Below are 45,680 nucleotides of genomic sequence, written 5' to 3'. Positions count from 1 at the left end.
TACAGTTTCGGCTAATTGGCTTTCGACATTTTGCTTTTGAGTAGCCAATTGCTGCTGCAAAGAAGCGATCGAACTTTCGCGTTCACTCAACTGCTGTTGTAAACTTTCGTAACTTTCTTGCAGCGGATTTGGTTTTACACTCACCGAGTCCGATAGAGTTTCTGCCGTTACAGCGTCATTAATGGCGCTTTCTTCGGCTGTTTCCCCTTGCAAGTCCGGGGCCTCTATCTCCGTTTCTTCACCTTTTTTCCAAGTGACGGTAACTTCCGTCTTGTCTTTAGAAATATCCAGAGCGCCTTGTGCCAAGCGTTCTAGGAGTTCCGACCTTGATATTCCGAGCTTGCGAGCGATCACGTTTAATCGATCGGCACTAGAAGAAGTCAGCGAAAGTCCGACTTTGACTTTACTTTCTGAATTGGAACTAACTACATTGCGATTTTTTTTGACCATTGGCATTTTCCTCATGCCAACCTACACTTATTAGTGTAGTGGCTGAAGCTTCTATTAAAATTAATTCTTGTTACTTACCAATTGTGCCAGCTTCCGTTCCCAATTGAACAAAAATCCGTGAATATAATCTTCGATCCCTTCCTCGCCGTAGAACCGCTTAAAGATTCCCTCGCCCGCGGTTTTTTCGGCACGATATCGCAGATAGCACTGTTGAGCTTGTTAGATATTATCTAACTTTGCGCCCCATGTCATCTGTTCGGCGCGATCAACCAAATCCAAATAAGCGGCCAGATAGTCTTTGAACGCTGCAAAAAGGCGAGTTTCCACAACTTCCATGTGATCGCCCGAACCACGCTGCTAGAAGCTTTTTTACAGGATGAGGATCAAGTCGGGTGAGCAAGAGTGGGATTAAAGACAAAGCCTGCGGTTTCCAACCGCGCCTACACAGACAAAACCCAGTTGGAGTGCGTTAAAGAATTTTTACTCGATCGGGCCTTGACGTTTTCCTCTCAAAGTGAGAGTATAAGCATAGTAGCCAAGCAAAACCACCACAACACTAGAAACCACCTATGCAAAAGTCCCAAATAAAAAAACCAACAACTCATGAATCTAATATCGATCCGCAACCTCCGTAAAGATGCTGCCCAGTATCCCAATGTCAAAAATCAAATTGATAGCTGGAACGAAACTGTAAAGCAAGCAGAATGGCAGAAGTTGGAGGATGTTCGCAAGATTTACCGAGATGCCGAAGCAGTAGGAAACTTCACAGTTTTTAATATCAAAGGCAACGAATATCGCCTGATAGTTGGCATCAACTACGAGGAGCAAACTATTTTTTACAAATATTTCCTAACCCACGCTGAATACGACAAAGACAAATGGAAAAATGATCCTTACTTTTGATGGAGCCACTTATAGCAAATTGCTTGCAGAAATTGCTCCTAGGGCGATCGAAACCGAAGAGGAATACGATCGCCTCCTGGCTGTGGCCGAACGGCTAACGTTCACTAAAAACCTCACTCCAGAGGAGAGAGCTTTATACAAGTTGTTAGTAACGCTGATTGAAGTTTATGAGACAGAAAATTATCCGATGGACAAATCGGAGCCTCATGAGATTTTGCAACACATCATGGAATCCAGCGGCACCCGTCAAGCGGACTTGGTAGGTATCATTGGATCGAGCGGTGTGGTGTCTGAGGTTGTCAATGGGAAAAGAGCGATTAGCAAGGCACAAGCTAAGGCACTAGGCGATTATTTTAAAATCTCACCTAGCTTGTTTATTTAATTGGGAATAGGGCATTGGGAATAGGGCATTGGTTATTTCTGATTAGAAAAACTACTAACCAGTAACCGCTAACTATTAGCGATGCCCGATGCCCGATGCCCATGCCAGAGGCATCTGACCCTAGAAAAGCGAGATCCCTTGAGTTTTCTAAAAGAATTCAAGGGATCTCGCTAATAATCAAAGTATTTATCTCAGATCAGAGATTTTTTTTGCAAGCTGTTTTTTTTGCCTAAACAGCTTGTTTAACGGAGAGGGAGGGATTCGAACCCTCGTTAAGTTGCCCTAAACACACTTTCCAGGCGTGCGCCTTCAACCGCTCGGCCACCTCTCCAGGGCTAAATGAATTAATTTAGCCACAGCTAAACTATATTAGCAGAACAAATCTGATTTGGGAAGGGGTAACGGCATAAATTTACTGTTTAATGTGGGTAGGGTGTCAAACGAGCGGGCTTGGGTTCTCCTCCCTGTGTCGCAAACCCATTCATTTAAAGGATTTTGCCCGCCCAACCCCTATCTAAAATCTAAAATCTAAAATCTAAAATTCCATGACTCGCTCTTACACAATTAAAATTCATAACAGACAAACAGGCGATCGCCACACCGTGCGAGTACCCGAAGACCGCTACATCCTCCAAAGCGCGGAAAACCAAGGAGTAGAATTGCCCTTTTCCTGTCGCAACGGCGCTTGTACAGCCTGTGCGGTGCGCGTCAAGTCGGGAGAACTGCACCAGCCAGAAGCAATGGGGCTTTCGGTGGAACTCCAAAAAGAAGGTTATGCCCTGCTGTGCGTCAGCTATCCGCGTTCCAACATCGAGGTAGAGACGCAAGACGAAGACGAAGTGTACGAACTGCAATTCGGCCGTTACTTCGGCAAAGGTAAAGTTAGAGCGGGTTTGCCGTTAGATGAAGAGTAAGGCAATTTGATAAATTATCAACTACCAATTATCCATGCTTTATCGATTATGTGCGATCGCCCTTTGTCTGTTGCTAGCTAGCTGCCAAAAACCAGAAATGCCCCAAGGTACGATCGCCAAAGTAGAAAGGGCCATCAGCGGCCAAACAATCGAAGTTATCAGTACAGCCGACAAAATAGCCTTATTAGAACAAATCAGGCTGATTGGTATTGATGCCCCGGATTTAAAACAGCAGCCTTGGGGAGAAGCAGCCAAACAAAGACTAGAACAGCTAATTGGGGGAAAACAGGTATTGTTAGAATCAGACATCGAACAGAAAGACCAGTTCGATCGCAAACTAGCCTACTTGTGGCAAGATAAAAATTTGCTCAACGAACAGCTAATCAAAGAAGGTTATGCCCTCGCCTCAGTGCGATCGCCCAACACCAAATACCAACAGCGACTCGTCAACGCTCAAGAATGGGCGAGACTCATGGGAAAAGGCCTGTGGAATCCAGAACGAGCTTTGCGCCAAACTCCCGCAGAATTTCGCCAGCAAAATCGGCAATAGTTCAGTTGACAGTTGACAGTTCCACTCGTTCCTAGGCTCTGGGGAACGCAGATCCGGAGGCTCTGCCTCCATTTTTTCCAGCCGAGGCAGAGCCTCTAGATATAGGTTCCCAGGCAAAGCCTAGGAACCAGTTATTTAGTCAACCGGTACGCATTGCTTTCATCTTCCCTCTGACTTCCTAATGACAGATAATCAACTGCAAAACTTCTTAGAAATAGCCACCGAAGCAGCCCTAGCCGCGGGTTCCGTCCTGCAATCTTTCTGCGGAAAATTAGAAAAAATTCAAGAAAAAGGCCGATCGGGTGATTTAGTCACAGAAGCCGACAAAGCCTCCGAAGCCGTCATCTTAGAAATTTTGGGCCGCCACGTACCCGACCACGCCATCCTCGCCGAAGAATCCGGCAAATTAGGGGATGCCAGCAGCAAATACCTGTGGGCGATCGACCCTTTGGACGGCACAACCAATTATGCTCACCAATATCCTTTTTGGGCCGTGTCGATCGGACTTTTAATCGACGGCATACCACAAATTGGAGTAATTTACGACCCTTTTCATAACGAATTGTTTCGGGCAGGCAAAGGATTGGGAGCAACTTGCAACCGATCGCCGATCGAAGTTTCCCAAATCCCAGAATTGAGAACCAGCTTGCTAGTCACAGGCTTTGCATACGATCGGCGCGAAACAGCAGACAATAACTATGCCGAATTCTGTCACCTCACCCACCTCACCCAAGGCGTGCGGCGCAGCGGTTCGGCATCCCTAGACCTCGCACACCTCGCGATGGGGCGATCGGACGGATACTGGGAACGGGGACTCTCCCCTTGGGACGTAGCAGCCGGTGTACTCATCGTCTCCGAAGCCGGAGGTCAAATTACAGCTTATGACGGCAGTGCCTTTGAGATGAACTCGGGTCGGATTTTGGCGACAAACGGCAAAATACACGCCGAACTCCGCGGCGCACTGCTAGCCGTTCCTCCCTTATCTTCCTGGGGGTAATCTGCCTGCAGCAAGAGATCGGGGGTAGTACGGGGGTCAGAACCCCTTGACTCAAGCTACATTAAAGAATAGTGAAAAGCCAGGAAAGGAAGAGTAAAAGTTATGTCTTTTGAAATGACAAAAGGGCTGTTCAAGTATGACTTTACAGATCAGCACGCAATTTTGGGAATTCCCTTAGACGCCGAGTTTAACGACATCCGCAAGCGCTACATGAAAATCGCCCGCCGCTTGCATTCGGATACTTGCTCTTTTGAAAGCCAAGCTGATAAAGATTGGGCTAACCAATTTTTGTCAAAAGTAGTCAATCCGGCTTACAATAAATTCTCTAAGGAAAGCGATCGCAAAGAATACAGCCTGCTATTAGCAGCCATCGGCAAGCGCGTTGTTAAAGAACAGGCGAAAATGCAAATTGAAAGCGAAGCAGCCAAACAGTTAGCTACCGCTCAAAATTGGGAAGAAGCTTACAAAACAGCAGTTAGCAAACTCGCTCTCAAGCAGTACGAATCAGTTAAGGAAACCGAAGATGCGATCGCTCAAATTAGCGAACTCAACATGGTTTACCTGCTGCGAAAAGAGCGCCTTGGCGGTGGCGGTGGTGCGGTTGCACCCGGTTCTTCATCTGCAAAAGCCACAAGCACAACTAGCACAGAAAAAACAGCAGCAGAAAAAACAGCAGCAGAAAAAACAGCCACCGTAAATCCCACGCCTCCTCCTCCGCCTAAACTCGAACCCCCAGACTCGCAGACCGAAGCCTATTGCCGCCGAGCTCAAGGATTTATGGACAGCAAAAATTACGCTAAAGCAAGTTTGGAGTTGAGGGAAGCCCTGAAGCGCGCTCCAAAACACAGCAAGGCTCACGCTATGTTAGCAATGTGTTACCTTGAACAAAATCAAGCCACAATGGCGAAACTTGAGATGAACAAAGCTTTGGCATCCAATCCTGAAGAACCGACGGCTTTGGAGGTGAAGAAAAAGCTGGAACAAGCGGCAGCAAAGAGCAAAAAAGGTGACGAGAAACCAGGATTTTTTGCAAGTTTGTTTGGCGGGAAGAAGAAGTGAGAAGTTGTGAATTGTGAGTCTTGAATATTTAGAAACGGGTGAACTGCTCAGCAGCGGAGTGAGCTAGATCAAAAAAATCAAGACTTGGTGAGATCAAATCCGGTGACATCGGAATTACACTAGAGTGCGATCGTCCTGGGATCGCGGATGCTCCAGAAAGAAGGGGACGATCGCACTGACGGGGAAAATGATTATTCCGATGCAAAGGAAAACGATATGATGCCTAAATTTGTTAAAGTCGAATGTTAAGCTTGCCTTCTTCGACTTTAACAGCTTCCCCTAAAGCTAAGCTTCTAAGCCCAATCTCAAATCTCAAATCTCAAATTGATATGACACCTTAATTTGTTAAAGTCAAATGTTAGGCTGGCGTGGTTAGACTTTAACACCGTCCATAAAGCTAAGCTTCTAAGCCCCATCTAAAATCTAAAGTCTAAAATCTAAAATTGATATGGTTCACCAACCCCCATCCGGTGCAAGAGATTTATTGCCCCTTGACGTTGCTCAAAAAATTTCGATCGAACGGCGCTTACAGCAGGTTTTTCACCGCTGGGGCTATCACCGGATTATTACCTCTACTCTAGAACGGCTGGAGACATTGATGGCTGGAGGGGCGATCGACCGATCGACCTTAATTCAACTGCAAGACGCCGAGGATGGAGAACTCGGTTTGCGGCCGGAATTGACAGCATCTATCGCCCGCGCGGCTGCAATGCGGATGGCCGGGACTCGCTGGCAGCCTCAGCGCCTCTACTACAACGCCAACGTGTTCCGCAAAGGCCCAGATACTGGCTCAGGGGGGCAACAAGAGTTCTATCAAGCTGGGGTAGAGCTCCTCGGCGCGGGGGGGGCGGTTGCGGATGCGGAAGTGCTGCTGCTGCTGTCTGAGTGCTTGCAGAGCTTGGAAATTGATGAGTGGCATTTGGTTTTGGGAGAAGCGGGCTTGACTGCAACATTGCTAGAACCGTTTCCGCCCAACGTGCGCCAGAAAGTTCGGGGGGCGATCGCCAATCTCGATCGAATTGCCTTGGAAACTTTGCCGCTGTCAACCGAATTGCGAGAAAGAGCACTGCTATTATTTGACTTGCGCGGCCGCCCAGAAGAGGTGTTGCCGATTGTTGCCAAACTAGATTTAGATTTGCCGCAGCAAGCCGCGTTAAATAATCTCAAATCGGCGATCGAATTATTGCACAAATGCCAGTCAAAAATTCCCAATCTAAAATCCCACATTCACCTCGATTTGAGTTTAATTCAAACATTTGACTACTACACTGGAATTGTGTTTGAAGTTGTCAGCAGCAGCAAGACAGGACAGCGAGTTTTAGGACAAGGAGGACGGTACGACCAACTGTTGGGACTGTTCGACCCCCAAGGGCAAAATTCCCCCGGCATCGGGTTTTGTCTGAATATTGAAGATTTGCACCAAGTTTTGCTGACAGAAGGGCAATTGCCCACGGAGACACCCGCTAGCGAATGGTTGGTTGTACCTCAAACTCCTGAAGCTGGGGCGGCGGCTTTTGATTATGCTCGCAAACTCCGAGACTCTACTCACCTAGTTCGGGTAGAAATAGATTTAGAGAGTCGGGAAACGGAGGACGAGGCGCGGGAATACGCGCGCGATCGACGAATTACTCAAATTGCTTGGGTAAATGCCGAAGGATTGCCAACAATTGAAACGGTAAATTAGGCTAATTGGTAATTGGTAATTAGTAGTTGGTAATTGGTTAAAAATCACCCGATATGATATTATGTATCCTGCTGATTGAGAGAAGGTCTTGCCAATTGCTAATTGCTAATTCCCGATCTAACTAAAATGTTTTGAGAGAACACTATGGCACACACTATTGTTACGAATATTTGCGAGGGAATTGCTGATTGTGTCGGCGCTTGTCCGGTTGCTTGCATTCATCCCGGCCCCGGCAAAAATGTCAAGGGTACTGATTGGTTTTGGATTGATTTTGATACCTGTATTGACTGCGGTATTTGTTTGCAGGTGTGTCCTGTCGAAGGGGCGATCGTTCCAGATGAGCGGCCTGAGTTGCAGCAAACTCCCTCTTAATTGCAACTTGATTGCAATTGAGGGCTAGATAGATACATAAACTAAGGGGTAAGGTGCGCCCGGTCGCGCACCTTACATTCACTTTTTTTGCGAACCGCAGAGGACACACAGAATAGGAGTGAGAAATAGTGGAAAAATCTAACGTTTAGATATCTAAGTGCAGGTAATTAATTAGGTTACTTTTGTGAGTTCTTTCTCTTCCCTTCTCTTGTCTTCCTACCCTTCGGGAACGGCTTCGCCGAACGTGTCCTTCGCGTCTTCGCGGTTCGTGTAAAAAAAGCCCGATCGCACTTTACAAAAAAAACTACAATAAAATCCTATGCAGCCGATCGCACTTTCCGAATCTCACATTTTCTCCATCCGCACCCATGCCGAAAGCGCTTATCCCGAAGAATGCTGCGGTTTGTTGCTGGGTCGAGTTACTGGCGGTGTTAAAACTTTGGTAGAAGTTTGGCCGACTCAGAATGCTTGGAGTGCGGAAGCTGAGGAGAATTGGCCTGAAGAAAAGGGATTGACAGAAAGACGCAGATATGCTATTAAGCCCGAAGATATGTTGCGGGCGATGAAACACGGGCGCGATCGCAGTCTGGATATTATCGGTATATATCATTCTCACACGGATTGTCCTGCAGTGCCCTCAGAGTGCGATCGGACATTGGCCTGGGCCGAATACTCTTACATCATTGTGTCAGTCCGACAAGGCTGTTCGGAAGATATCCGCAGTTGGAGTCTTGACGGAGAGGGAAACTTTCAAGCAGAGGAAATTCGCCTAGTGGAACCGACTCAGATTAAGAAATAATTAGTAAAAATAACAAACACGTAAAAATGCGAAAGATTCAGATAGGATATAATTCAAAATCTGCGCTACACACAATATCATGCTAAATCCTAATCTGGACGAGATCCAGCTCAACAAACAAGAATACGAACGCTACTCTCGCCACCTGATCCTGCCAGAAGTTGGATTGGAAGGGCAGAAGCGTCTCAAAGCTGCCAGCGTGCTCTGCATCGGTACGGGAGGCCTCGGTTCGCCGCTGCTGCTGTATTTAGCAGCCGCCGGTGTTGGGCGCATTGGCATTGTAGACTTTGATATTGTTGACCATTCCAACTTGCAGCGGCAAGTAATTCATGGCACTTCTTGGGTTGGGAAACCGAAGATTGAGTCGGCTAAAAATCGGATTTTAGAAATTAATCCTTTTTGTCAAGTTGATTTGTACGAGACTCGCGTTAGTTCGGAAAATGCGATCGACATTGCCACTCCTTACGATATCATTATCGACGGCACGGACAACTTCCCGACTCGCTATTTGATGAACGACGTTTGCGTCCTTCTAAACAAGCCCAACGTCTACGGTTCCATCTTCCGATTTGAAGGGCAAGCAACAGTTTTCAACTACGAAGGCGGCCCGAATTACCGCGATTTGTACCCGGAACCCCCGCCTCCTGGGATGGTTCCTTCTTGTGCCGAAGGCGGCGTTTTAGGCGTTTTGTGCGGAGTTGTCGGTTCTATCCAAGCAACGGAAGCTATCAAAATTATCTTGGGTCAAGGCACTACTTTGAGCGGCAGATTGTTGCTTTACAATGCCTTAGATATGACGTTCCGGCAATTGAAACTGCGCCCGAATCCAGTGCGCCCGGTAATTGAAAAGTTAATCGATTACGAAGAATTCTGCGGTTTTAATAAAGCAAAAGCCGAGGAAGCGGAACAACAGAAAATCCCTGAGATGACTGTCAAAGAACTTAAGGAATTAATCGACAGCGGTGCGAAGGATTTTGTATTGTTAGATGTTCGGAATCCCAACGAGTATCAAATTGGTCAAATTCCTGGGTCGGTTTTGGTTCCTTTGCCGGATATCGAACACGGCGCAGGTGTTGCCAAAGTCAAGGAATTGTTGAACGGCCACCGCTTGATTGCACACTGCAAAATGGGCGGGCGTTCTGCGAAGGCCTTGAGCATTTTGAAAGAAGCGGGAATTGAGGGGATTAATGTTAAGGGCGGGATTACTGCTTGGAGTGAAGAAGTAGACCCATCTGTACCTCAATATTAAGATCAATCTTTTTCTGGGCGGGCGATTTGCCCGCCCGGAACCGGGATGATTAGACTTCTTGCACTCATTCGCAAACAAGCTCAAAATTATCTGCGTTAATCTGTGTTTATCTGCCTTGAATCTGCGGTTTCCGTATTAATCAAGGATTTATGTAATTCAAGTCTATTGCGGCGGCAACTGCTTATTTTTACCGAGTAGATTCTTGAACTTACCGAGTAGATTCTTGGAATTTGCACCCAACATCACCAAACCCCAAACCACAACCCCCGCGCCGATACTAATCAACAATACCAACGCAAAAGAATTAATTCCCACCTTCAGGAAAGGCAAAGCAATAAATTGATTCGGCGGGTCTTGTTTAATTAAATAAGGAGAACTGCCAGCCACTACCCCGGCTACTCCCAAACCCAAGCCGACAGCTTGAATCGTGACTTCTAATTTCGCATCCCGATAAGCTTCTTCAATGGCGACAACTCCTCGAATGGCTTCCATTGCTTTGTCTAGCAAGCCTGTGCCGTGTTTGAAGTAGCCTAAGTCGGCTTTGATTTGTTCTTCAAACTGCGGGCAAGTTTCTTGGCTGAATAATTCGAGAAAGCTTAAATCGCGATCGCTATCACTGTACTTCTTGCTTGATTTTAAGTCAAGACTTATTTGATTTAATTTATCTTGGTAATTTTTGGCGTTAATGGCGATCGTATTTTGCCGAAATTCTAAGTCCATCAGCAACCGGGCATAGTTGACAGCGCGGGGCGGCATCTCGATTGTCTTGCGTTCCAAATGTTGTAATTCCTCTTCCTTTAAACCCGCACCTTTCAAGTGTCGCTGGTGGGGTTCGTCATGCTGCAAATACTTAAAAGTCGCGTCGATATCCAGTTCAATTTGTTTGTATTCCTCGCGAGTCACCAAGTAAGTTTTGCGAGTGTCTTGATAAGCGCGAATAATCTTATTGCGGAACAAAAACAACTCGACCAAATCGCTGTACCGCGTCTCATCCCAGATTTCATCAGTTGCAGAACTGTTGAAAAACCAGACTATAATGTGGCATTCAGTATCTTGCCGGCTGGGATTGCCGTATTCTAAAATCGGGCTACCGAATAACTTGCCTTGACGGTAAAAAGTCGGCAGATTTTGACCGTAAATAAATTTTTCTAGACACTGTTGGGCTAATTTTTTCAGAAACTGCGAATCTTCCCGCGCCGCTTGATTTTGTTCGACACTCAGCCAAGCTGTAAGTAGCAGAGTTTGACCGAAATAGCTTTGCACAAAATCCGGCAGCAAGCAGTTATCGGGATTAAATTCCTTGAAGATGCTAACATCGACAGCGGGCGTTTTAATGTTGTTAACTTTTTCGGGAACGCGAATTTGTAAACCCAAGGCATAGCTGTCATCAATCCGCAGCGGTTGGGCAAAACCTTTGACGCTAATTTGCTGGTTGTCATGGGAAATATCCTTAGCAAAAGCGAGAGAATTTCTGCCGCCGACAACTTGTTTGTTAATCAGGTTGACTCGCCATCCGGCAGGTTCCTCTTTTTTGGGCAAGTAGCTGCCGTTGAATGCCGTACCGACTGCTAATTTAGTTTGCAATATCTCGTTGCACTTCTGCCACAGTTTGGCGAATTCTTCAGGGGAAATCGACTCTGATTCTAGGGGTTTGCAGAGGTGATAGGCAAATAAATAGACGTTGGGGGCATAGATTTTACTATTTTGAGTCATTGTCTGTATTTGATTGATTCTCTGCATCGAGTTCTTGTTGAAGTTTTTTGTACCTATCTTCAATGCTTTGACGCAGAACTTGAGTGATATTGGTTAGCGGCTGCATTGTAGTTGGGGTGGGTTCGCCTCCATCGTCGATATCTTTCCGCACTTTATCTCTTAAAGTTTCTCCCAATCCCTGTTTGCTGCACCACTTGCTGATAGTCATGGCAATTGGAAATATTTCATCATCGGCTGATTCTGCGATTTCTGTCTCTAGTTTGGGTAAATCTTGCCATGCTGTCGGCATGAAAATGCTCGGATTTTCTGTCAGCCATTTCAGAAAGGTAATGATAACTTTTTCCGGTTCCATAGAACTATTCTCCGTTAATAAAATGCAGGTTCGTAGTGAGGACTTTAGTCCTTCTTCAACTTAATATCCAGTAGCACAGAATGCCGCCCAATACTTGGGATGGCTAAACGGCTGTTCCTCTGGCGACGATGCTAACCACAGTTCCACCATTTGCCCCGATTTTTTATCTAAATTTAAGGATTTAACCCAAACTCCAAAATCCTCCCGGCTGACTGCGCGCATCCAGTTTTGGGCGGCGTTCAAAGCGAGTGCTACTGAAACTTCAGGTTGCAATTCCTGATAAAATTTTATCATTAAAATCGCTGTGGCAAAATCATCGACCGACCACAATGTACTCACAACATTCATACTACCAGCATACAAGAAGCCGCTTGGTAAACCGATGTATTCATCTGTCATTGTTGTTGACTGGGTTAAGCCGGTTTCGCAGGCGGATAGTGTCACGAGATTGCACCTACTTAACTCTAAATCGGCAAAGATTTCTCGCAAGGTTAGGCATTTTTCCGGGATAGCTTTTCGCCCGCTACGCATTGTCACATAGCGCGGAGTTTCGGGCGATTCGGGCGGGCACGGGGGCACCGCCCCTACGGGAGATTCGATGGAATCGGCTAGGGCTAGAAGGGACAGCAGCGGATAGTCAAAGTTAAAGACTCCGTGGCAGGAAAAGTGGATGTAGCTGGCATTGGAAAGGTTTTTGAGGTTTTCGGTGAAGGCGATTTTTGTGGCTTGTTGTTTGATTAAGATGTCGTGGGGATTGAATCTTTTTTTGATGGTTTCTACTTCCATGTCGGCATTTGATAAATCTTCGGTGGGATTCTGAATTGCAAATAATGGCTGCAATTCAGGGGCGGCAGATGTGCGGGTTTTGCTGCGGTTTTGTACGAGTTGCAGCAGTTGCAAACTGGGGGCGTATTTCACGCCGTCGGGGAAGCTGTCTAGGAGGTATTTCGTAGGGGCGGTGCCCCCGTGCCCGCCCTCTGATGTGAATGGTAGGGCGTGGAGGGGGAATAAGTGCAGGTAGCGGTGAGGTACTAATATTAGTTGGCGGCAATCGTTGGGGATTTTGGCGACTATCTCGTTTAGCCGCAGGATTTCGGAGAGTTTTTGGAGTTTGTCGGATAAGGTTTGTTGCCAGATTTTTTGTTTGGCTTCGTCGCCGCGGTATTCGTTGAGATAGTCGTTTGTCCAGGTTTCTAATTCGGCTAATTCGGTGGCGGTAATTGCTATTAAGTCTATTTTGTCGCGGGTGATGATGAAGGCTGAACCTCCCCAGTCTTCGTTGTTAAATTTGGGGTTGCCGATGTACCATTCTACAATTGCTGTTTTTGTGTCTAATGTTTTCTGGAATTCGGCAATGTTTATGGGTTTGACTGCTTGGGTTAAAACAAATTCGGGTTCGCGCTGTTTTATCTGTTCCAGCAATTGTTCTAATTGCTGCAATGCTGTTGCTAAGTTGTCTGTTTGTTGTTGCAGTGATTCGGGGCTGAGACTGCGGGTTTGGGTTGTGCGTTTTGTGTCGGAGTCTTCTGGAACCCCCCCTGGCCCCCCCTTGCTAAGGGGGGGAGAAAGAGTAGGAGAGGATGATTCTGTTTCTAGGGATTGTTGGGCGGCGGCGATTTGGCGGCGCAAGTCTCTGAGTTGCTGTTTCTCGGTTTCGGTGGCTTTTTTGGGGTAGATTTCGCTGTTGGTGAAGAGTTCGACTAGGTAGCGGGATTTGCTGCGTTCTACGGTTTGGACTGCTTTGTCATATTGTTTGTGATTGATGCAGGATTGCATCATTTTTTCGTAGATGTCGAGATTTTCTTCGATGATTTGTCGTTTGCGGTTTTGGGATGTTACCCACTCGCGGGTTTGTTCGACTGCTTCGATGGCTTTTTCGTAACCGAAGATGGCTGTTTCCCAGAAACTTTCGGCAAATCCTAAATTGCCTAAGTTTTGCCCACTTCGCAGACACTCACGGGGTAAGGTGGTAGGAGTGTAAACTTCTAAAGCACGTTTTTGACATTTAATCGCCCTTTCTATATTCTCTCCCCTGTCTCCCTGGATTCTGTCACTGTAAGCAAGTGCCAAATTATTTTGAGTCCCAGCCCAATTTTGGGGAAAAGCTTCGCGGGTGCGAACTTGTAAAGCAGCTTCATAAAATGCGATCGCCTTTTCTATATTCTCTCCCCTGTCTCCCTGGATTCTGTCACTGTAAGCAGTTGCCAAATTATTTTGAGTCCTTGCCCAATCTTGGGGAAAAGCATCGCGGGTGCGAACTTGTAAAACTGCTTCATAAAATGCGATCGCCCTTTCTATATTCTCTCCCCTGTCTCCCTTGATTCTGTCACTGTAAGCAATTGCCAAATTATTTTGAGTCCCAGCCCAATCTTGGGGAAAAGCATCGCGGGTGCGAACTTGTAAAGCAGCTTCATAAAATGCGATCGCCCTTTCTATATTCTCTCCCCTGTCTCCCTGGATTCTGGAATAGTAAGCAATTGCCAAATTATTTTGAGTCTCAGCCCAATCTTGCGGGAAAGCATCGCGGGTATCAACTTCTAAAGCTGCTTCATAAAATGCGATAGCCTTTTCGATATTCTCACCCCGTTCTCCTTTGATTCTATCTGTGTAAGCAAGTGCCAAATTATTTTGAGTACCTGCCCATTGTTGCGGGAAAGCAGGGCGGCTGTAAACTTGTAAAGCTGCTTCATAAAATGCGATCTCTTTTTCTATATTATCCTGCCTTTCTCCTTTGATTCTCTTGCTGTAAGCAGTTGCTAAATTATTTTGAGTCGCCGCCCAATTTTCGGGATCATCATATCGGTTAAAAAATTTCATTCCCACGTCGTAGCCTGCAATGGCAATTTCCATATTGCTGCTTTTGCTACCCAGTGGAAACTCTTGAATCAAGTTACTGAAGTTTAAAATATTAATAATAATGTCTCTAGCTTGGCGGAATTTTTTTTCTGCTATGATTTTAGTTGCCCATTTACGCAAAAAATCCGCAAAATCATCATCGAGCCGTTTTCCCTTGGCTTTCAGGATGGCGATTTGTGCTTCCTCGTTGGGGGAGTTAATCAGGGATTCGATTAGGTCGAAATAGGTTTGTTTTTTGCTTTTCATTGCATTACCCATGTTTGGGATATTGTACATTTTTTGTGGGCTGGGCGCGGGGATGAAGAAACCGGGTTTTTGGGAGTTTTCGGGTGTTGGGCGATGATTGTCGAAAAAACCCGGTTTCTGGGCTGGGCGCGGGGATGAAGAAACCGGGTTTTTGGGAGTTTTCGGGTGTTGGGCGATGATTGTCAAAAAAACCCGGTTTCTGGGCTCGGCGCGGGGATGAATTACCCCAATCCTTCAACTAACAGATTGCGAGCACTTTCCAACGCTGACTGCAACTTACTTGCATCGCGTCCCCCAGCTTGCGCCAAATTAGGCCGCCCGCCGCCTTTGCCGCCGCAAATTTGAGCAATTCCTCCGATAAACTTGCCAGCTTGCAATCCTTTTTTATTGACTTCTGGACTAAAAGCTGCAACCAAACTTACCTTATCCGGTTCAGGAATTGATGCCAAAACAACCGCAGCATTTCCTAACTTTTGCTGCAACCTTTCCGCCGCAGTTTTCAGCGCTTCCGTATCCACATCGCCCAATTGAGCTACAATGATTTTGAATTCGCCGACATCCTCAGCCACACTCAACAACTGGTCGGATTTCGCGATCGCCAATTCCGACTTCACAGCAGCCAAATGTTTCTGAGTATCCTTCAACTCATTCTGCAAATTAGTAATCCGGTTCGGCAATTCTTCAGGCTTCGCCTTAAATCGATCGCCCAAATCGCGCACTACCTTATCGCGCACATTCAAATAGTCTAAAACAGCTTGACCGGAAACCGCTTCAATCCTGCGAGTTCCCGCCGCTACCCCGGCTTCGGAAACAATCTTAAACAGCCCGATTTCTGCGGTATTGCTGACGTGAGTTCCGCCGCACAATTCCATCGAAACGCCGGGAAAATCGATAACCCGCACCACGTCGCCGTACTTCTCGCCAAACATCGCAGTCGCGCCTTTTTCCCTCGCAAGGGCGATCGGCATTTCTGCAACTTCCGCAGCGTGCGCCTCAGCAATCCAACTATTAACTAAGTCCTCAATTTTCTCCAACTCTTCTGCTGTCACAGCGCGCGGAGAATTGAAATCAAACCGCAATCTTTCCGTTGATACCAGCGAACCCGCTTGCGAAATCGAATCGTCCACAATTTTTCGCAAAGCTGACTGTAATAAGTGAGTTGCTGTGTGGTTGGCCTGAATTCGGCGGCGACCGCTATTGTCAATTTTCGCAGTAATACTATCGCCAACTTTCAGGGTTCCCCGTTCCACAAAGCCGAAATGCACGAAGAAATCCGATTCCTTCTTCACATCATCAACTCTCACTAACAAACTATCACCATTATCTCCGCTTTTCAAATAACCTTTATCCCCAATTTGTCCGCCGGATTCTGCATAAAACGGCGTTTGGTTCAACACAACTTGTACCTCAGTGCCGGCGGCTGCTTCCTCGACAGATTTGCCGTCAACTAAGATCACTTCCACCTCAGCTAAACTCGACACTTCAGCATAACCGACAAACTCTGTTCCTTGGATTGTTTCAGCTAACTTATCCAAAGAACCCTGCACGGTTAAATCGATTGTTTGGCGAGCATCTTTAGCGCGAGTTTGCTGTTCCTTCATCGCCGCTTCAAAGCCGTCCAAATCCACAGAAATTCCCTGTTCCTCAGCAATTTCTTGAGTCAGTTCTAAGGGGAAACCGTAGGTATCGTAAAGAGTGAAAGCATCTTGACCGCTGATTTGTTGGTTTGCTTGCTGTTTTGTACGATCGATAATTTCCTCCAACAGCTTCTCTCCGCGTTCCAAAGTCTTGAGAAACTGCGCTTCTTCCCTTGCCAATTCCGCCTTAATTTGAGCTTCCCGCGATCGCACGTTCGGATAAGCAGCTTCCGAAAGGGCGATCGCGCTTTCAGCCACTCGTACCGTAAATTCGCCCTGAATTCCAATCAGTCGCCCGTGGCGCACCACCCGGCGAATCAAGCGGCGCAAAATGTAACCCCGACCCACATTCGACGCGCGAATTTCGTCCGCAATCATGTGCACCACAGCCCGAATGTGATCGCCAATTACTTTCAGCGAAACCTTGACTTTTTCATCGCTATTGTGGTAATCAATCCCGGCAAGTTCCGCCGCCGATTGAACGATCGGAAAAATCAAATCTGTTTCGTAATTATTGGGGACTTTCTGGAGGATTTGCGCCATCCGTTCCAGTCCCATGCCAGTATCAATATTTTGATTTTGCAGCGGTGTTAAATTGCCCTCTGCATCTTTATTGTACTGCATGAAAACCAGGTTGTAGAATTCAATAAACCTGCTATCATCTTCGAGGTCAATATTGTCGCCTCTTTCTGGGTGGAAATCATAGTAAATTTCGGAACACGGGCCGCAGGGGCCTGTCGGGCCGGATTGCCAGAAATTGTCATCTTCTCCCATGCGTTGAATGCGATCGCCCGGAATGCCAATTTCATCGCGCCAAATCGCAAAAGCTTCGTCATCTTCGCGGAAAACGCTAACAACTAAATTGGACGCTGGTAAACCGAAAACTTCCGTGGAAAGTTCCCACGCCCAGGCGATCGCCTGTTTCTTGAAATAATCCCCAAAACTGAAGTTACCCAACATCTCAAAAAACGTGTGGTGGCGGGCGGTGCGGCCGACGTTTTCGATGTCGTTGGTGCGGATGCACTTTTGAGAAGTCGTGGCGCGCGGTGATTCGGCGGTGCGCTGTCCGAGAAATATCGGCTTGAATTGTAGCATTCCGGCGATCGTCAGCAACACTGTCGGATCTTCGGGAACCAAAGAAGCACTCGGCAAGATTTTATGTCCGCGCTGGGCGTAAAAGTCGAGGAATGTTTGGCGGATTTGGCTGCCACTGAGAAACTTAGGAGAAATAGACATGACAAAAACACTTAAGTATGTAAAGATGTAGCAACAATAGAATTTATAGGACTTACGCACGGGTGTCCAGAAACCCGGTTTTTCTACCAAAATACTTGCTTAAAATCCTCAATTTCGGTAGAAAAACCCGGTTTGTTGGTTAGGAGTGCGTGAGTGCTAACTTACATCTATTTGGAGATTCATATCATTATACTTAGTAATGTAAAGACCTATCAAGTTTTGCAAATAGTGCTTTACTCCTAGGAAAGCTCGTGCTAACTTAATAATAGACACCGGGAAAGAAAGAAACAGGAGGTCGCTATATTTAGAAAGAAAGTTCGAGGATATAGGCATGGTGTCTCCGGTCTAGATTCCGAGGCGCAGCAGAAATTAACCGAACACAACTTGGAATAGTGGCGAACTGCCGATCGAGCAGTCAAGCCAAACAGCAGTCGAGTCAGACTTATTGTGGTTGCGGATTAAAAGTAAAGCTGCACAAGTTGTAAACCCTAGTAAGTAACAGTTCTCAACCGGAAACACATCTCGTTTGTTAGAAAAAACAAAGTTCTCATATTATTGGGTCTGATCGCTGTCGATCGGGCCCTATGAATTTTTATAGGCCGATCGCAGGAGAAGAGGGGCAGAGTTCGACTGTATAAGTGCTTTCTGCCCAAAGGCAACATCCCTCGGAGCCGATCGGCGAGCGATCGGTGCAGGTTTTGAGTTATATGTTATATATAATTGGACGTGGAGCGCGCGCCCCGCTTTTTGCCGGGGATCAAGCGCTATGATATCAGGCACTGTCAAGATGCGATATCATTGAGGATGTCAGTACAAGACATTAAAATCTACCCCGCTGTGCTGTAGAGCAGCAAAATCTACGCTTCTATGAGCTTGCTGCAAGCCAAGGATAGCAAATCGCCATTTTTGGTGACAAGACCAGGCTCAAAAATTTGAATCTCAGGATATTTAGAGTCAAGACTCTAAAAAATCCCATCCCCGACGCAGGGGTGAGAGTTCAAACCATAAAAGCCCGCCCACTCAACCAAGCTAGTGCCACCAACAAATTTCGTAAATCACTAGCACAGTTCTTAAACTCACAATCGCCGGAGATTACAGGTACAAGCATGGCCGAAATAACTAAAGAAGAAATGCGCGAACGGCTGGGAAATATCGACCAGATTCGCGATATAATTTTTGGAGCGCAGCTTAGAGAATACGACAATCGCTTCGATAAAATAGATTCCGACTTGTCGATGATGCAGCAAGATATGCAAACTCGCATCGAACAAGTAAAAACAGTTCTTTCAGGAGAAATGAGGGCTGCAGTTGATTCGTTAGAAAAGAAAGTTAAATCGCTCACCTCAAACACCCAAGAAGAAAGCGCCGATATCCGTCAGCAAGTCGATCGCGTTAACCGCAAATTCTCCAGCAGCCTGGAAGCCCTCGACGAGGCTATAGACAATCAAACCAGTTCGCTTCGCGACGAACTCTCCCAAACCAGAGAGCGACTATCTGAAGAAACCCGCACTTTGAAAACACAGGTTTTTGAAGAGCTAGATCGTCGCTTTTCTATGCTCAGAGATGTTAAAGTTTCTAGAGACGACATGGCAGAAATTCTGTTTGAACTCGGCATGAGGCTCAAAGGAACAGAATTTGTACCCGAACTTAAAGGCGTTGCGGATAATAAGTTAAATACCGAATTTCTGTTGCCGGAGCGCCACCATAACGGATAATAACGCATGGCTTTACCGAAAGAAAATCCGGCTGACGAAAATGAGTTAGAGGGTTTTGTTTCTCAACCTGACGAGTCTGCTGCGGATGCAGCAACCCAGCTAGAACCCTTGCTGAATCTGTTAGTCGATCTCAAAATTTTTGGTGGTTCAAACCAGCAAAATGCAGAGTCCGAAGATGACAGCAGCGGCGAAAAAAATCAAGCTGGGGCCCTCGGCGGGTTGATGGATTTGTTAGGTATTTCTGAGCAAGCGCCAGAGGAAGTTGCAGCGAGTGTAACCGAAATTGGCGATCGCCAACCCGAGTCTGGCGATTCCCCGCCTGTTGCAGACGATTTCAAAAGTTTGCTGTTGCCTACTCAAAAACTCAACATTTCAGAACTGGTAAAAGACTATTCCTCAGCTAAAACTATAGATGTTTCAGCGATCGCCCAGCCGGATTTGGAGGAGGAATCACAGCCTGTCGCAGAATTGTCTAACTTGACAATGAAAGATTCTCTACAGGAAGTACAGGCTCAAAAATTCCAAGAGTTCGATCGGCATTTACAGGATTTTTTCGCTCCCGAAACCGAGTCAGAACCCTCGGAAATTCCCGATAATCCCATAGTTTCCACAGTCTCAGAGCCACCCGAAACTGGATATTTAGATGCTGCGGTGGCTTCGGATCTAGAAAGCCCAAACTTACTAGAACAGCCGACAGAAATATTAGGCCAAATTAAACTGGATTTAAATCAAGCCGACAGCGCGATGGAAAGGCTGCAAAATCTGATGTTTGGCTCGCAAATCTCGGATATCGAGCAAGTGAAAAGTCTGCTGGCAGAAAACGATTTGCCGGGGGTGCGCCACCTGATGGCAACAATCGACGATAAATTAGAAAAATTGGAGAACCAAATCTACCAGCCCCAAGAGTTGATTGAGTTGATGCTGCCTTGGATCGCAGAAATTCTCAGCCGCAAAATTGCCGATTCCAGAGAAGAAGTTGTCAACGCGATCGTCCCAATTATTGACGAAGTGATTAGGGCAAAAACTCAGGAAAACAAGTCGGCAATGAGTTCGGCAATAGCTGAGCTGCTTCCCGAAGCACTTGCTCAACAAATAGTAAATTCGCCAGCGGATATTGCTAACGCGATCGCCCCAGAAATAGGTCTGGCAATTAAAGAGCAAATTCGCCTTGACCAAGAGTCGATCGCCCAAGCCCTTGCACCGGAAATGGGCAAAGCGATTACAGCCCAAATAAAACTCGAACGCGACTCTATGGTGGATGCGCTCTATCCCGTAATTGGCAGTACAATTTCCCGATACATGGCAGAAGCTATCAAGACAATCAATGAAAAAGTGTCAAATTCCATCAGCGTCGAAGGATTTAAGCGAAAAATTCGCTCCAAAGTACAAGGAGTCTCCGAAGCTGAATTAATCCTCCAAGAATCAGTACCCTTCACCGTCCAAGCAGCCTTCTTAATTCACAAAGGATCTGGCTTGATAATTTCCGAAGTTCAAAACTCAGAAAGCTACCAGTTAGAATCAGAAATGGTAGCAGGAATGCTCACAGCTATTCGCAGCTTTGTTAACGACTGCATCCTTGGGCCGGGACAAGTTTCCGAACTCAATCAAATTGAATACGGCGACTCCAAAATTATGCTAGAAGTAGCGGGATATTGCTACATGGCAGTCGTGATTAAAGGAGAACCGCCAGACTCTTTCATCAAGAAAATACGAGAAACCGTTAGTAATCTCATTGTTAATTATGCTCAAGTAATTCACGATTTTAACGGCGACCCCGATACTATACCCGAGTCGCTGCACCCGTGTATAAAAACTTTATTCGACCCGCTACCAACGGAAAAATCAACAAAACCCCCGATCGCCCTAGCAGCTATCGGTTTAGCCGTCCTGAGCTTAATCTTAGTACCTTGGGGAATTTATCAGTACCGCAGCAGCGTTGAGCGCCGCCTCGAAGCAAATGCCGTCGCAGCTTTAGCCTCGACTCCCGAATTAGCAGTTTACCGCTTAGATGTTGCAGTTGATGGCAAAACTTTAAAGCTAACCGGAAAGTTGCCCAATCAAGAATTGCGGGCACAAGCCGAAAAAATAGCCGCATCAACTGCACCAAAATTGCAATTAGATAATAGAATTGTAGCTGTAGATGTCCCCCCTGATCCAGTTTTGACTGCCGCCGAGGTGCAGCGGATTACCGCCGTTTTGAACCAGAGAGAGGGCGTTTCTATTTCTACACGGTATGGCGATCGCAAAGTGACTGTAGAGGGTACAGTTAGAGACAGTGCAGACGCACAGAAAATAGCTCAGTCCCTGAAGCAAATTCCCGGTGTTCAATCCGTGATTAGCACAGTTAAACTAGAGCCGCTGAAAATTACAACCCGCATCTACTTCCAGCAAGGAACGACAACATTAGACTCTACACATGGAGAAATCATCGCGAGTATCAAAAAATTCATGGATCAATATCCTCAAAAACAGATTAAGATAATTGGATACAGCGATCGAACTGGGGAAATTGCTACAAATCAACAGTTGTCGCTCAGGCGTGCCGCAGCAGTGCGAGATGGTTTAGTGCGGCAAGGTGCTGACCCAAAGCGCCTCCAAACGGTTGGCATCCCCCATCCTCCTGCCGACGTGGAACCCAATCAACCACCACTTTTAAGCAGATGCGTGGTATTTGAACCAATAACTAAGACCATAAACAGTAAATAATTATGTCAGTTAATATATCTAAAAAAATGTGTATGATCGGCGATTTTGGCGTGGGCAAAACCAGCCTGATTCGCCGTTTTGTCGATCAACAATTCAGCGACCAGTACCTCTCCACTGTGGGAGTAAAAATTTCCAGCAAAATCGTAGAATTAGAAGGGGTCAAACAGCGGGAAAACGTGACTGCAAAGTTGCTGATTTGGGATTTAGAAGGCCATACCAAATTCAAAGCAATAGCACCGACTTACTTGCAGGGAGCTAGCGGCGTTTTAATCGTTGCCGATGTCAGCCGCTCCGAAACAGTTGAGCGAATCTCCGAACACATTCAGCTTTATTCTTCAGTCAACCCTAAAGGCTCAATTATCGTCGCTTTGAACAAAGTAGACTTGATTGACGAGGAAAAATTGGCGCTGCTAGTGGAAATGTCCCATTCCATAGGTCAAGACAAAGTAATAGCAGTTTACACGACATCTGCTAAAACAGGGAAAGACGTTGACGAAATTTTCTACAAACTAGCTTACACAATGGTAGAACCAGTATGAACCCCATTTTAAGAAAGTTATTGGGCCCGCAACAAATAGAGTATTTTGTAGTAAATCACCATTTCATCATTCAGGAAACCTCCGCCAAAGTGCAGCATTATGCCGATACTCCGGACGACGCTATACCCGGTGCAGATGCTCGCATGAGTTTTCCCGAACTGATTGGCATTGAAAATATCCTCATGTCTATCATTATGGGACGGCTGCCGGGTTTTGAAATCAAAGGTATCGCTCGGTTTGCCGACCAAAACCGCCCTTTATACTTTGATATGTTGGCTATCAAACATGAAGACGAACAAGAAGATGTGCCAAATAAATTGCTAATTTTGATTGAAGATACCACCGAAAAGATGGTGATGAAGCAATCGTTGATTCAGAGCGCTAATGAAGCTAATCTTTTGGTTAGTGCCTTAGCCGCTTCTAAAGATTATATAGATAAAGTTATTCGTTCGATGGGCGATGCTTTGTTAGTGACAACAACATTAGGAATTATCAAAACAGTCAATCAATCAGCACAATGGTTATTTGGGTACAGCGAAGCAGAATTTATCGGCAACCCACTCTCGCTAATAGTAGTGGAAGAAAAATTACTTTACCAAGCTCGCCACCACTATATTTTGTCTCAGAAAGAGCTGCGTAGAGAGCTAGAAATAGTCTGCACTACTAAAGCAGGTGAAGAAATTTGGGTAGAATTTTCCTGTTCGGCAATTCAGACAGAATTAGAGGGACTTTACGATTTCATTTATATAGGCAGAGACATCACAGAACGCAAGCAACAAGAAATAGAAATTCGCAGTTCTTTGGCAAAAGAGCAAGAACTGAGACAGGTAAAATCTCGTTTTTTCTCGATGCTCGCTCACGAATTCGGCAATCCTTTAAGTACAGTATTATTTGCTACTAAAATCCTCCAAGACTACGGCGACGAAATCACCCACGAGGAAAAACAAAAATACCTGCAACACGTTAAATCAGCATCTCAACAGATGGCTCAGCTATTAGATGACGTGCGGTTGCTCAGCAGCGCCGAAGCAGGAAAACTCGAATTCTATCCCGCACCAGTTGACTTAAAAAACTTTTGCAAGGAGTTAGTAGAATCAATTAAAATTAGTTATGGAAAAAATCATACAATTGACTTTATTTATCAAGAATTAGTTACGCCCGCGCCAAAAAATGATAACGAGTCGCAGGAAACCCAACAGTTGCCCGCACTAGATCGAAAATTGCTGCAGCACATATTGACAAATTTGCTGTCAAATGCTGTCAAATATTCGCCGATCGACAGTCATATTTATTTTGAATTAAATTGTCATAATAAGGAAGAAGCTATATTTAAAATTAAAGACGCAGGCATTGGCATTCCTATAGAAGACCAAGAACAACTGTTTGAATCTTATTATCGAGCCAAAAATGTAGGAAAAATACCCGGTACTGGACTGGGTTTATCCATAGTCAAGCAGTGTGTAGACTTGCACAAAGGTCAAATCGAATTTTCCAGCGAGACAGGGTTAGGCACTACCTTTATAGTCAGAATTCCATTTGAGAAACAGAGATAAATATAGCCTTTCTCAGAAAGATGAGGTACGACTGGGCATAGGGCATAGGGCATAGGGCATACCTCACTTTTTTGAGAACCGCTATAGATTAATTTTAGATAATTTGCTACCGAGGGCGCCTTCACTACTAAAAATGTCACATGAAAACCTTGTTAAAAAACTGTTAGTTCCCCACCACTTGGAGTACCTAGCACTAGATAAAGACTTTTTAATCCAAGAAACATCTCTCAAAGTGCAGCGGTTTGGCGAATGTCCCGAGGAAGTAGTCGCCGGCAACGATGTCCGCATTCCCTTTCCCGAATTGGTGGGAACTGAAGAAATTTTAATCGATATTTTTGAAAAACGTTTGCCAAATTTTGAATTAAAAGCGATGACGCGGCTATTAGGAAACGGTTCGCGGCTTTATTTTGATATGTATATCGTCGAGTTCACCAATGACGAGAATTATCAGACATTAATTATATTTTTTCAAGACGTAAGCGACAGGATGGCTTTAGAACAAACTTTAGTGCAAGCTACCAATGAAATGGATATTTTATTGAGTACCTTAGCGGCTACTAATAATTATGTTGAAAAAATTATTACTTCAATGGCCGAAGTTTTGTTGGTAACAACAGCATCGGGAAAAATTAAAAAAGTCAATCAAGCGGCTCAAGATTTGTTCGGTTACAGCGAATCAGAATTAGTATGCCAGCAAATAGACGCCCTGGCTGCTTTTGGCTCCTCTTTGCAAGCACTCAGCCAAGAGGAGCCTCAACAATTGCAAACTAACGCCGAAGTAATTTGCACGGCAAAAACCGGAGAAAAGCTAACAGTTTCGTTTTCCTGTACAGCGATTTCGACTGATATTAAAGGCGTTTCTGGCTCTGGGCCCGCCCTTCAAGATTTCGTTTACATCGGCCGCGATGTCACAGATAGACAGCGGGCCCGCAAGCGACAAATAACTCAGTACGTCACCACTCGCATCCTGTCGGCATCCGAAACAATCAAAAAAGCTATAGCAGCAATTCTCCCCGTAATTTGTGACAGCTTGGGATGGGATACCGCCGAACTTTGGATGCCTGAAGCTGGGGAAAAACTGCTGTCAGAAACTAAGAGAATAACTGCGGTTTCCGACCCCAATTTGCTTCGCTGCGTCACCAGTTGGACAAAACGCTCAGTTTCTATCCCCAAATTTGTCGAATTTACCGAACAAATGACTTGTGCGTTTGGCGAAGGATTACCCGGTTTCGTTTGGGCTAGCGGTTGCTCTCAGTGGATTGCCGATGTCACAAAAAGCGACAGTTGTATACGCCGCGAAATCGCTGCTGAAGAAGGACTGCACGGAGCTTTTGGTTTTCCAATTTTGGGCGACTACGACCCTGAAAATTCTGCAAAGTCTGTGTTGGGAGTGATGATTTTTTTCAGCCGCGAAGTGCAGTGTTTTGATGAAGAATTACTCCAGATAATGGCAACCATCGGCAGCCAGCTCGGTCAATTTATCAAGCGCAAACAAGCGGAAATAGCGTTGCGAGAAAGCGAAGAACAACTGCGAGACTTATTTGAAAATGCTACTGACTTAATTCAAAGTATTGGAGCCGACGGTCATTTTTTGTATGTAAATCGGGCTTGGCGGGAAACTTTGGGCTACACGGAAGCAGAAATTGCTCAAATGACTGTTTTTGATATCATTCATCCGAACAGTTCCCCAGAGTCTCTGGATATATTGTATCAAGCTATTACCCAAAAAACGATAAATGAAAATACATTGTATCCAGACTCTATTGAACTAACATTTATTACTAAATATCACGAAAAGATTTTGCTTGAAGGCAGCATAAGCTGTAAATTTGCGGCAGGTTCGCTAGTAGCGATTCGCGCTATTTTGCGAGACATTACTGCTCGAAAAATGGCCGAAGACGCCCTAGCAAAATCTGTGTCCCTGCTGCTAGCAACTTTTGATTCTACTGCGGACGGTATTTTAGCGATTGACAGGAGCGGTAAAATCGTCACTTTCAATCGACAATTTGTGGAAATGTGGGGCATACCTAATGAAGTGATGGCAGTGCGAGACGACCCCACAACGATCGCCTTTGTCCTGAACCAACTCAAAGACCCCCAAGCATTTCAACAGAGAATACAATCGCTTTACGAGCAGCCAGAAGCCGAAAGTTACGACTTGTTGGAATTTCAAGACGGCAGATTTTTTGAACGCTATTCGCAACCGCAGCGGCTGGGAGATAAAATTATCGGCCGAGTCTGGAGTTACCACGACATTACGGAACGCAAGCAAGCAGAAGATGCACTGCGGGAAGAACAAGAAAAATCCGAAAAGCTGCTGTTAAATATCTTGCCCAAGGCAATAGCAGAACGCCTCAAGCAAAACGAAACTACTATTGCCGAATACTTTCCGGAAGTGACTGTTTTGTTCGCCGACATTGTGGGGTTTACTGCTTTGTCTGCCGTGATGAATCCGATCGAACTTGTGGAGCTCCTCAATCAGATTTTCTCAGGATTCGACCTTTTGTGCGAACGGCACGGGTTAGAGAAAATCAAGACCATCGGCGACGCCTACATGGCAGTAGGAGGACTGCCTGAACCCAGGGCAGACCACGCAGATGCGATCGCCCAAATGGCCCTAGATATGCAAGCAGAAATAGCCAGATTTAATGCTAGCCATAATAAATATTTTAGCATCCGCATCGGCATTCACAGCGGCCCGGTTGTTGCCGGAGTAATTGGTATAAAGAAGTTTATTTATGATTTATGGGGCGACACGGTAAATATTGCTTCCCGCATGGAATCTCAGGGTTTGCCTTGGCGGATTCAAGTCAGCGAAACTACTTATAAGTTAGTGGAAGACAAATATCTGTTTCAGGAGCGAGGAATGATTGAAGTTAAAGGCAAAGGGGAAATGAAAACTTATATTCTCATTCGGAAACAATAAGGTTGGTCATCAGTCATCTGGCTAATGACTGATGACTAAAATCGTTGCTAAAGTTAATTAGCAATACTTTTTGACCAAGACTAATGGAACTTGCTAATTTGTCGGCTAATTTACCATCCCCTTTAGAATCTGTCGATCGCCACCCTGTGACGGTTGGGTCCTCAACTTCGCTCCGGGATGCGATCGCCCTGATGCGTGGGACGAGCAACCCTTGCCCACTGCCTAATTCACCTGCATTTCCCGACTCAAACGAAACTGTAAAAGCATCGATTAGTTGCGTCTTAGTTGTCGATGAAAATCAGCTAGTCGGACTGCTAAGCCCGGAAGATGTGCTGAACTTAGCCGCCTCCGAATACGGATGGCAAGCCATGAAAGTTGCCGACGCAATGACGCGGAATTTAATTGTCTTACAAGAATCAGAATTTACAGATATTATTACCGCATTCAAGCTATTTTGTCAATACTCGATCGATTGCTTGCCAATTGTAGATGAACGGGGTCAGCCAGTAGGTATAGTCAGTGAAAAAAGTATTCGCCCAGCAATGTATAGCTGGATCGAGGCACTGAATCAAGAAGTGGCAAAACTCCAGGAACAATGCGAACTGTTAGAGGGCAATTGTGAACTAGAAAAAGCCAGCGATCGCCAAAATGCCGAAAATGCCCTGCGACAGAGCGAGGCGCGCTACCAGGCGATTGTGGAAGACCGAAGCGAACTGATTTGCCGCTACCTCCCAGACGGTAAAATAACTTTTGTCAATCAAGCTTACTGCTGCTATTTCGGTGTGCAACCAGAAGACTTGCTCGGCAACAGCTTCATGTCCCTGCTGCCAGAAGCAGACCGAGAAATTTTTCAACAGCAATATATTTCTGTGTCTCCCGACAACCCTATTTTTACCTGCGAGCACCAAGTAATTTTGCCAAGCGGGGAAATTCGCTGGAACCAGTGGATCGATCGGGCGATATTTGACGAGAGCGGACAAATCGTCGAGTATCAAGCAGCAGGCCGGGATGTCACGGATCGCAAACAAGCAGAAATCGCTTTGCAGCAGCTCAATGCAGAGTTAGAACTGCAAGTGCAGCAGCGGACACAATGGTACGAAATGGCAGTATCGGCTGGCAAAGTGGGGGTTTGGGACTGGAATTTGGAAACCGACGAAATCTACATTGCTCCGTCTTTGAAAGCTTTGTTGGGCTATCAGGAAACAGAGATTCCTAACCGCATGGAAAATTGGGCATCTCATGTTCATCCCGACGATCGAGTTGCAGTCGCCGAAGCAGTAAATGCTTATCTAGAGGGTTTGACAGAAATTTATGAAGTAGAACACCGGATGCTGCGTAAAGACGGCAGCACCTGCTGGATACTTGCCCGCGGCAGCGCGATCCGATCGGCTTCTGGCAAGGCCTTCCGCCTGACTGGCACTGACACCGACATTACCGATCGCAAATTGACGGAAGAAAAACTCCAAAAATCCGAAGCCGAACTGCTGGCGCTGTTTAACGCCATGACGGATATCGTCATGGTTTTCGACGCAAGCGGCCGCTACCTCAAAATCGCCCCCACGGCTCCCGAACTGCTGTACAAACCGGCTCCTGAAGTGCTGGGCAAAACCCTCGCCGAAATCTTCCCAGAAGCGGAAGCTAATTTTGCCCTGGGCCACATTCGCCAAACATTGGCATCTCGGCAAACCCACAGAATTGAATACAGCATGGAAATTGGCTGCAAATTATTTTGGTTTGAGGCCAGTATTTCGCCGCTGGAGCTTGATCGGGTGATGTGGGTCGCCCGAGACATTACCGCTCGCAAATACGCAGAAGCTGCACTGCAAAAGAGCGAGGAAAAGTTTCGCAACTTATTTGACGATGCTCCGATCGCGCTTGGTTTGGCAAGCGTGCGCGACTACCACACGATCAAAGTGAATGAAGCTCACCGCCAGATGTTGGGCTACAGCGATTCGGAGTTGGCTACCATGACTTTTACTGAATTCACGCATCCAGAAGATTTACAAGCAGATGTAGAGGAAGTCAAGCAGTTGATCTGTGGCAATATTTCTCGTTTCCAAACGGAAAAACGCTTGATTAAGAAGAATGGCGAGCTGATGTGGGCAAATTTGACGGTGACGCTGATCCGCGATCGCGAGGGCATTCCTCTTTACAGCATGGGGGCGATCGAAGATATCAGTTATCGCAAGCGGGCAGAAATGGAATTTCAGCAGTTAAAAGAACGCCTGCAATTGTTGCTGGGTTCTAATCCGGCGGTAATTTTTACAGCCGCACCTACGGGGGACTTTTGTACTACTTACATCAGCGACAATGTTCAGACAATCGTTGGCTACGACCCCCAAGAATTGTTAGCAGATTGTAAATTTTGGTCTAGCCGAATCCACCCTGAAGATCGACCACAATTTTTAGTAAATTTTTCGCATTTGTGCGAGGGAGAAAATTGCATTTTCGAGTACCGTTTTTTACACCAAGACGGAATTTACCGCTGGCTAAGGACGGAACTAAAACTATTGGTTGACAGCATGGGCGTTCCGATCGAAATTATTGGTTATGCCGCTGATATTAGCAATTCTAAATACGCCGAACTCGCTAGGGGGCAGCAGTTCGAGCAAGAACGGCTTGTGGAGGCGATCGCCCGTCGTGTCCGCCAGTCTTTGCAATTAGAAGAAATTCTCAACACCACGGTTGCGGAACTCCAGCAAGTATTATTAGCCGATCGAGTTTTGGTTTATCAACTTTTACCCGAAAACGGCGGCCGAGTCATTGCTGAAGCCGTGGCAGAAGGATGCAGCCCACTTATGGATAGATATTTTGGCGAAGAGGCTTTTCCGCCCCAAAGTTATCAGCTTTATCTGCAAGGGCGAATTTCTGCGATCTCCGAACTAGATTCTCCCTACCTTACACCTTGTGTGGCGGAGTTTATGAAACAAATTGAAGTTAGGGCAAAGTTAGTAATGCCGATTATTCAGCACAGCCAACTTTGGGGATTGCTGATTGCCCACCAATGCGATCGCCCTCGTGATTGGAAAGAATGGGAAATCAATTTATTTCAGCAGTTGGTGAATCAATTGGCGATCGCCATTCAGCAATCTCTACTTTACCAGCAACTGCAAGCTGAACTAAGCGATCGCAAACAAGCGGAAGCAAATTTGAAAAACTCCCTCAGAGAAAAAGAAATTTTGCTTAAAGAAATTCACCACCGCGTCAAAAACAACCTCTGCGTAGTTGCCAGTCTGTTAGAATTGCAATCGAACACAGTTGCCGACCCGCAAGTAAGCAAAATGTTTGAAGAAAGTCAGGAGCGCCTTTATTCTATGGCTCTGATTCACGAAAAACTGTACCGCTCGACTAACTTGGCTCAAATTAATTTTGGCGAATATCTCGAAGATTTGGTAAATAACTTGTTTCACTCTTACAATATTAGCAACAACCAAATTCAGTTGCAGGTATTAGCTGAGCCAATTTCCTTAAATCTTGAAACTGCTACTCCCTGCGGTTTAATTGCCAATGAATTGGTTTCAAATACCCTGAAACACGCTTTTCCTGATGGCACAACTGGTACAGTTAGTGTAGAATGTTATCAAACGGGCGATCAAGAAATCAACCTCTTAGTTAAGGACAATGGCATTGGCTTTCCTCAAAACTTAGATTTTCGGAAAACTCACTCAATGGGGTTTCAAGTTGTCTGCACTTTAACCGAGCAGTTAGAAGGAACTATCGAAATATCCAGAGAAATTGGTACATCCTTTCACTTAAAATTTAACGAGTTAAACTACTCTCACAGATTGTAAAAACATGAGTTTTGCCGAAAAAAAAATTAATATTTTGATTGTCGAAGACGAACTGTTAATTGCTAAAAATTTATCCCCAAAATTAGAAAAATTGGGATATCAAATCGCCGATATCGTTTCTTCAGGAGCGGATGCCATCCAGCGCGGCCGCGAACTAAAACCCGATTTAATTTTAATGGACATAGTTATCAAAGGCGACATTGACGGCATAGAAACAGCAGCAATAATTAATCAAGAATTAGATATACCAATTATCTATACAACTGCCTATGCTGACGACGAAACTTTGCAGCGAGCCGAAAATACTGGTTCTTACGGCTACCTGCTCAAACCTTTTAAAGAAAGAGAAATGCACGCCACTATCAAGATAGCACTGAGCAAACATCAAGAAGCCGTTAGCATGAAAAAATTAATGACATTAGCAGCAGAAAAAAGCGAAACTAGATCGCGCTTTATTTCAATGGCTTACCACGATTTAAACACTCCTTTAACTACCATACAATTATCTGCTGAAATGTTAGAAGATAGCGAATTGCAGAGAGCGCCCGGAACTACGAATAAAAATGTTGATCGAATTAAAAAAGCCGTCAGTAATATGAGTGGTTTGCTGGAAGATATTTTAATGCTTAGCAAAGCAGAATCAGGCAAAATTTCCTTAAATTTAAATCCGATCAATGCGACGGATTTCTGCACCTCTATTTTAGAAGAACTGCAACCGATAGTCACCGAGAAACACCTCGTAACTTTCCGCAGTCACACAAATCCGCTGCACGCCAATCTCGATGCCAAACTACTGCACCACCTTCTGACTAATTTGCTTTCAAACGCTATTAAATATTCTCCAAACGGTGGCAAGGTAAGTTTAGACCTAATCTGCGAACACCAACAACTAATTTTGTGCGTTCGAGATGAGGGAATTGGGATGACACCGGAATATCAAGAAAAACTATTTCAGCAGTTTGAACGGGGTGCTAATGTAGGCAAGATTAAAGGATCTGGTTTGGGACTCTGCATTGTCAAACACATAGTTGACCTGCACGGCGGTACAATAAGTGTGGAAAGTGCGATCGACAAAGGTACTACATTTATTGTCACGCTGCCTTTGTATCGTTGACTGTTGACTGTTGACTGTTGACTGTTGACTGTTGACTGTTGACCCGGAGTAATTCTAAAATCTAAAATCTAAAATCGGTTGGGAGATAAAAGCTCGATCGCCCTATCTTCTTCTCCCCCCGCCGCCTTCGCAAATCGCTCAGCCAAAGCAGGTACAATAGTCAAAGGATTGCTGAGACCAGAAAAAACGTGCAATCCAGGGCGATCGGCGATCGGCCCCACTACAGGCAAATTATCAGCGCTGAATGCCACACTACACTCGTGCCAAGTTGCCGATAAACCTGCCAAATCAGGCAAAACTTTGCTGATTCCTGCACGAATTGCGGTTTCGCTGGTTTCGCGATCAACTTTAGCATTCAAATCGCTCAAAGTGCGAGACAATTGCCCGATCCGCAAACTCCCATCATTAAATTGAATTGCACCCGCATCTAAAATCGGCGACAGCAACTCTTTACCCGGTTCATCCCAAAGAAAATCCACCTCAATTCTACTCGATTCAGCTTCCAATTCAAAACGTTTTAATACCGCAGGCATCGCCAAAGTCCTGAGTTTCAAATCCACAGGTGGAGTTTCCAAAATCTCCGTGCGAGTAAAATAAACTCCCACAGAAACACCAGCGGCTTTCAGCAAAGTCCGACTCCAACCTCCAGCACAAACCACAGCATTTTCACAATGATAAATTCCCTGCGCCGTCTTGACTCCCGAAATCCGATTTCCCTCTTCTATAAACCCAATTACTTCAGCAAATTCTATCGTTCCTCCCCACCGTAGAAACCCTTGACAATAAGCTTTATTTGTGGCTGTCGGCGAAATGTGACCGTGGCGCACAGTCAGAGCTCCGGCGATCGCACTTTTATTCAGCAAAGGTTCCAACTCGCCAGCTTCTGCAACACTCACAAGCTGCGGAACAATCGCAAAATGCGCGTAGTTAGCCGCTACTTTTTCGGCATCAGTACCCGCATCAATTGTCAGCAACAAATCCAATTCCCGAAACTCAGTATCCGCATCTAATTCCGCCGATAAATGGCGGTGGCGTTCGATACCTTCCTGACACAATTGCCGAGTTAAATCAGTCGTTCCCGACCAATAAGCCAAGCCACCATAACTAAAACGAGTAGCATTTTGCATAGTAGCATCTCGTTCCAAAAGCAGCACAGCAAAACCTTTTTTTGCCAGTTCGTAACTCAGTGATGCACCCGTAATGCCGCCGCCGACAACAATCCAATCGTAACTTTTCATGGGCAACTCAAAGGGAAGGAAAATATCATGCTTAGATTTTAGCTTAGCTTTTTTCGGAACCAATCGAAAAGCCTCTACCTACAGGAAGAGGCTGCCTGCGATCGGCATAACTGAAACTTCCACCCGTCGGGAGATGTTTGCGTACAGATATTTTTCGTTCAATAGTAGGAATTAGAGTCAGCAAAAAATTAGAAATACCAGAGAGGTTTTTATGAGTATCGACAAACCAGGCAAAGATATGGAGCGCACTGTTAATCCGGGCGATCGCATTTCCGACAAACCGCAAACCATTGAAGAAAAAGCGCAGCAACTGGCGGTAGACCACGTGCCCGACATCACGGGAGATACAGTTACAGTTCCAACTTATGTGATCGTAGAAGAACCCGATGGGGAAAAGAAAGCTTTGCACCACGTCAAAGACGCCGACGAAATTTCCGACGTAATTCGGCAGGCCCGCGTTGACGAAAATGGCGAGCGGACTTGGGATTAAGTTCAATTCAATAAAAACGGCTTTGTTGTACAAAATTTATCTGTAGCAATCATGGAAACAAATCCCAGAAATAGTACGCCCTATCCCAATCTTCCGCCGATTCTCGAAAGTGATGACGCAGAGTATCGCGACGCCGGCATTACAAGTACGCTTTCAGTTGCAGGCCATCCCATCCACCCCATCATCGTCATCTTTCCGGTAGCCTTTTTAGTAGGAGCCGCGGGCACGGACATCGGTTATTGGCTGACAAGCGATCCGTTTTGGGCGAGAGCTTCGGTTTGGCTGATGGGTGTCGGTTTTGCTGCGGGGATTTTGGCCGCAATCACGGGCTTTTTAGATTTTTTCAAAGTTAAAAGAGTGCGCGATCGTAGTGCCGGTTGGTTGCACATGGGCGGCAATGTGGCGGTTATGGTACTTACCCTGATTAACTTGCTGTTGCGACAAGGAAATCCGGCTGAGCCGATCGTATATACAGGTTTAGCAATATCGATCGTGGTGGCAACCTTGCTGGGCATTACAGGCTGGTTCGGTGGCGAACTAAGTTTTCGTCACAAAGTCGGCGTCATCGGCCCTACCAGTCATAATTCCTAGGTTTCTGACCATTTTTAGTAGGGACTTCAGTCCCTCTTCACTGGATAATTTAGGGCTAAAGTCTTGACTAAAAACTTAAAGATTGTCCCAGCCAATTGAGATAAGCATCGCTGCCAGCGATAATAGGAATAGCAATAATTTCGGGAACTTCATAGGAATGGAGTTCCTGAACTTTTGTTTTTAAAGCCTCAAATTTAGCCATATCAGTTTTAATTACCAACTGCCACTCAGACTCGGAATGAATCTCGCCTTGCCAAGTATAAATTGAGCGAATTGGCGACAAACTCACACAAGCAGCCAGCTTGTGTTCAACTAGAGATTTAGCAATATTTTCCGCCTCCGCCTCCGATGCCGCAGTTACCAGCACTACCCCAAAATTAATTGTCATAGTCATCAGTGAACAGTCAACAGTCATAGTCAACAGTCATCAGTCAACAGTCATCAGTCAACAGTCATCAGTCAACAGTCATCAGTCAACAGTCATCAGTCAACAGTCAACACTCATCAGTCAACAGTCAAAAGTCAACAATTAATTTCCGTAACTTCCCAAGAATTGACTTTGCCAGCGCCAGCTAAGGAAAAATAGTGCCTAGTAGATTCCGGCAAAATAGCTCCCGCCAACAAAGCATTATCTAAATTAGCTCCTATTAACGTCGCCTCGCTCAAATCTGCTGACATCAAATCTGCTTGACACAACTTTGCCCAATTCAGATTTGCCCCTATCAAACAACTTCCCCTCAACTTAGCCCCGGTTAAGTTTGCACCCGCCAACTTCACCCCACGCAACTGAGCCGCGCTGAAATTCGCCCCCGCCAAATTCGAGCCTTCCAAATTAGCTCCCATTAGTTTAGCTTCGCTCACGTTAACGCCGCTTAAATCTACACCGCAGAGATTCACCCCTGTCAACTGCGCTCGCCGCAGACTGACTCCGGTTAATTGAGCTCCAAAAAGTTTTGCACTATTGAGCCTTGCACCGTAAAGGTTGGCCCACTTAAAATTAGCTCCCGTCAGATTCGCGCCCAGCAAGTTAACTAATTGCAAGTCGGCGCTGCACAAATTGGCATTCCACAACACAGCACCCCGCAGGTTTGCGCTAGTTAAAGTTGCGCCGCTTAACTTTACTCTGGGCAATTTTGCTTTTACCAAAAAAGCTCCACTCAAATTAGCTTTTGTCAAATCTGCACCCGAAAGTTGGGTTTCGCCCATTTTGGCAAAAGTCAGATTTGTTCTTTGCATCTGTGCACCTTTGAGTGTTGCTTTGGTGAGAAACGCCCTGCTGAGGTTCGCCCCGGAAAGATTAGCTCGCGAAAGGTTGACTCCGATTAAGATTGCTCCGCTGAGGTTTTTCCCGCTGAGGTCGGCTCCAGTAAAATCTCTTTGTCCTTTTTCGTAATTGTTGAGCAGTTCACTAACTTCCATAGGGCATCATACCTTCTATGATTGTGGGGTTTCGATCCAAAAATCTTTACTGTTAAGGTTGTTTCAGAAAGGAAACTGTTTCAGAAAGGAAACTGTTTTAGCGTTTGCCTCAAACGGTATAAATTTCATTAACATTACTTTCTGTTTAAAGGCAATCTCTTAATAAAGATTTTATATCTTCCACGCGGTAGCGATCGCCCTTTCGGTATTTTTGAATTAAAAGTTAATGTTTTGTGACATAGATAGTCCTTGCTTAACGATCGACCGTTATTCGCAACTTCAGGCGCAGCGTCCCCTTGAATCCTGCAGGAGGTTGCCAGGAACTCAAGGCTTTCTTGAGAGTCTCTACGGCGTCTGTTCCTTGCAGCGTCGAGGTTTGAGTATCTATCGCCACTCTGGCAATGCGGCCGTCTTGTACCGATAACTCCCACACCGTTTCACCGCTAACCCCCGCCGGGAGATTAACAGATTGCAGGTATTGAGTCAAAGTGGCGATCGCCCCGGCATCCAACCCTTCGGCGCTAACTACTTGGAGGCGAGAAGCCAAAGGCTTCGGGCGTTGCAACTCACCGTAACCTTGCTGCGGCGCCATAGCAGGAGCTGGACTCACCGGTACCGGGCCGCGAGTCGAGGTATAGCTGTGAGTGCCGCCTCTAGTTGGCTCTGCCCCCTCCGACTGGAAAATACCTTCATAGCTGACACCCTGCGGCAATTCCACAGGCACTTGCACGCGACGACGAACTCCATCTGGTTCCACTCGCACTTCTTCGCTCACAGCAACAAAAGCCGTGTATTCCGACAGCAAGCGATAAGTCAGAGCAGTATTAGTCACAGATTCCACCAGAGATTTAGTCTCCCCACCAAACATTTGATTCATTAAATCTTTAATGCGCGATCGCCCCCAAAGTTGAGCTACCGCCGGATTTCCAAAATCCGTAGCGGTTGCTGTGACTGAAGTAGACTCCCGCTGCCGCCCGCCGGATTGAGCAAAATTAACAGGTAAAATCTGCTCGTAAGCTTTGCCGCCCGCTTGAGTGCCGCGGATGCGAAGTTGGCCGGGGGATCGATCGGTCTTTTTGCCAAACAAAACTAGCGGCTGACTCGCAAACAAGTCTGGGGGTGCGATCGGATAAATCTGCGGTTTTTCCCCCATTCCTTCCCAACTAATTTGAATATTAGTCAATACCGGACTATTAATTTCACGAAAAAACTTTTCTGCCGCTTCTGCTGACGGTTCATCTTGACGAATTACCTGAGAAGTGCCTCTTCCCACCTCCGCCAAACGGTTGAGCAAAAACCGATTCACTGAACCGCCGACACCAAAACTATAAAGTCGATTTCCTGGTTTCAGACTCTGCTGAACCAGAGCCAGCACTTCATTTTCATTACCAATGTAACCGTCAGTAATTAATACAATACCCCGCAGCCTTCCCGTTGCCGCCGCCGGAAAATTCATCACTGTTTGAATGCCGTTAAGCAATTCACTGCCACCGTTAGCCTGTAACTTTTCGATATAATTAATTGCACTTTGTCGGTTGGCAGCAGTATTTGCTAAAGGAGTAGTTGAAAGCGCTTGGGCAGTATTGGCAAAATCAATAATAGTAAAAGTATCGTTGGGATTCAGACCTTGAATGAAGCGGCGCATCAACTCCTTAGATTTAGCCAGCGGTTCGCCCTGTTGAGAACCGGAAGTATCCATCAGAAACACGACATCTTTAGGTACAATTTCATTAGTTTTGTAGTTTAATGCCGGAATCAAATAAGTAGCAAAATGACCGCCCCGCTTGTCGGATTGAGTCAAAATAGTTGCCCGAGTATTTTCGCCCGCCACTCGATATCGCAAAATTAAATCTTTATTGGGAATTGTGTCAGAATTGGCTAATTGGACTTGGACAATGTTGCCGCTGCGGTCAGTTGTAATTTGATGGGAAGTAGAGCGGACATCGCCGATCGCAACTCCGGCATCTATTTCTACCGAAACAGCGATATTGTGACCCGATCGCGTTCCGGGAGGCAAAACAGGCGGGTTAATGCGATCGGCACCAGAACTATAGCCCCCCCTTGCTAAGGGGGGGTTGGGGGGGATCGTATTTCCCGAAATATAGCGCGGCCCTACCACCATTGGAAACACAAATTCATAATCGCCGCCGGCAAACTTGAGACTTTCCGTGTAGCGAATCGTAACTTCAATTTTTTCTCCCGGTTTGATATTAGCGAGAGACTGAGTAAAAATATTGTCGCGTTCTTGTTCCAACAAACCCGCAGTTCGACCTTGTTGTCTGGCTTTTTGGTAAATTTCCAAAGCTTCCTCGCGGAGTTTGATATCAGCTTTAATAGTGCGATCGCCTATTTTAATTTCCATATCGTCCACCGCCGCTTCGTCGGGCAAAGGAAATACATAAACAGCTTCTATAGATTCGGGAAAAGGATTTTCAAACTTCTGAACAACTTCGACGCGGGAGATATTGCCAGCAATTTTGGCTTTAACTTCAGTCTGCTTGAGAGGAAAGACTTGTTCTCTGGCCGTATTTTGATCCTTGACGAACAAACCGCCGACAGGACAGCGAGTTTCGGGCGATCGTCCGCTATTGCAATTAACATCGTTACTAGCGACGATTTTCGGCGACACAGACGAATAATTTTCCCCAGGAGCTTTTGCCCGCGCCGCATTTGGAGAAAGCCACGCGCCACACTCGATCGCCGCGAGCAATGCGATACCAGCAGAAAGCAACCGTTGAGGGGATATAACGCAGACAAACTTCATAGCTGTTTTTTTAGCAGACTTGAGGTGCTTTATCTACCATGACTTTACCGTTAGCGAAACGTTCCTGAGTTAGCTTTCTGGGAAAAATGACTCTCCGGCTGTAACAACCAGTCGGTTTGGTTGATCCTCTTCGAGGGCTTCGCCAACGGGCGATCGAGCCTAACCTGCAAGATTGTATAATTAAGTTAGACGACAGTTAAATAGCTCTAACCGAAACCCCTGAAATCCTAATAAATTGTAATTACCATGAATTTTATCAACCCCAAAACCGACTTTGCCTTTAAAAAAATATTCGGCTCGGAGGACAGTAAAGACATTTTGATTAGTTTCTTAAATGCTCTCCTCTACGAAGCACAGTCAGTTATCGAAGATTTAGAAATTATCGACCCCTATTTAGCTCCAAACATTAAAGGGATTAAAGATACTTACTTGGATGTTAAAGCCAAGATTACTGGTGACAAAACTGTGATTATTGAAATGCAGGTTTTGAATGTAGAATACTTTCAGCAGCGGGTTTTGTATAATGCAACTAAAACTTATTCAATGCAGCTAAGCACAGGAAGTGGCTATAGCAATTTAAACCCTGTGATTGCTCTGACAATTACAGATTTTAAAATGTTTGAGAACATGGACACAGTGATTTCGCACTTCATCTTCAAAGAAAAGACATTTTTAGTAGATTATCTAGCGGATGAATTTGAGCTGGTGTTTGTGGAGTTACCAAAATTCAACAAGGGACTAGATGAATTAGAAACTTTGACAGACAAGTGGATATACTTCATGAAAACAGCTCAAGCTTTACAGTCTGTTCCAGAAGAATTGGGAAATGTAGAGGAACTGAAACAGGCTTTTCAAATTGCCAGTACAGCAAATCTAAATGCTCAGGAACTAGATGATTTAGATAAGCGAGAAATCTGGATTCAAGACCAGCGTGGCTCCATTAGTCTAGCTACCAAAATAGCCCTTGCAGAAGGTATCGAACAAGGTATCGAGCAAGGTATCGAGCAAGGTATCAAACAAGGAAATTTGCGATTAATTACTCGCCTGTTGGAACGTAGTGTAGGCGCACTGTCGCCGGAGATCCAAGCCTGTATAAGTCAGTTATCCGTTGAGGAATTAGAGAGTTTAGGAGAGGCTGTATTAGACTTTGCCACGTTGTCAGATTTGACAACTTGGTTGCAAGCACATAACAATCGTCAATAATAGGTCAAATGGGTGTAAGGGCAATCCCCTGTGGTTGCCCTTATGGATTACCTATGTCACATTTGAGTCTGACCTGACATTGAAACATCTAAAGTCGAAAATCCTATGAGCAAATTTGTGTTTGTGACCGGCGGCGTGGTTTCCAGTATCGGCAAGGGAATTGTCGCTGCTTCCTTGGGCCGCCTATTGAAGTCGCGGGACTATTCGGTCTCGATTTTGAAGCTAGACCCCTATATTAACGTTGACCCTGGCACTCTCAGCCCCTTTCAGCACGGAGAAGTCTTCGTGACGGAAGACGGTGCGGAAACAGACCTGGATTTGGGGCATTACGAGCGTTTTACCGATACTTCCATGTCTCGCCTCAACAGCGTCACCACGGGTTCCATTTATCAAGCGGTGATCAACAAAGAACGCCGCGGCGAGTATCAGGGGAGTACGGTACAGGTGATTCCGCACATCACTAACGAGATTAAAGAGCGAATTCATCGAGTAGCAAAAAATACTAATCCCGATGTGGTGATTACGGAAATCGGGGGAACGGTGGGAGATATTGAATCTTTGCCATTTTTGGAGGCAATTCGGCAGTTTCGCAAGGATGTCGGGCGGCAAAATGTTGTGTATATGCACGTCACGCTGATACCTTGGATTCCTTCGGCTGGGGAGATGAAAACTAAACCGACTCAGCATTCGGTGAAGGAATTGCGGTCGATCGGCATTCAACCAGATATTTTAGTCTGTCGGTGCGATCGCCCGCTGTCTTTGGGCATGAAACAGAAATTGTCGGAATTCTGCAACGTGCCCGAAGAATGTGTCATCACATCTCAAGATGCTAAAAGTATCTACGAAGTGCCCCTGATGATGGAACAGGAAGGTTTGGCGCAACAAACGCTCAATTTGCTGCAACTCGAACATCGCCAGCCAGATTTGCATCAGTGGCAAACTTTAGTCAACAGGCTTTACAGTCCTAATCACAAAATTGATATTGCTTTGGTGGGCAAATACGTGCGGTTGAACGATGCTTATCTTTCGGTGGTCGAAGCTTTGCGGCACGCAGCAATTGCGATTGGCGGCGACCTAAATTTGCGCTGGATTAACTCAGAAGATTTAGAATCGGGAAACCTCGATAATTATCTCAAAGATATCAACGGCATTCTTGTACCGGGAGGTTTTGGGATTCGGGGAGTAGACGGCAAAATAGCGGCTATAGAATATGCCAAACACCATAAAATACCATTTTTGGGCTTGTGTTTGGGGATGCAGTGTGCTGTGATTGAATGGGCGCGCAACATCGCCCAACTAAAGGATGCCAACAGCGCTGAATTTGACCCGGATACATCAAATCCGGTAATTAATTTATTGCCAGAACAGCAAGATGTAGTCGATTTGGGCGGTACAATGCGACTAGGTTTGTATCCGTGCCGCGTCAACCCAGACACGCTAGCTTTCAAACTTTATCAGAAAGAAGTGATTTACGAGCGGCACCGCCATCGGTACGAATTTAACAACGCCTACCGCAATCTTTTCTTAGAATCAGGTTATGCAGTCTCCGGCACATCTCCAGACGGCCGATTGGTAGAAATGATCGAATTGCCCAACCATCCCTTTTTCATAGCCAGTCAATTTCACCCCGAATTCCAATCTCGACCTAGCACCCCCCACCCATTGTTTCAAGGGTTTATCCAGGCGGCCAGCATCCAGGGAAAGCAGGATGTTTTAGAAGATGAGGGTCGCGACTTGGTTGCCGGGAAAGTTGCAGCAAACTGATCTCATATCATGTGCGATCGATTAGTTCTGATATATTAGATGTCTGTAGGCGCGGGTGAGAGTACACAATAGTCAAATCAGGCAGACAATCGATCGTACTCTCACCCGCCCAACCCAACAATCGGATTTAATGCGGGTCGCACTTACCGGACATGATATCAGGCAGCATTCTCAACCAGTGAAAAACCTCACCCCCTAGCCCTAGCATATGGGTTGGGGGGGCTAGTACCCGAAGGGAGAAGGTAAAACGCATTCGACAGAAGGTAAAAATGCTGATATTTTTACTTAACTTTTTAGCTTGGATTTCAAGGGTGATACCAGTTTCCCAAAAAAATGCAACTTTAGGCAAGTTCCAAACCCCGATAGTCATCAGTCATGCCCAATCTAAAATCTAAAATCTAAAATCTAAAATGGTAGGAGTTGTCAAACTATCCTAAAATACCAGGAAACACAGGTTTGAGGAGGCTTTGTGGCTTATTGGAGCAAAATTACTTATGAGAAAAGTACATACATAATTGACCTTGACACTATTAGTGCTTTTTCGAGCGAACTGGATAACAAGCGTCTCACCTTTTGGCTGCCTAATAGCAGTCAGCCGATTATCCTCAATCCCCAAGGTCATTATGAGGCTTACAAGCAAGTTCTCGATTACCTCAAAAAAACCATTGATCGCAATTCTAGAGGTTCGTGGATTAAAATTAATTATGACCGCAAAGAATTTGCGATCGATATGAGTCGAATTAGCTCTTTTGCTTGCGAACAGAACGGTCGGCTAAGCTTTTGCCTGCCTGACAGTGCAACTAATATTATTATCCTCCGCCAAAGCGACCCGGAAACTTATCAAGAAATTCAGGAATACATTAAAAATACGACAGGGCAATCTCTGCCATGAAGCAGTCATTAGTCATTAGTCATTAGTTAGACGCCTGAACAATGAAGGGAGACTATGTTTAGTAACTCCTCACATTCATTTTATTTTTTTTGAGCTAAAGTGTTTAGGTTGCACCCTAATTTTAGATATGAAAAAAGCGCAGTAAAATGCGCTGCTTTTTAAAATTTTCACTATCGACCAAGCTGCCAAGCTAATTTTGCTGCCCCTACCATCCCTGCTTGATTGCCCAATTCAGCAACCAATAACTGCAAATCTTCGCGAGAACTCGGCAGAACCCGCCGCTCAATTTCTTCTCGAACCTGCGGTAAGAAAAATTCAGCAGCTGCACTAATTCCACCGCCGATAATAATAGCTTCCGGCGTTAAAATATAAATTATACTTGCCAAACCGATACCCAGATAGCGCCCGTAATTTTGCCAATACTTTAAAGCTTTGGCATCTCCAGACTTAGCTAAATTTGCTAATTCTACAGGTTCCAAACCCGTTTCCCGGCGAATTGCCTGCACCGAAACATACTGTTCTAAAGAACCGCGATTGCCGCTGTTGCACTCTGGGCCGTCGGGATTTATGGCAATTAATCCTAGTTCTCCGGCCGCGCCTAGATGGCCTGCAAATAGTTTGCCGTCTAGGATAACTGCACCGCCGACGCCTGTACCTAAAGTTAGTAAGATTAGGTTTTTAAAGTGCCTTCCTGCACCTAACCAAGCTTCTCCCAATCCGGCACAGTTGGCATCATTTGCTAAGATGGTCGGCAGTCCGGTTTTAGCTTCCAACCAGTCAGCCAGGGGGACATTTTGCCAGTTTTTGAGGTTAATTGCTACTCTGGCTATGCGGCCGGCTGCGTCTGCGGGGCCTGGTGTGCCGATGCCGATCGCACTTACAGCATTTTCGACCGGATTCAGTTGTAAAATAGCATCGGTCATTGTCGCTAAAACTGCTTCTGGCGTTGCGGGTTGAGGAGTTGGAACAGTTAAGGATTGGTGACAAATGCCGTCTTCGCTAAATCTGCCGAGTTTAATTGCGGTTCCGCCTAAGTCGATGCCGATTACTTGTTTCATTACGATTTGAGTTTGTGGATGCAAGAATTGGAGATTAATCCTCATAGTATCAACATCTTGTAGGGTACACTGCGTGCACCTTATAGATTGCAGGAATTATTTCGGTGTAACCCTTTCCGCACAGTGGTGCGAGAAGTCGTAATTCGTATGTTAGCCGATCGCCTGGATATTGCCGATCGCACCCAAACCAATCAAGTAGAGTGGGTAGTTAGCGATCATACTGAAGGCGATCGGGCTAAATCTCTAGCAACTTGCCAAATTCATAAACTTTCAGTTATATTCAAACGTATTCAACAAAGATACAGAATCCTGATGTTGTCAACACTCCTCGCCGTAGCATCAATAGTTTTGGCTGCTCTACTAAGATACACGCAACTCAAACTCTCAAAAGTTGAAAAAAGTTTACGTAAGTATGACACAATCTTTTCTAAAGAAAAATTTGAAAAGCAATTAGATTCAAATATAAATCTCAAACAAAGGGAACTCGACCAGATAGTCTTCGAGCAACAGAGACTAAATGCTCAGATCAAAACAATCCAGCACAAACTCAATGAAGTTCAAGAAGAAGAATTAGTTCAATCTTTTGGATTTTATCAATCTAAGTATAATTTTGGCAGTTCTGAAGAATATAAGGTCAGACTTGATAATATCAGAAGCCAACAAAGTAAAATGCTCAAAAATAAGACGGCTGCCATCTGTCATGCACCCTGGACAGTAGTTGGCAGCAAAACCCAAGGTAAAAAACTGAGCGATGACTTTCTCACACTTATACTAAAAGCCTTTAATGGTGAGTGCGATGCTGCAATTCTTCAGGTTAAATATAATAACGTCCAAAAATTAGAAAACAGGATCAACAAAGCTTGTCAAACCATTAACAAATTATCAGAAAGTAATCGCTGTACAATCATGTCTACGTATCTCGCTCTCAAACTAGAAGAACTATATCTGACCCATGAATTTCACGAGAAGAAACAAGCCGACGCAGAAGAACAGCGAAGAATTCGAGAGCAAATGCGCGCGGAAGAGAGAGAGCTTCGTGAAATAGAAAAAGCGAAGAAAGAGGCGGAACAAGAAGTAAAAAGCCGCGAAAAAGCTTTAGAACAAGCTCGTCGCGAAATGGAACAAGCTGCTGGCAAACAAAAAGAACAACTAGAGGCTAAAATCCAACAACTCAGTCAACAACTTGAAGAGTCTCTTGGTAATCAAAGGGCTATATCTCGCGCTCAGATGACAAAATCTGGTCATATATATGTCATTTCAAATATTGGTTCTTTTGGCGAAAATGTTTATAAGATAGGGATGACACGCAGATTTGAGCCGGAGGAGCGGATTAAAGAACTAAGTGGAGCGTCAGTGCCATTTCCTTTTGATATTCACGCAATGATTTCTTGTGAAAATGTGCCAGAAATTGAGAATCTGTTACATAAATATTTTCGCGATAAAAGCGTCAACAAAGTTAACGAACGCAAGGAATTCTTTAAGGTATCATTGGATGAAATCGCCTCTGCCGTTGAAAAGATTGCAGCAGAAACTAAAACTGTAAAAAAAGATGCAATTCAATTTATTAAGGTTGCCGAGGCAGAACAATATCGCAAAACGCTAGCTATAGAATGCGGAGAAACCCAGCCTCCTGACTCAAATTATACGCCCACTTGGGATGAAGAAGAGTCTGATGAAAACGAATAAAAAATGCAAAGGCTATGGAGTCCACCTAGCGGCAATCTGTCGAAGCGTTTAACCAATATCCGCAAGTTATTATTACTTTCACTCAGCCATGCTTTTGTACAGGATTTATAACCAACTTTCGCCAAACCCGTCATACTTTTTCCGATTCATCCCCGGCACCCTCTCCACCTCCCCGATTCACTTCCCCAGAACCACCCAAACCATCCCCAACAAACACCGCCTCAATCACCCTCCCCTTTGTATCCTCCTCCTCAACCTCCGGCAGCGGAAACCGTGTTAATATCTCCCGCCCAATTTGCCTCGCAATCTCTGACAATTCCCCGCTGCCAATTCTACCTAACAAAACCAGCCGCTGCGCCAATTCCTGAAGCGATGCCACCGCATTCGTAGCAGCAGTATCATCATGTTCGGCCTCTAACAATCTTTCTCCAAACCGTCGCAACCAAGCCGCCAATTCACCATCTTTAAGGCGTTTTGCGATTAAGAATCCCGCTACATCCCCTCGACTCCAACCGGCATTTATCCCTTCCAGGATTTCCATGAATTTCGACTCGTATTCCGCGTCAGTTAGGGTGGGGCGGATGACGGTATTTCCCGGCGGGGATGGTGGGGTTGGGGTTCCCAATATTCGCTGAATTAGTCGTTTGAAGAATTGCAGAATTTTGTCTAGCATTTGTAGGGTTTGGAGGGTGAGTATTTTGTATTTTATAGCAATTATCAAAAGTATGATTACATATAGATTGTCGGCGATATCTGTAGATACTGTATTGACCTGTCAAGGGGTTGTGGATAAAAAGTTTGGGTCAAAAGGCTTTTGGGATTTTAAGATCCC

General features: G+C 45.5%; 34 protein-coding genes, 1 tRNA gene and 1 pseudogene. 23 read left to right on the top strand and 13 right to left on the bottom strand.

Annotated features, from left to right (window positions below; all coding sequences use genetic code 11):
• Positions 1-450: ribbon-helix-helix protein, CopG family (locus QUA40_RS10940; RefSeq protein ID WP_333125147.1), on the bottom strand; the 450-nt coding region annotated here is incomplete at its 3' end.
• 60 nt (positions 451-510) lie between these two features.
• Positions 511-657: pseudogene (locus QUA40_RS29000) on the bottom strand (hypothetical protein); the annotation flags it as partial.
• A gap of 396 nt (positions 658-1,053) precedes the next feature.
• On the opposite strand from QUA40_RS29000, the gene QUA40_RS10935 reads away from it, so the two are divergent.
• Both QUA40_RS10935 and QUA40_RS10930 read left to right on the top strand, forming a co-directional pair.
• On the top strand, positions 1,054-1,353 hold the full coding sequence (locus tag QUA40_RS10935) for a type II toxin-antitoxin system HigB family toxin (protein WP_333125144.1): 300 nt from the start codon (positions 1,054-1,056) through the stop codon (positions 1,351-1,353).
• Positions 1,337-1,735, top strand: a complete 399-nt coding sequence (locus tag QUA40_RS10930) for a transcriptional regulator (RefSeq protein WP_333125142.1) — start codon at positions 1,337-1,339, stop codon at positions 1,733-1,735. Before QUA40_RS10935 ends, QUA40_RS10930 begins: the two co-directional genes overlap by 17 nt.
• 246 nt (positions 1,736-1,981) lie before the next feature.
• Here QUA40_RS10930 and QUA40_RS10925 read toward each other — a convergent pair.
• Positions 1,982-2,066: transfer RNA gene (locus QUA40_RS10925), tRNA-Ser, on the bottom strand.
• A 214-nt stretch (positions 2,067-2,280) separates the two neighbouring features.
• On the opposite strand from QUA40_RS10925, the gene QUA40_RS10920 reads away from it, so the two are divergent.
• The 8 genes from QUA40_RS10920 to moeB all read left to right on the top strand — a co-directional run bounded on the left by QUA40_RS10920 (position 2,281) and on the right by moeB (position 9,359).
• Positions 2,281-2,649 carry a 2Fe-2S iron-sulfur cluster-binding protein gene (locus QUA40_RS10920; protein ID WP_333125141.1) on the top strand — a complete coding sequence of 123 codons (369 nt, stop codon included), beginning with the start codon at positions 2,281-2,283 and terminating at the stop codon, positions 2,647-2,649.
• Positions 2,650-2,683: 34 nt separating this feature from the next.
• Positions 2,684-3,199, top strand: coding sequence for a thermonuclease family protein (locus QUA40_RS10915; RefSeq protein ID WP_333125139.1), 516 nt, complete (start codon positions 2,684-2,686; stop codon positions 3,197-3,199).
• 181 nt (positions 3,200-3,380) lie between these two features.
• Complete coding sequence (locus QUA40_RS10910; protein WP_333125136.1) at positions 3,381-4,196, top strand: inositol monophosphatase family protein; 816 nt, start codon at positions 3,381-3,383, stop codon at positions 4,194-4,196.
• A 102-nt stretch (positions 4,197-4,298) separates the two neighbouring features.
• Positions 4,299-5,255, top strand: a complete 957-nt coding sequence (locus QUA40_RS10905; RefSeq protein ID WP_333125133.1) for a tetratricopeptide repeat protein — start codon at positions 4,299-4,301, stop codon at positions 5,253-5,255.
• A 448-nt stretch (positions 5,256-5,703) separates the two neighbouring features.
• Positions 5,704-6,939: an ATP phosphoribosyltransferase regulatory subunit gene (locus QUA40_RS10900; protein ID WP_333125132.1), complete on the top strand. Its 1,236-nt coding sequence runs from the start codon at positions 5,704-5,706 to the stop codon at positions 6,937-6,939.
• A gap of 144 nt (positions 6,940-7,083) precedes the next feature.
• Entirely contained in the window at positions 7,084-7,311 is a 228-nt protein-coding gene (locus tag QUA40_RS10895; RefSeq protein ID WP_006635695.1) for an indolepyruvate ferredoxin oxidoreductase subunit alpha, read from the top strand.
• 319 nt (positions 7,312-7,630) lie between these two features.
• A complete protein-coding gene (locus QUA40_RS10890) occupies positions 7,631-8,110 on the top strand; it encodes a M67 family metallopeptidase (RefSeq protein WP_333125130.1) in 480 nt (159 codons plus the stop codon).
• A gap of 79 nt (positions 8,111-8,189) precedes the next feature.
• Positions 8,190-9,359, top strand: coding sequence for a molybdopterin-synthase adenylyltransferase MoeB (moeB, locus tag QUA40_RS10885; RefSeq protein ID WP_333125128.1), 1,170 nt, complete (start codon positions 8,190-8,192; stop codon positions 9,357-9,359).
• Positions 9,360-9,521: 162 nt separating this feature from the next.
• On the opposite strand, the gene QUA40_RS10880 is transcribed toward moeB, so the two are convergent.
• Genes QUA40_RS10880 through alaS form a run of 4 tightly spaced genes read right to left on the bottom strand, consistent with a single transcriptional unit; the run spans position 9,522 to position 17,399 of the window.
• Positions 9,522-11,072, bottom strand: a complete 1,551-nt coding sequence (locus QUA40_RS10880) for a hypothetical protein (protein WP_333125125.1) — start codon at positions 11,070-11,072, stop codon at positions 9,522-9,524.
• Positions 11,059-11,424, bottom strand: a complete 366-nt coding sequence (locus QUA40_RS10875; RefSeq protein WP_333125122.1) for a hypothetical protein — start codon at positions 11,422-11,424, stop codon at positions 11,059-11,061. Before QUA40_RS10875 ends, QUA40_RS10880 begins: the two co-directional genes overlap by 14 nt.
• A 60-nt stretch (positions 11,425-11,484) precedes the next feature.
• The gene (locus QUA40_RS10870) at positions 11,485-14,712 is read right to left on the bottom strand and encodes a CHAT domain-containing tetratricopeptide repeat protein (protein ID WP_333125119.1); all 3,228 of its coding nucleotides are present in this window, start codon (positions 14,710-14,712) and stop codon (positions 11,485-11,487) included.
• 35 nt (positions 14,713-14,747) lie between these two features.
• A complete protein-coding gene (gene alaS / locus QUA40_RS10865) occupies positions 14,748-17,399 on the bottom strand; it encodes an alanine--tRNA ligase (protein ID WP_333125117.1) in 2,652 nt (883 codons plus the stop codon).
• A 1,106-nt stretch (positions 17,400-18,505) separates the two neighbouring features.
• On the opposite strand from alaS, the gene QUA40_RS10860 reads away from it, so the two are divergent.
• The 7 genes from QUA40_RS10860 (at position 18,506) to QUA40_RS10830 (ending at position 31,743) form a co-directional block, all read left to right on the top strand.
• Positions 18,506-19,114, top strand: a complete 609-nt coding sequence (locus QUA40_RS10860; protein ID WP_333125116.1) for a hypothetical protein — start codon at positions 18,506-18,508, stop codon at positions 19,112-19,114.
• A gap of 6 nt (positions 19,115-19,120) precedes the next feature.
• Positions 19,121-21,820 carry an OmpA family protein gene (locus QUA40_RS10855; RefSeq protein WP_333125114.1) on the top strand — a complete coding sequence of 900 codons (2,700 nt, stop codon included), beginning with the start codon at positions 19,121-19,123 and terminating at the stop codon, positions 21,818-21,820.
• Positions 21,821-21,822: 2 nt separating this feature from the next.
• Complete coding sequence (locus QUA40_RS10850; RefSeq protein ID WP_333125111.1) at positions 21,823-22,359, top strand: Rab family GTPase; 537 nt, start codon at positions 21,823-21,825, stop codon at positions 22,357-22,359.
• Positions 22,356-23,912, top strand: a complete 1,557-nt coding sequence (locus QUA40_RS10845) for a PAS domain-containing sensor histidine kinase (RefSeq protein ID WP_333125108.1) — start codon at positions 22,356-22,358, stop codon at positions 23,910-23,912. Before QUA40_RS10850 ends, QUA40_RS10845 begins: the two co-directional genes overlap by 4 nt.
• A 133-nt stretch (positions 23,913-24,045) precedes the next feature.
• Positions 24,046-26,838, top strand: a complete 2,793-nt coding sequence (locus QUA40_RS10840) for an adenylate/guanylate cyclase domain-containing protein (protein WP_333125106.1) — start codon at positions 24,046-24,048, stop codon at positions 26,836-26,838.
• Positions 26,839-26,921: 83 nt separating this feature from the next.
• Positions 26,922-30,629, top strand: coding sequence for a PAS domain S-box protein (locus QUA40_RS10835; RefSeq protein ID WP_333125104.1), 3,708 nt, complete (start codon positions 26,922-26,924; stop codon positions 30,627-30,629).
• A 4-nt stretch (positions 30,630-30,633) separates the two neighbouring features.
• On the top strand, positions 30,634-31,743 hold the full coding sequence (locus tag QUA40_RS10830; RefSeq protein WP_333125102.1) for an ATP-binding protein: 1,110 nt from the start codon (positions 30,634-30,636) through the stop codon (positions 31,741-31,743).
• A 68-nt stretch (positions 31,744-31,811) separates the two neighbouring features.
• Here QUA40_RS10830 and QUA40_RS10825 read toward each other — a convergent pair whose 3' ends face one another.
• Complete coding sequence (locus QUA40_RS10825; RefSeq protein WP_333125100.1) at positions 31,812-32,981, bottom strand: FAD-binding oxidoreductase; 1,170 nt, start codon at positions 32,979-32,981, stop codon at positions 31,812-31,814.
• A gap of 211 nt (positions 32,982-33,192) precedes the next feature.
• Between QUA40_RS10825 and QUA40_RS10820 the strand changes: the two genes are divergently transcribed.
• Positions 33,193-33,471, top strand: coding sequence for a hypothetical protein (locus QUA40_RS10820; RefSeq protein ID WP_333125097.1), 279 nt, complete (start codon positions 33,193-33,195; stop codon positions 33,469-33,471).
• Positions 33,472-33,522: 51 nt separating this feature from the next.
• The gene (locus QUA40_RS10815; RefSeq protein WP_333125095.1) at positions 33,523-34,062 is read left to right on the top strand and encodes a DUF2231 domain-containing protein; all 540 of its coding nucleotides are present in this window, start codon (positions 33,523-33,525) and stop codon (positions 34,060-34,062) included.
• A gap of 67 nt (positions 34,063-34,129) precedes the next feature.
• On the opposite strand, the gene cutA is transcribed toward QUA40_RS10815, so the two are convergent.
• The 3 genes from cutA to QUA40_RS10800 all read right to left on the bottom strand — a co-directional run bounded on the left by cutA (position 34,130) and on the right by QUA40_RS10800 (position 38,245).
• Positions 34,130-34,450 (bottom strand): divalent-cation tolerance protein CutA, encoded by a 321-nt coding sequence (gene cutA / locus QUA40_RS10810; protein WP_333125151.1) that lies wholly within the window; start codon positions 34,448-34,450, stop codon positions 34,130-34,132.
• 134 nt (positions 34,451-34,584) lie between these two features.
• A complete protein-coding gene (locus QUA40_RS10805) occupies positions 34,585-35,481 on the bottom strand; it encodes a pentapeptide repeat-containing protein (RefSeq protein ID WP_333125092.1) in 897 nt (298 codons plus the stop codon).
• 253 nt (positions 35,482-35,734) lie between these two features.
• Entirely contained in the window at positions 35,735-38,245 is a 2,511-nt protein-coding gene (locus tag QUA40_RS10800) for a VIT domain-containing protein (RefSeq protein WP_333125090.1), read from the bottom strand.
• Between the two features lie 246 nt (positions 38,246-38,491).
• On the opposite strand from QUA40_RS10800, the gene QUA40_RS10795 reads away from it, so the two are divergent.
• From QUA40_RS10795 to QUA40_RS10785, 3 genes are all read left to right on the top strand, one after another.
• Positions 38,492-39,448, top strand: coding sequence for an Rpn family recombination-promoting nuclease/putative transposase (locus tag QUA40_RS10795; protein WP_333125087.1), 957 nt, complete (start codon positions 38,492-38,494; stop codon positions 39,446-39,448).
• Between the two features lie 105 nt (positions 39,449-39,553).
• Positions 39,554-41,212 (top strand): CTP synthase, encoded by a 1,659-nt coding sequence (locus tag QUA40_RS10790; RefSeq protein WP_333125084.1) that lies wholly within the window; start codon positions 39,554-39,556, stop codon positions 41,210-41,212.
• A gap of 469 nt (positions 41,213-41,681) precedes the next feature.
• Positions 41,682-42,104 carry a hypothetical protein gene (locus QUA40_RS10785; protein WP_333125081.1) on the top strand — a complete coding sequence of 141 codons (423 nt, stop codon included), beginning with the start codon at positions 41,682-41,684 and terminating at the stop codon, positions 42,102-42,104.
• A gap of 170 nt (positions 42,105-42,274) precedes the next feature.
• Here the strand turns inward: QUA40_RS10785 and QUA40_RS10780 are convergent, their stop codons facing one another.
• Positions 42,275-43,162, bottom strand: a complete 888-nt coding sequence (locus tag QUA40_RS10780) for an ROK family protein (RefSeq protein WP_333125079.1) — start codon at positions 43,160-43,162, stop codon at positions 42,275-42,277.
• Between the two features lie 147 nt (positions 43,163-43,309).
• On the opposite strand from QUA40_RS10780, the gene QUA40_RS10775 reads away from it, so the two are divergent.
• Positions 43,310-44,848 carry a DUF4041 domain-containing protein gene (locus QUA40_RS10775; protein WP_333125077.1) on the top strand — a complete coding sequence of 513 codons (1,539 nt, stop codon included), beginning with the start codon at positions 43,310-43,312 and terminating at the stop codon, positions 44,846-44,848.
• Between the two features lie 130 nt (positions 44,849-44,978).
• Here the strand turns inward: QUA40_RS10775 and QUA40_RS10770 are convergent, their stop codons facing one another.
• On the bottom strand, positions 44,979-45,521 hold the full coding sequence (locus QUA40_RS10770; RefSeq protein ID WP_333125074.1) for a hypothetical protein: 543 nt from the start codon (positions 45,519-45,521) through the stop codon (positions 44,979-44,981).
• Positions 45,522-45,680 lie beyond the last annotated feature (159 nt).

Origin of the sequence: Microcoleus sp. Pol11C3 (assembly GCF_036701485.1) — a bacterium.
GTDB lineage: Bacteria > Cyanobacteriota > Cyanobacteriia > Cyanobacteriales > Microcoleaceae > Microcoleus.
The sequence above is the reverse complement of the archived record's forward strand: the minus strand, read 5'-3'. Positions and strand labels throughout refer to the sequence as shown.

Bases quoted from the DNA above. Each gene is read 5' to 3' on its own strand.
- QUA40_RS10935 (WP_333125144.1), top strand. From the start codon at position 1,054: ATGAATCTAATATCGATCCGCAACCTCCGTAAAGATGCTGCCCAGTAT.
- QUA40_RS10930 (WP_333125142.1), top strand. From the start codon at position 1,337: ATGATCCTTACTTTTGATGGAGCCACTTATAGCAAATTGCTTGCAGAA.
- QUA40_RS10920 (WP_333125141.1), top strand. From the start codon at position 2,281: ATGACTCGCTCTTACACAATTAAAATTCATAACAGACAAACAGGCGAT.
- QUA40_RS10915 (WP_333125139.1), top strand. From the start codon at position 2,684: ATGCTTTATCGATTATGTGCGATCGCCCTTTGTCTGTTGCTAGCTAGC.
- QUA40_RS10910 (WP_333125136.1), top strand. From the start codon at position 3,381: ATGACAGATAATCAACTGCAAAACTTCTTAGAAATAGCCACCGAAGCA.
- QUA40_RS10905 (WP_333125133.1), top strand. From the start codon at position 4,299: ATGTCTTTTGAAATGACAAAAGGGCTGTTCAAGTATGACTTTACAGAT.
- QUA40_RS10900 (WP_333125132.1), top strand. From the start codon at position 5,704: ATGGTTCACCAACCCCCATCCGGTGCAAGAGATTTATTGCCCCTTGAC.
- QUA40_RS10895 (WP_006635695.1), top strand. From the start codon at position 7,084: ATGGCACACACTATTGTTACGAATATTTGCGAGGGAATTGCTGATTGT.
- QUA40_RS10890 (WP_333125130.1), top strand. From the start codon at position 7,631: ATGCAGCCGATCGCACTTTCCGAATCTCACATTTTCTCCATCCGCACC.
- moeB (WP_333125128.1), top strand. From the start codon at position 8,190: ATGCTAAATCCTAATCTGGACGAGATCCAGCTCAACAAACAAGAATAC.
- QUA40_RS10880 (WP_333125125.1), bottom strand. From the start codon at position 11,072: ATGACTCAAAATAGTAAAATCTATGCCCCCAACGTCTATTTATTTGCC.
- QUA40_RS10875 (WP_333125122.1), bottom strand. From the start codon at position 11,424: ATGGAACCGGAAAAAGTTATCATTACCTTTCTGAAATGGCTGACAGAA.
- alaS (WP_333125117.1), bottom strand. From the start codon at position 17,399: ATGTCTATTTCTCCTAAGTTTCTCAGTGGCAGCCAAATCCGCCAAACA.
- QUA40_RS10860 (WP_333125116.1), top strand. From the start codon at position 18,506: ATGGCCGAAATAACTAAAGAAGAAATGCGCGAACGGCTGGGAAATATC.
- QUA40_RS10855 (WP_333125114.1), top strand. From the start codon at position 19,121: ATGGCTTTACCGAAAGAAAATCCGGCTGACGAAAATGAGTTAGAGGGT.
- QUA40_RS10850 (WP_333125111.1), top strand. From the start codon at position 21,823: ATGTCAGTTAATATATCTAAAAAAATGTGTATGATCGGCGATTTTGGC.
- QUA40_RS10845 (WP_333125108.1), top strand. From the start codon at position 22,356: ATGAACCCCATTTTAAGAAAGTTATTGGGCCCGCAACAAATAGAGTAT.
- QUA40_RS10840 (WP_333125106.1), top strand. From the start codon at position 24,046: ATGTCACATGAAAACCTTGTTAAAAAACTGTTAGTTCCCCACCACTTG.
- QUA40_RS10835 (WP_333125104.1), top strand. From the start codon at position 26,922: ATGGAACTTGCTAATTTGTCGGCTAATTTACCATCCCCTTTAGAATCT.
- QUA40_RS10830 (WP_333125102.1), top strand. From the start codon at position 30,634: ATGAGTTTTGCCGAAAAAAAAATTAATATTTTGATTGTCGAAGACGAA.
- QUA40_RS10825 (WP_333125100.1), bottom strand. From the start codon at position 32,981: ATGAAAAGTTACGATTGGATTGTTGTCGGCGGCGGCATTACGGGTGCA.
- QUA40_RS10820 (WP_333125097.1), top strand. From the start codon at position 33,193: ATGAGTATCGACAAACCAGGCAAAGATATGGAGCGCACTGTTAATCCG.
- QUA40_RS10815 (WP_333125095.1), top strand. From the start codon at position 33,523: ATGGAAACAAATCCCAGAAATAGTACGCCCTATCCCAATCTTCCGCCG.
- cutA (WP_333125151.1), bottom strand. From the start codon at position 34,450: ATGACAATTAATTTTGGGGTAGTGCTGGTAACTGCGGCATCGGAGGCG.
- QUA40_RS10805 (WP_333125092.1), bottom strand. From the start codon at position 35,481: ATGGAAGTTAGTGAACTGCTCAACAATTACGAAAAAGGACAAAGAGAT.
- QUA40_RS10800 (WP_333125090.1), bottom strand. From the start codon at position 38,245: ATGAAGTTTGTCTGCGTTATATCCCCTCAACGGTTGCTTTCTGCTGGT.
- QUA40_RS10795 (WP_333125087.1), top strand. From the start codon at position 38,492: ATGAATTTTATCAACCCCAAAACCGACTTTGCCTTTAAAAAAATATTC.
- QUA40_RS10790 (WP_333125084.1), top strand. From the start codon at position 39,554: ATGAGCAAATTTGTGTTTGTGACCGGCGGCGTGGTTTCCAGTATCGGC.
- QUA40_RS10780 (WP_333125079.1), bottom strand. From the start codon at position 43,162: ATGAAACAAGTAATCGGCATCGACTTAGGCGGAACCGCAATTAAACTC.
- QUA40_RS10775 (WP_333125077.1), top strand. From the start codon at position 43,310: ATGTTAGCCGATCGCCTGGATATTGCCGATCGCACCCAAACCAATCAA.
- QUA40_RS10770 (WP_333125074.1), bottom strand. From the start codon at position 45,521: ATGCTAGACAAAATTCTGCAATTCTTCAAACGACTAATTCAGCGAATA.